Raw genomic sequence first — 54,499 nt, 5'->3', positions numbered from 1 at the left:
TGAACTAAGGCAAGAATTTGGCTTTAAATTAAAAGAAATATTACCCTACACAAGTTTGTCTAAAAGTACATTCGAGTACCATCCTTATCCAAAAAAGAAGCTGATCAGTGATAAAGCACTTGTTTCAATTATCAAAATGATAAAGAAGCATCATGCCAGTTATGGATACTGGCCTGTAACTGATACTCTGAGAGCCAGTAAATATGATTCTTCAAAGGGTCCACAAAATAAGAAAGCTAAGAATCGGTTCCATCAAAAGTTTAAGACTGATAGACCATATCAAAAGGTCGTAACTGATATTAGTGAATTTAGATATGGGAACATGACTATCCGTGATCGTGTATATTTATCGCCATTTAAGGACTTATTCAGCGGTGAAATTATTAGTTATACGATCACCGATCGTCCATTAATAAGATATGTTCTAGAAGGATTAGAGGGAGTGTTTACTGCAAGACCAAAGCTATTAAATTATCGAATGACAATCCATAGTGATCAAGGAATTCAATATCAATCTAATCCATATCGACATGCTTTACGAAAACATAAAGTATTTCAAAGCATGTCACGAAGAGCTACATGTCATGATAATGCAGCTATGGAAAGTTTCTTTCACATTATGAAAGTTGAAATGAATTATTTTACACATCACTTTGATACTAAGAAACAATTGGTTAAGGCTATGAAAGAATGGATAAGTTATTACAATGAAGATAGAATTCGGCACAAATTAAAAGGCTTAACTCCGATTCAATATCGGAATTAAGCCTTAAATAAAATGATATAAAACTAACGTCCAGTTTTAGGGGTTAGCTTCAAGTATTTACTAGTGTTTTTTTGTGATTAGCATTAGATTAAAAGCATAGTGTCATTCATGGTTATCTGTAAGCGACAAACAGGCTATCTTGTAAAATGACCAACTACATTTTTAGCAAAGTGTCTGTCATGAGTAGCAATAGTCTTTAATGGCCAGTTAAATACTCCTATATTATGAACTGGTGAAATTAATTCTAATTTCACATTTTTTATACAGTCCCTCCCCCTATTTTTACTTGATAAAATTTTTTATTTAAATCAAGGAGAATCAAATATTCTGGTAAACAAAAAAGTGATATTTCCTTGTTAAGAGAAAATATCACTTTAACACATTAATTTAATCAGTCTTAGTCCAAGAAGTCGCGTAATTGGTTAGAACGACTTGGATGACGTAATTTCCGCAAAGCCTTTGCTTCAATCTGCCTAATTCGTTCCCTGGTTACACCAAAGACTTTACCAACTTCTTCTAAAGTTCTGGTCCGACCATCATCAAGACCAAAACGTAATCGTAAAACATTTTCTTCACGATCAGTCAAAGTGTCCAAGACCTCTTCAAGTTGTTCTTTCAGCATTTCATACGAAGCATGCTGCTCAGGACTAGTGGCATCTTTATCCTTGATGAAATCACCTAAATGAGAATCGTCTTCTTCACCAATAGGAGTTTCAAGAGAAACTGGTTCTTGGGCAATCTTTAGGATGTCACGCACTTTACTTGTCGGCATATCCATTTCTGCACCAATTTCTTCAGGAGTCGGTTCACGTCCTAAGTCTTGAAGTAGTTGTCTTTGAATTCTAATCAGTTTATTGATGGTTTCAACCATATGAACAGGAATTCTGATAGTTCTAGCTTGATCAGCAATCGCACGGGTAATTGCCTGCCTAATCCACCAAGTAGCATAGGTTGAGAATTTGAACCCAAGGCTATAATCAAACTTATCGACGGCCTTCATCAACCCCATGTTACCTTCTTGAATTAAGTCAAGAAACGACATTCCACGACCAACATAGCGCTTAGCGATTGAAACAACTAAACGAAGGTTAGCTTCAGCTAATTCTTGTTTTGCCTCTTCATCGCCTTTTTCAATTCTTTTGGCCAAAGCAATTTCTTGATCAGCATTTAAAAGCGGAACACGACCGATCTCCTTTAAATACATCCGAACCGGATCATTCATTCTAACACTAGATGGTGCAGACATATCCTTCAGTTCAGCTTTCTCAACATCCTTTTGCTTTTTCAGAGCTAGTTTAGATGGTTCACCTTTATCGTCTACAATGCTAATGCCGTTGTCTTCGAATTCTTGAACTAATTGATCCACTGCTTTGCCCCGCAGTTTATAGGGCTTAACTAGACGATCAACAAATTCATTTTCTGTAATTGATTTTACCTTTTTTACAGCTTTAACAACATCTCTAACGACTTTATCTAAAGATGGTTGTTCATTTTTGCTAGTGCTTTTCTTTTCTACCACTGTAAGCCCCCCTTTGACCCTGGATTCTTTTTAATTGTAAAATCTTTTGTGTGATTGCAATAATTTCATCAGAGTCCATTTTGCGCTTGGCATCCTGAAGATTATTCATCAAATCATGCAGTTCATCATTTACTTGCCGCATTTGCAGTGCATGAATTTGCTCACTAAGTTCACGATCAGAAAAATCCTGTGGCATGTCTGTCATTTCAGCATTTACTATTATACCTTGAAGTTGACCAGGAATAAAATTTAAAAAACTATTCACTGTCGGTTTTTCTTGGGTTTCACTAAAATTTAACCATAATTCCGCTAATTTTTGGTAATTTTGATCTGGAAATAAAAACTTATTTTCCAGTAAGTAATCACGAGCATGTTCTGAATGAATAAATAAATATAAAAGTCTTGTTTGTACCGGATCATTAGCTGGTGAAGTATCAGCTACTATTTCAGGTGGCGCATCCCGTTCAGTGCTCACCATACTCTGATTACCTTTATGTTGCTGAGCGGCATTAAACTGCCGGCGATATTTAATTAAATTTACTTTTAAAGAATCAAGCGAGACTCGTTGCTGCCGTGCAATTTTTTCTAAATAGAGGTCTTGTTCTACTGGATTAGATAATTGTGCAATCTCTCGAACCGCTTCATCTAAATATAATAATTTTTCGCGATCGTTACTCAAATTATATTTTTTTGCCAGCCGCTTTAAGTAAAAATCGGTTGGCGTTAAAGCGCCTTTGATTTCGTCACGATATTTTTCTACACCGTATTTTTTGACATACTCATCTGGATCTAACTTTTCGGGAAGAACGACGACTCCGAGATTAAAACCACCTGCTTTTTCAAATAGCTTAGTAGCACGTTCTTCAGCATGAACTCCAGGATCATCACCATCGTAATTGATGATAATGTTTTTGGTAATGCGCTTAAGCATGTAAACCTGCTGCTCGGTTAGGCTTGTCCCCATAGAAGCAATTCCTGATTTAACACCAGCTTGATAGGCAGCAATTACATCCATGTATCCTTCGTATAATACTAAATGTCCTTCAGCTCTTGCTGCTTTTTTGGCTTCAGCAAAATGAAAAAGTACGTTTGATTTTTCAAAAACCTTTGTTTCCGGACTATTCATGTACTTGGCTTCGGTTTTATCATTAGATAGCCTTCTACCAGAAAAACCAACTGCATAGTCGCCCTCATTTGTTAAGGTAAACATTAAGCGGTCACGAAAACGGTCGAATAGTTCCCCACTTTGTGCCTGAACAAATAAGCCGCTCGCAATTAAATCCTGATCTTGATAATCATGTCCTCGAAGGTAAGTTAAGAGCAGATTATTTTGCTTTGGTGCATACCCAATCCGAAAATGATCAATAATTTCTTCAGTTAGTCCACGTTGATGGGCATAATCTAATCCCCGTTTACCTGCATTGGTTGACAACAAAACGCGATGATAAAAATCCGCTGCTTCCTCATTTATTTTAATTAAAATGTTGGAATATTTTGGTGTTTTGTTGGTAAACTCACCAACATCAATATGAGCAATCTCAGCTACCTTTTGAACACTTTCAGGAAAAGTCAGGTTTTCCTTTTCCATTAAAAAGGTAAAAACATTGCCACCTTTGCCACAACCAAAGCACTTAAAAAATTGCTTTCCCTCATTAACGGTAAAAGAAGGCGTTTTTTCTTCATGAAAAGGACATAGACCGACATAATCTTTTCCTTTCTTTTCAAGAGAAACATACTGGCTAATCACGTTAACAATATTAACATTATCGCGAACTTTGGCAATGGTTTCCTCAGGTATTAAGCCAGCCATTTTTTCACCCGCTTTTTTAATCTATTTATTTAATTACTAATTTACTCAAATCACCCAAGTTATCGGCTAATTCAGCAACTGCACTTAATTGGTTTAACCGGTTATTTTTAATTTCTTCGTTTTTATCTAAAATCATATTAGTCTCAAAGTAGCGGTCAATAACTGGTTGTAATTTAACAAAACCGTCATACAAATCAGTTAAGTTAGAAATATCTTTTAGTGCATTAACGCCAGCATATAATTCTTGCTCGCTCTCATTAGCAAATAAATCGGGATTAACTGCATTCTTACCTTTGTACTTGGCTTTTTTCAGAATATTCTTAATTCTGATTAGACTTTCAACCACTGGTTTAAATTTATCATCATCATGGTGCAGTTGCAAAACATTAGCAGCTGCTAAGATCTGAATTGGATCTTGTTGGCTGGAAGCAAGAACTGCATCAATAATGTCGTACTTAAAGTTATTTCTCTGCAAATATTGCTTAATTCGATCACGGATAAAGGCTGCAATTTCTTCGTCTTGCTCAGCTGTTTTTGGTAATTTAGCTGGAGTCTTACCATCAAGAGCACTAACAATTTCTGGTAAAACTTCTTTAAACGGCAGAGACCATTTTTGCTTCAACAAAATTCGTACGATACCATAAGCATAACGACGAAGAGCATATGGATCATTTGAAGAACTTGGAATCATGCCAACGGCAAAAAAGGTGATGATGGTATCAAGCTTATCTGCAACTGACAATAAGGAGCCAACTGTAGTTTCAGGTAATTCACCTTCGGAAGTTGTCGGCATGTAATGTTCCTTGATTGCAACGGCAACATCATCTTTTTCACCAGCAAGTTTAGCGTAATGCATCCCCATAATTCCCTGAAGCTCAGCAAATTCACCAACCATTTGGGTTACTAAGTCAAATTTATACAGTTCACTTGCCCGATCAAAATCCTTAATCGTTTGTTCGTCTAACTTCCACCGTTTAGCAAGCAAATCACCAATGATCCGAACCCGGACAGTTTTTTCTGCCATTGAGCCAATCTTATCATGGAAAGAAACGTTCTTTAATTTATTTACAAAATGACTCAACGGGTATTTGCGGTCTTCATCATAAAAGAATTGGGCATCATCTAAACGAGCAACCAACACTTTTTCATTACCAGAAACAACATTTTCTAAGTAGTCTTTATTACCATTTCTGACAGAAATAAAGTGGTTGATTAAATGACTGTCTTGATCATACACTTCAAAATAGCGCTGATTATCTTTCATTGAAGTAATTAAGACTTCTTGTGGCATTTCTAAATATTTTTTGTCAAATGAACCGGCAAAAACAGTTGGATATTCAACTAGATTTGTAACCTCTTCTAACAGATTTTGGTCCATTTTGATTTGCCAATTATTTTCTTTAACCAGCTGATTCATTTGATCAACAATCATTTCTTTACGTTTTTTTGCATCAACGATTACAAATTGATCTTTCAAAGCATCCTCATAATCAGCAGTGTTTGCAAGCACCACCGAGTCACCCAAGAAGCGGTGCCCCTCTGTTTTACGACCAGCTGTAATATCTAAAATTTTGACAGGAATAACATCGCTACCAAATAAGGAAACTAACCAGTGAATTGGACGAACAAATTCAAAGTCGTGTGAATCCCACCGCATTTTAGTCGGGAAGGTCATTGCTTTGATAATGTCGCTCATGCCTAAAAGGATATCAGCTGCTTTTTTACCTTCTTTTTGAACGTGAACGTATGCATACTCGGTTCCCTTAAGTTCTTCGAAGTAGATATCGTCAGTTGACATTCCTTGGCCACGCGCAAAACCTTCAGCCGCTTTCGTCCAATTTTTATCTTTATCCAAGGCAATCTTTTTGGCTGGCCCTTTTTTTATCTCATCGATATCATCTTGCTTTTCAGCTAATTCTTCAACTAAGATTGTGAGTCGACGAGGAGTAGAAAAAGTTTTAACATTTTTGAATTTTAAACCATTTTCTTTTAAGAATTTTTCGGTTCTTTCGGCAAGTTGCTTAACGCTACGCGAAACAACGTGCGCAGGCATTTCCTCAGTACCGATTTCAAATAAATAATCTTTAGTCATCTTCAAGCCCCGCATTCTTATCTTCTGCATTCTTTAACAAAGGAAAGCCTCTCTTTTCACGCTCTTCTACAAAGCAGGTAGCTATTTCATGTGCCATACTTCTAATTCTTGCTAAATAACCAGCACGTTCAGTAACAGAAACTGCTCCGCGTGCATCAAGTAAGTTAAAAGTGTGTGAACATTTCAAGATGTAGTCGTAAGCTGGTTGAACTAGGTTTAACCCAATTAGTTCTTTAGCAGTTCTTTCGTAGACATCAAAGAATTTCAATAAATCTTCTTGATTAGATTCTTCAAAGGCATATTTTGAATTTTCATACTCGGCTTCTTTAAAGATATCACGATAGTAAACTCCGTTACCCCATTCCAAGTCAAAAACAGAGTTAACGTCTTGAATATAGGAAGCTAATCGTTCAACACCATAAGTGATTTCACTCATCGTTGGTTTTACGTCAAGTTCACCGACCGTTTGGAAATAAGTAAATTGGCTTACTTCCATTCCGTCTAGCCAAACTTCCCAACCGACACCGGCACAACCCATTGATGGATTCTCCCAGTTATCCTCGACAAACCTGATATCGTGTTCAAGCGGATTAATGCCTAAAACTTTTAAGCTATCAAGATAATATTGCTGAATATCGGTTGGAGCAGGTTTAATGACCACTTGAAATTGGTGGTGTTGGAAAAGCCGATTGGGATTATCTCCATAACGGCCATCAGCTGGGCGTCTTGAAGGCTCAACGTAACAAGCAGCCCAAGGTTCTGGTCCCACAGCTCGTAAGAATGTATACGGGCTCATCGTTCCTGCCCCTTTTTCAACATCGTATGATGGCATAACCATACAGCCCTTTGAAGACCAAAATTCTTCAAGTTTAAAAATCATATTTTGAATTGTCAGTTTTTTCTTTGCCATTTCAGTTCCTCCCTGCATTAGGCCATAAAAAAAGCCTATGCAAAACTTGCATAGGGACGATTAAATCGCGGTTCCACCCTAATTCAGGAAAATTAATAATTATTCCCTGCTCTTAATTAGATTGACTAGAGGTGCCTTTTCCCAGATGTCCTTGCACCGTCCGACACTCGCTTTACTGGTACTTTCTCTGATCCTCATCTTTATCAAAACACACTAATATTTTACCATAATAACAATTTAACCTAAAGCTTTACATGGATAAATTCAACTCATCAAGGAATTTTTTTGTTTTTAAATTAAGGTCAATCGTTTCTTGGTAAATGCGGTCGATTGCTTTACGTGTAGCTTTCTTGGTAGCAGAATTAATTTTTACTGTTCCCAAACGCTCAAAAGGTAAAAGAGCAATTGTACGCAAAATGGCAGTTTCTTTCGGTAATAAATGAAGACGGGCAGAATCTACGTAAAAGTGCTGACTGCATAAGATGCCACCCTGTTTAATTGAATAATCGAATTCACCTTGCTCCTTGCCGCAAATTACACAGTGCCGCAGTTCTGGTGCAACTCCATAAGCGGCTAATAGCTGCATTTGCACCATTTGAGTGATCATTTCAGGGTCTGTTCCAGCATCAATTTTTTGAAGAGCATAAAAAAGCAAATCGTAATATTTACCAATGTTTTGGTATTCAATAAAAGCGTGGTCGGCTAAATCTAAAATAAATGAAGCATAAGCATTTTTGGTTAAATCATTAAAAATGCCATCAAATTGCTTAACATTCTTATACGTCCGTAAGTTACTTAATCCTTGACCAGAAGAATAGATGACGTAAGTACCATATGAAAAATTAAGCAGACTTGCCCCTAATTTTGATTTTGGCCTTAACGCTCCTCGAGCAATCATCGTAATAATGCCATTTTTTTGCGTCACGATTTTAGCTAGTAAATCAGCTTCATGAAATTTTTGTCGTTTAAAAATAATTCCTTGAACTTCTTTCAGTTCGCGCGCCATTTTAAGTTAAATCCTTGGTGTTATACCCAATTTGTTTCAAAAATCTTGGATCAGAGCGCCAGTTACGTTGAACTTTTACCCAAAGATGTAAGTTTACCTTTTCGCCAAGTAAGTCTTCAATTTGCTTACGTGAATTAATACCAATCTTCTTAAGCATACTGCCATTTTTACCAATAATAATTCCTTTTTGGCCGCTTTTTTCGACGTAAATAGTTGCTTCAATTTGGAGTTTATTATTTTCATGCTTATTCATCTGTTCAACCCAAACAGCTGCAGCATGAGGTACTTCTTCAGCAGTAAGCTGCAAGATTTGCTCTCGGATCAACTCTGCCACCATAAAGTATTCTGGGCGATCAGTAATTTGATCAGGATCATAATACGCAGGACCTTCTGGCAAATAGTCATAAAGAACTTTATTTAAATCCGTAATACCAATACCTTGCGTAGCAGAAATCGGCAGGTATTCCTTGAAAATTCCTAATTGACGATAGTCATCAATGATCGGCAATAATTCATTAGGGTTAACCTGATCGACCTTGTTAATCACTAAAAATACGGGTACCGTAACCTTTTTCAATAATTCAATAATGTACTGGTCACCCTTACCCATTTTTTCAGGTTCAACCATAAATAAAATTAAATCGACCTCATTTAAACTAGAGACACTGGCTTTATCCATGTAATCATCTAACTCAACATGAGGCTTAAAAATTCCAGGCGTATCGACAAAAACAACTTGCATATCGTTGGTGGTATATATGCCGGATATTTTATTTCGCGTAGTTTGCGGCTTATTAGAAGTAATTGCTACTTTTTGTCCAACTAAAAAATTCATTAGAGTCGATTTACCAACATTGGGACGACCAAGTAACGCAACAAAACCAGATTTATTTTTCTTTTCTTCAGACATTATTTTCCTCTGCCTTTATCTAATTGATCAGGATAAAGCGGTAAACCATAGTCTTCCAAAACTTTACCTTGAATCCCAAACATTTCTTTAGCCTCTTTTGGATCAATATGATCGTAGCCGTTTAAATGTAAAAAGCCATGGACTAGTGTGTAGCCAAATTCACGTTCCCAACCAGTACCATATTCTTCACTATGACGCTTTATGACACTTGGACACATAAATAAATCGCCAATATCCTCTTGAAAAGTTGGATCAGCAGCAAAAGCAGCAAAATCAAGCATGTCATCGCCATCTTCAATTGCAAAAGAAATGACATCCGTTGGCCGATCTTTTTCACGATACTCGGCATTAATTTTTTGACTATGTTCTTCGTCAACGAAATTAATGCTCATTTCCAAATTATTTTTCTTGCCAATTTCATTTTTAGCAAGTAAAAGAAGTTTAGCAATCCAATCTTGCCAATTTTGGTCGTTATTTTCTAAAAAACCGACTTCATCATTGTAAGTGATTTCGATTGGTGTCATTAATTTCGTTCATCTTCCTTTTCATAAGCATTGATAATTTTGGCCACTACTGGGTGACGAACAACGTCATTAGCGGAAAACTGAATAAATTTAATCTGTTCAATTCCCTTCAAAATGTGTTGCGCGTCAATTAATCCGCTACGTTGACGTCCAGGTAAATCTACCTGGGTCATATCACCATTAACTATCATTTTGGAATTAAAGCCTAACCGAGTTAGAAACATTTTCATCTGCGCATCGGTGGTGTTTTGTGCTTCGTCTAGAATTACAAAAGCATCATCCAGAGTCCGTCCTCGCATATAGGCTAAGGGGGCAACTTCAATTACTCCGCGCTCCATCAAATGATCAGTTGTGTTTGTTCCCAATATGGAATATAGAGAATCATAGATTGGTCGCAAATACGGATCAACTTTTTCTTTTAAATCGCCAGGCAAAAATCCCAGTGACTCGCCAGCTTCGACAGCAGGCCTAGTAAGAACTATCCTAGAAACCTCACCTTTTTTAAAAGCTGCTATTGCACAAACAACAGCCAAAAATGTTTTACCAGTACCAGCAGGTCCGATACCAAATACAACATCATTTTTGGCGATTGCTTCAACGTACTTCTTTTGTCCCATATTTTTGACTCTAATCGGTTTGCCTTTAGCATCACGAATTAAAATCTTTTTATACAGGTCAGGAAAATACTCTGTTGTTCCTTTGTCAGCCATTTTCATCGCACTGACGACATCGGGAGCTCCGATATTAATATTGGCACTGACAACATTATCAAGTGCCTTTAAAACAGACAATACTTTCTTAGTATTAGCGTCTTGATTAGCACCTTCAATAATAATTTCATTGCCAGTATCCGTAACATTAATATCATAGCCTTCGGCTAAAAGAGTTAGGTTGCTATCATTAACCCCAACAAGCTTTTGAATGTTTTCTGGATTTTTTGGAATAAAAGTGGTTTGAACCAAATATCCATGCTCCTTTTCTTAATTAACCAAGCTGGCTGCGTACCGCGTCAGAAGCTGCTTTACCGTCGGCTCTACCCTTGATTTTTGGCATCACTGCTTTCATTACTTTACCAAAATCTGCTTTTCCAGTAGCACCAACTTCTTTAATTGTTGAAGTAACTATTTCGCTTAATTCATCATCGGAAAGCTGCTTTGGCAAGTAACTCTCAACAACAGCCAGTTCTTTTTTAGTTTCATCAGCTAAGTCATCACGATTAGCTTTGGCAAATTCGGCAATTGATTCTTCACGCTGCTTTTTTTCGCGGTTAAGAACGGTTAGTTCCTCATCGGAATTCAATTCATGTCCTACTTTAATCTTTTCATTCATTAAAGCAGACTTAATCATTCGCACAGTGTTAAGCTTCACTTTATCACGTGCCTTCATTGCTTCTTTCATATCAGACATAATTTGTTCAGATAAACTCAAAGTAACTCCCTCTTTCTAATTAAAACCTAGATAAATTATACCAAATTCCTGGACTAGATTGGCAAAAAAATAACTAATGTTAAAAAAGACACCTACCACAATTGATAGGTGTCTTTTCAAATCCATTAATAATGTCTACGCTTCCGAGCTGCTTCTGATTTCAGCTTTCTGCGGACACTAGGTTTTTCATAGAATTCGCGCTTACGATATTCTTGCAAAGTACCACTTCTTGAAACGGAACGTTTAAAACGACGAAGAGCATCATCAATAGACTCGTTTTCGTGAACGACTGTCTTGGCCATATGTGATCCCTCCTTCCATTTCTTGACGTAACCGTCATGCATTTATATAAATTATATCAAACCATATTAATCGGTCAATACATACGTACAATATTTTTCAAAAAAATTTGTGCGTCAGACTATTTTTTATTTCAAATCTGTTAATGAGGGTGCTTAAATTGTATAATTAGAGAAAAAAAGGAGCTAATAATGGTTGAAGAAACACCAAAAAAAGAAGTTAACATAGTAATTATTTCGGATTCGGCTGGTGATACTGCTTTTAACAATGCTGTTGCTGCAGCTGCACAGTTTCCTGATGCACAAATTAATTATCGGCGTTACCCATTTATCATTAATAAAGAAAAATTAGAGGAAACTTTCCAAGAGGTAGAAAATTACCCTAATTTAATTATTATCTACAGTTTGGCTAAGGATGAAATGCAAATTCCAGTAATACGGTTCGTGCGTGAGCATCATATTGAGAGCGTTGACGTTCTCTCCCCTGCAATGGAAGCAATTCAAAAAACTACCGGTATGCGGCCGCAAATGAAAATTGGTGCCCAGCATAAAATGAACCAAAAATATTTTGACCGTATTTCGGCGATGGAATTTGCAGTAATGTACGATGATGGCAAAGATCCAAAAGGCTTTCTTGAAGCTGATGTGGTCTTACTAGGAGTCTCACGAACCTCTAAAACCCCATTATCATTGTTTTTAGCTAACAAGAACTTAAAAGTCGCAAACTTGCCCCTAGTTCCCGACACGCATATTCCAAAGGAAATATATAAAGTTGATCCTAAGAAAATAATTGGTTTAACTAATGACCTGTCGGTTTTAAATGAAATTCGGCGCCAACGAATGATTTCGTACGGATTAAACCCAGATACTACTTATTCGAATACCGATGCTATTAAAGCTGAGCTTGATTCTGCTAAAAAGCTATATGACAAGTTGGGATGCTATGTCATTAACGTGGCTCACCGCTCAATAGAAGAAACGGCAGCACTAATTTTAAAACATTTAGGGATTGAAGATTAGTAATTATATTATCTAGCAGATAACCTTGGAAGAGTTCGATTAATTGCAGTTATCTCAGGTCTGAATTAGACTTACTTTAAAGCACTTAGTTATATGTGTTAAATTTTACGAGAAGGTGGACAAAAGATGACAGAAATAAATTCTGATAAGTCAAATTTAGATACTGCAATTTTTGCAGGTGGATGTTTTTGGTGTATGGTTAAGCCATTTGATTCTTTACCTGGAATTAAAAAAGTGGTTTCTGGTTACACAGGTGGCACAGTAGAAAACCCAACCTATGAACAAGTAGTCAGTGGAACGACTGGACACACAGAAGCTGTTGAAATTACTTTTGATCCCCAAGTAATGCCCTATGAAAAGCTATTAGACTACTATTGGCAAGTAACGGATCCAACCGATGCCTCTGGTCAATTTCAGGATCGCGGGGCTAATTATCGTCCAGTAATTTTTTATAATTCTTCAAGTCAAAAAGCTGCTGCTGAAAAATCCAAACAAGAATTACAAAATAGCGGTAGATTTGGTGCTCCAATTGTTACAGCAATCGAGCCAGCAAAACCTTTCTACCCTGCTGAAGATTATCATCAAGATTTTTATAAAAAGAACCCGTTAAGATATCAATTAGAAGAATCTGGTGGTCGCGAAGAATTTATCAAAAAACATTGGAAAAACAATTAATTTTATTGCCAAAACACTTGTTATTTTGTTTAGTTTAATGTTAATATTATTGTGGTTGAGATAACTCTATGTTGACAAGTTATCTTAACCATGTACTAAGTTTTATTATTATCTTTTTATATTTAAAAATCTTAGTATAATATTGATACTTTTGTTTTGATATTGTATTTTAAAACAATTTATTTGAATCCAAAGGCAATCAGTTTAACGACTGATTGCTTTTTTGGTATAATGCAGAGCTAGAAAATTTACTCACACCTATTTTGCAAAAAGGAAAAATATAAATGGATCAACTCGATAAATTTAATCGGCGTTATAGTTTGTTATCAAAGATTTCCGCCTCATTTTTTTATTCTTTAACGGTTGCCGTTGCCCTTAACTTTTTTTGGGGACCTGGGCATATGTATTCGTCTGGAATTACCGGTTTTGCTCAATTGATTAATACGTTAAGTGAGCGGTTTTTACCGGTTACGCTTTCTACTTCTGAAATGTACTTTGCCTTAAATCTTCCTATTCTATTATTGGCATGGTTTAAAATCGGGCATAAATTTACCTTCTTCACTGTGGTTACCGTTATTTTGGGCTCAATTATGATGCACGTCATTCAACCCGTTAACATGCACGTTGACCCGTTAGTTTGTGCAATATTTGGTGGCATGATTAACGGCTTAGGAACCGGCTTTGCTTTAAAAAACGGTATTTCAACTGGTGGCTTGGATATTATTGGTATTGTTATTAGAAGAAAAACTGGTGCAAGCTATGGTAAAGTCAGCATTTTAATTAACCTAGTTATTATTGCCGCTGCTGGTTTTGCTTTTGGCTGGAATCGAGCACTCTATTCGGCTTTAACCATTTTTATTAATGGGCGCGTGATTGATGCAATCTATACGCAGCACCAAAAATTGCAAGTTACTATCGTGACGGATCAACCACAAGCAATCATTGATGGTATTCAAGAAAAAATGCATCGTGGGATTACCATTTTTCATGATGTCGAAGGTGCATACAGTCACAGCGAAAAAAAGGTTTTAATAACTGTTATCGATCGTTACGATATGTATGATATTTTACAAATCGTCAAAAAGAGTGATCCATACGCTTTCATGAGTGTTACCGAAGTTGAACGCGTATATGGCAGTTTTAAAGAGCAGGAAATTGTCTAACCAAAAAGCACACCTCAAACGAGGTGTGCTTTTATTTTACATAATTTTTATTATTTAAAGATTTTTTTAAATTCGCCATAACCCTTTTCATCAAGTTGGTCATAAGGAATAAAATCTAAAGCCGACGAATTAATGCAATATCTTAATCCGCCTTGATCGGCTGGTCCATCATTAAAAACATGTCCTAGATGAGAATCGGCATCAGGACTTTTAACTTCGGTCCTTTCCATGCCCATTGACTGATCACGATGATATACCAGTTTTTCAATTGGCTTTGTAAAACTAGGCCAGCCACAACCCGCGTCGTATTTATCCTCACTTGAAAATAGTGGCTCACCTGACACAATATCAACGTATATCCCCTTTTGGTAAAAATCATCATATTTACCTTTAAAAGGATAGTCGGTAGCAGCATGCTGCGTTACTTCATATTGATCTTTGGTTAAATCTTTTAACCTTGCGTTTTTCTTTGTTTTGTCCATATTTTCACCTTCTTTACTTAACTATACCAAAGTTTCTTTTAATAACCTCATCAAGAGCTCAATAAATTAACATTAATTTAAATATCCGCCAAGCAAATACTGGGTTATAATTGTACCTGTACAAAAATTCTAGAAAGGTTTTTTTTATGCCAACTTTAGCAAAAAGTTTATCTAAAACGATTAATCAGAAAATTAGTAAATTACCAAAATCCGAAATTCGTGCATTTAGCCAAGATATCTCGCAAATTCCAGGAATCATCAAGCTTACTGTCGGTGAACCTGATTTAAAAACCCCGGAACATATTAAGAAAGCGGCAATGGATGATATTGCCCGGGATGATTCTCATTACGCACCAGAAGCAGGAAAAGAAGAATATTTAAATGCGGTTAGCAAATATTTAAATGATAGTTTAGGTGTTTCCTACGATCCAAAAGGGGAAATCTGTGCGACTGTTGGTGTTTCAGAAGCACTAAATGTTTCAATAATGTCGATTATTAATCCGGGTGATAAAATTATTGTCCCTACTCCCGTATGGGGCGTTTATTTTGGCATTATTGAAATGGCTGGTGGAATTGCAGTTCAAGTCGATACTTCCGCTAATAATTTTATTCTTTCTCCAGAAATGTTGCGTGACACGTTGGAAAATGAGGGCAAAGGTGCCAAGGCCATCATTATGACGGATCCGTCCAATCCTACTGGTCGTGTTTATTCTAAAGAAGAACTAACAGCTTTAGCTGAAGTCATTTGTGACTATAACTTATTCGCTTTAAGTGATGAAATTTACGCAGAGTTAATATATGGCCATAAAAAGCATTATTCCTTAGCACAAATTATTCCTGAACGGACTATTTTGTTATCAGGTCTATCAAAGAACTTTGCCATGACAGGTTGGCGAATTGGCTACATTGCCGCTCCTAGCGAAATTATGAAAACAATTATTAAAGTAAATTCGTTTATGATTACTTCCGTAACCGATAATGTTCAAATCGGAGCAGCTGAAGCATTAGAAAATGGTGAGCAAGATTATGTAGAAGCTCGGGCAATTTATGAAAGAAGATTGCATATTGTTCAAACTGGACTTGAGAAAAATGGGTTCAAAATGGCTACTCCCGAAGGTGCTTTTTATGTTTTTGCGCAAATACCAGACAAATTTGGCCAAGATGATGTTGCTTTTGCTAAAGATTTAGCTGTTAAAGCTAAAGTTGGTGTTGTTCCAGGAAGCTACTTTGGTAAAGGTGGACAAGGCTTTGTTCGTCTTTCTTATGCCTCTTCAGATGAAAATCTAAAATTAGCTGTTTCTAGGATCAGTGAATACGTCAAAGATACTTTAAATAATTAAAGTGCGTATCGTTTGGGGTTTAAAGGCTTTCTAGTTTAAACTAGAAAGGTATTATTGTTATTTTATATCAGAAAAGGGTTAAAAAGAATGAAAATTACAATGAAAAATGAACCTTTAACAACTAATGGTCAACCACCTGTTGTCGGCGCTAATTTACCAGACTTTGAAGTTAAAAAAGCTGATGGTACAATTGTTAAAATGAGTGAGCTAATCAACCAACCTACTTTGATTAGTGTTGTGCCTAATATCAACACTAGCGTTTGCAGCATTTCTACTAAGCGCTTTAATGGTGAAGTTGACAAGTATCAAAACATTAATTTCTACACTGTTTCAACAAACACGCCAGCTGAACAAAAAGATTGGTGTGCTGCCGAAGATGTTGAGAACATGGAACTTTTGTCAGATGAAAGTCATGATTTCGGTGAGAAGATGGGACTTTTTGTTGAATCTGCTGGAATTGATGCAAGAAGTATTTGGATCGTTGATGCTGACAACAAAGTTCTTTACCAAGAACTAATTCATGAAATGACTAATGAACCTAATTATGATGCAGCATTAGATTTCTTAAATAATTTAAGTAAATAATAACCAAAAAAGGGCAGCTAGTTTTACTAGCTGCCCTTTTTATTAAAATAGCGGTTTTTGCAGTATTTGCCAATCAGTATAAGTTTGATCCTGTAAACTAAATTCATTTGGTCTAAGTAAGTATTCTTTTGCCTTTAAAACAAGTGGCGAAGAATTTTGAATATTAATTTTAGCCAAAGGAACTTTGACTGCGCCAAGTGAATCTTGCCCAGCAAATTGCTCTACGCTTTTCTGCAGTTTTCCTGTAAAGGACGTAATCCGATAAAACACGCAAATATGTTGGTTATAATGCCACTCCTGATAATCCCACGGATACCTAAAGGAAGTGACTCCGATTTGGTCAAAATGAAGAGCCTCAAGCCCAGTTTCTTCCTTAACTTCACGAACAACGGCTTTAGCTAATTCTTCCCCATCTTCTAAGCTGCCTCCTGGTAAGTCATAGCGATTAATGTAAGGTCCGGCATTTTTTCTGATAACAACTAATTCATTTGAATTACCAATTATTCCATAACAGCCAAAGGCACGATGATATTTCTGCGACATAATTTTTCCTCAATTAAAATTACAATGTTTTCTAAAAAATAAAAAGATGAAGCTTTTTTGCTCCATCTTTTTTATTTAATCTTCTTCCCAAGTTGAATGGGCAGCATAATCCTTAACGGCCTGCTCTTGCAAGTTGGCGTCAGTTTTAGCTACACTTTCTTGGTATTGTTCCTCAACTTCAATTCCTAAATCAGCTAATTGCTGATCGGCTACTGGAGCTGGAGCATGCATCATTGGCTCGGAAGCATTGGCATTCTTTGGAAAGGCCAGTACATCTCGAATATTGTCTTTTTCTGCTAAAAGCATTGCAAACCGATCTAAGCCAATCGCCAAACCTGCATGTGGAGGGAATCCCATATCTAAAGCTTCGAGTAAGTAGCCGAATTGTTCATAGGCACGTTTCTTGGTAAATCCTAAAGCTTTGAACATTTTTTCTTGAATTGAACGTTTATGAATACGGATTGAGCCACCACCAAGTTCATCACCATTCATAACGATATCATAACTGCGAGCATGCGCTTTATGTGGATCGGTATCAAGTAGCTTAATTCCCTCATCATCGGGCATCGTAAATGGGTGGTGAGCAGCAATCCATCTACCAATACCTTCATCGTATTCAAATAGTGGCCAATCAACTACCCAAACAAAATCAAATTCATGTTTAGGAATAATTCCAGTTTCCTTAGCAAATTCACGCCGTAAATGGTCAAGTGAGTCACAACAAACTTTCCATTTATCAGCCACAAAGACTAATAACTCGCCACCTTCGAGTTGGAACTCATTAATAAGTTGTTCTTGGTTCGTAGTAGTTAAAAAGCGTGCAACTGGACCGGAAAATTCATTATTTTCATATTTAACCCAGGCAAGACCCTTTGCATGGAAGCGCTTGATATATTCTTGCTTCTTTTCAATTTGCTTGCGTGAATATGCCTTAGCACCATCCTTAACAGCAATTCCCTTTACAAAACCACCATCAGCAATTGCACCTGAGAAAACTTTAAAGTCGCTATCCTTGAAAATAGGACTTAAATCATGAATAAGCATTTCAAAACGGGTATCAGGCTTATCTGTTCCGTAATTATTCATTGAATCCGTCCAAGAAATTCGTGCAATCGGCGTCTTCAAGTCAATGCCCATTACATCCTTCATAATCTTTTTAAGAAGTCCTTCAGTATAGTCTTGTACTTGCTGTTCATCGGTGAAAGATGTTTCCATATCAATTTGCGTAAATTCGGGTTGACGATCTCCACGCAAATCCTCGTCTCTGAAACATCTTGCTAATTGATAATACTTATCAAAGCCTGCTCCCATCAATAATTGTTTGAACAATTGTGGTGATTGCGGTAAAGCATAAAAACTACCAGGGTAAATACGTGAAGGTACTAGATAGTCACGGGCTCCCTCAGGTGAGGATTTACCTAAAACTGGTGTCTCAATATTAATAAAGCCGTTTTCGTCAAAATACTCATGAGTAGCTTGCAAAATTTTAGACCGCAAAATTATTGCTTTTTGCAAATTAGGCCGACGCAAATCCAGATAACGGTATTTCAGCCGAGTCTGCTCCCCAACCTCAATATTGTCTTTAATTTCAAATGGAGGGTTTTGTGACTTATTTAAAATATTAATTTCGCTAGCGTCAACTTCAACTTCACCAGTCTTCATTTCGGGGTTAACACTTGAACGCTTAACAACCTTGCCTTTTACTTGAATAACGTATTCATTACCCAGTGAATCAGCAATTGCCATCAATTCTTTTCCTGAATCATGGTTAATCACAACTTGGACAATGCCTTCACGATCGCGCAGATCAATAAAAACTAGGTTTCCCAAGTTACGAACACGTTGAACCCAACCATATAGGTTAACCTCTTGATCAATATATTTGGCAGTAATGTTGCCACAGTAATTCGTTCTTTTTTCCATTTTGTTTAATCCTTTAATTTCTTTATGACTTCTTTGATATTGTCGACATCGGTCAAGTTTAATTCTAATGTTTTACCATCACTTAATCTTTTAACATTCAAAATTCCGTTAGCAAGTTCCTTGGCACCTAACGTGATTACAAACTGGGCATGCACACGGTCGGCCTTTTTAAACTGTGCCTTAAGTTTCTTTTGGTCAACATCATATTGGGCCTTAAATCCTTGATTACGTAAAGAGCGCGCTATTTCAACCGCTTTAATTTCCGTTCCGTCACCAATATTGGTAATGAAAAAGTCGATTCCTTGGTCGGCAAAAAGAGTTGGATTCTGCTTTTGTAAAACTAGCATCAAACGCTCTTCACCAATACCAAATCCTACAGCTGGAGTTGCCGGACCATCAAATTCTTCAACTAGATTATCGTAGCGTCCCCCACCTAAGATTGTAGTAGCAGATTCCCATAAACTAGGATCTTCAACCATGAATTCAAAGATAATTCCTGAATAATAGTCCAACCCGCGAACCAAATCATTATCGATTGTATATGAAATGCCGAGCTGATCAAGCATTTGGGTAATTTGGTCAAAATTCTTTCTTGCATCATCATTAAGATAATCAATTATTTTAGGGGCATTTGGTAAAAATTGTTTATCTTGTTCATCTTTAGAGTCTAAAATCCGCAATGGATTCTTTTCCAAACGACGCTTAGAGTCATCCGATAATTGCTCTTTTAATGGTCTAAAGTAGTTAACTAATGCATCATGATAATCTTTTCGAACCTGAGCATTACCCAAGGTATTAATGTGTAATTCGTAATTTTTAACCCCAAGTTCTGCCAGTAAATCATGAGCCAAAACAATTGTTTCAACATCAGCCAATGGATTTTTGGAACCAAAACTTTCAATTCCAATTTGGTGAAATTCACGTTGGCGGCCCGCTTGTGGCCGTTCATAACGGAATGTTGATTCAAGATAATAAACATTGAGTGGCTTGACCATTTCGGGTGCATATAATTTATCTTCAACATATGCACGAACCACACCCGCAGTTCCTTCAGGTCTTAGAGCAATATGTCTGCCACCCTTATCATTAAAATCATACATTTCTTTTTCAACTACATCAGACGTTTCACCGCTAGAACGTGAAAATACTTCATAGTTTTCAAAACTAGGGGTTCTAATTTCACGGTAATTTGCTCTTTTGAAGAAATCACGTAAAATTTGTTCTACTTTTTCCCAAGACCCTGATTGATCAGGGAGAATATCAACTGTTCCCTTAGGTTTTTGAACTCTCATTTAATCATCCTTTTTAATAAAAAGACGCCCTTGAATAAAATCAAGGGCGCTCTGAATTAGCACGGTACCACCTTTTGCCTGCTACGAATAACGCTCGCGATGCGGTTATTATCTGGTAAAGGGGTCACAGTTTAGCTTTTTATCCGTTCTTTCAGCAAGATGAACGTTCTCTGTTAATAAAAAGTGCTAATCTTCAGTCTTTGTCATTGATAATTTCTTTTTTTAGCTTATAGTTTTAACCTTAAAAAGTCAACCTGCACTGTTATTTCAGCTTAAATTTTTTATAAGTCAAGTACAATCGTAAAAGGTCCATCATTTTCTAAAGTAACTTGCATGTCGGCACCAAATTTGCCAGTAGCAACATCCAAGCCATTATTTTCAAGTTCATGATTAAAAGCCTGCCATAACTCATCCGACTTTGGTGGTCTCATTGCCTGAATAAAGCTAGGACGATTACCTTTCTTAGTATCGGCAAGTAGAGTGAATTGACTAACACTCAAGATTTTGCCGCCAACATCTTTAATTGCCAAATTAGTCTTTCCGTCTTGATCTTCGAAAATCCGCATTTTAGCTATCTTAGAAGCAGCTTTTTTCACCGTTTGGCTATCGTCGCCTTCTTTTAAGCCAACTAATAATAGAAGACCCTTTTTGATTTCACCAACATTTTCGTTTGCAATTTTAACGTTAGCATAATTTACTCTTTGAATTACTACTCGCATTAATTATCAGCCCTTCTAGTTTCATAAACATCAGGAATATCACGTAACTTGGTTAAGATACTATCAAGTTGACCAGAATTATTGACAGCAACTGTTGCATAAATATGAGCAATATTTTCGTCATTAACTTTACCTGAAAGATTGTTAATGTTGGGCGTTAGTGAGTTTAATTTAGTTAGAACATCGCTTAATAGACGACTGCGATTATAGCCAAAAACCTCAATATTAGCGTTAAAGGCTTGTGCGCTATTTTCTTCAACATTTTCCCATTCTACTTCAATTAAACGTCCCTGACTGGCATCATTATGAACAATATTACGACAATCGCTACGGTGAATTGTAACCCCACGGCCCTTTGTAACGTAACCGACAATCTTATCACCAGGAACTGGATTACAGCATTTGGCTAAATGCAGCATTAAGTCGCTGATGCCTTGAATCATCACACCGTTCTTATGCCTGATTTTCATAGCTGAGGAATTACTATTATTTGTTTCAGAAACTGCCTTTTGGCCTGAATTTAAAATTTCTTCTTCAAGCTGCTTTTGGCGCTTCTTTTCATCTTCATGACGAATGTCGGCAGTCAGGCGATTAACCACGCTGATAGCCGAAAGATCACCAAAACCAACTGATGCAAACATTTCATCTGCTGTATGATAATTTAATTGTTGCAATAGTTGCTCTATATGGTCTTTGTCCATGAATTCCTTAGGTGAGAAATTTTGCTCGCGTAAATTATCTGCGATCATCTGCTCACCTTGCTCAATGCTATGCTCTCGGTCTAAGTTCCTAAAATAGCGCCTGATTTTATTCCGAGCGCGTGAAGTTTTGACCATGTCCACCCAGTCCCGCGATGGACTAGCATTGGATTGCGTCATAATATCAATGACATCACCATTTTTTAACTTGTAGTCTAGTGGCACTAATTTGCCATTCACTTTAGCGCCAACTGCGTGACTTCCTACTTGAGTATGAATCTCGTAGGCAAAGTCCAACGTAACTGAGCCCTTGGGCAGTTCGTAGACCTCACCTTTTGGCGTAAACACGTAAACACGGTCAGAGAAGATCTCACTTTTGACGCTCTTCATAAACTCGCCAGCGTCCTGTGTTTCATCCTTTAATTCAAGAATTTCTCGTACCATGTCAAGTTTTTCGTTAGAGGAAGTTTGCTCAACTCCTGAGAAATTGCCGCGCTTATATGCCCAGTGGGCAGCTACACCGTATTCCGCCACTTCATGCATTTGTTCTGTTCTAATTTGAATTTCAAGTGGACGGCCACCGGGACCAATAATTGTAGTGTGAAGTGATTGATACCCGTTTACTTTAGGAACGGCAATATAATCTTTAAATCTTCCGGGCATCGGCTTCCACTTAGTATGGACGGCACCTAAAACTGCATAACAATCCTTGACAGTCTTAACAATTACCCTAACCGCTAAGAGATCGTAGATTTCATTAAAATCCTTATGCTTATTAACCATTTTTTTATAAATGGAATAGATATGCTTAGGTCGACCATGAATATCATAAGTAATTCCTAAACCATCTAAACTTTCTTTTAATGTATTAATTGCATCTTGAATATATTTTTCCCGCTCGCTTCTTTTTAGGCTCATTAAGTTCACGATCCGGTAATAAGCTTTCGGATTAAGATAATGAAAACTGAGATCCTCCAGTTCCCACTTAATAGTACCAATACCTAATCGATCAGCTAACGGAGCATAAATATCCATTGTTTCTGAAGCAATACGTCGTTGTTTATCTGGCCGTAAATGCTCTAGCGTGTGCATGTTATGCAATCTATCAGCTAACTTGACCATAATGACACGGATATCCTTAGCCATTGCTATGAGCATTTTACGGTGATTTTCAGCTAAGAACTCTTGGTGCGATTTGTATTCATATTTATTTAGCTTAGTAACGCCATCAACAATAAAAGCAACATCTTTACCAAAGATATTTTTAATATCGTCATTAGTTACTTCCGTATCTTCGACTGTATCATGTAAAAAGCCGGCAGCTATTGTATCTGGGTCAAGTCCAAGAGTGGCCAAGGTCCCTGCCACTTGCGTGGGATGCACAATGTAAGGCTGACCAGACGCGCGTTTTTGCTCTTTATGCGCATTTTCAGCAAATTCATATGCCTTTTCAACAAAAGCAATTTGCTCATCATTCATGTATTTTTTACAGGTGTCAATTACTTGATCATGCGTCATTTCCGCATATTTTGACATAGAACCCGACCCTTCTTATTTATAAAATTGTCTATCCATTAAGCCAAAGATTTCAAAGATTAAATAAATTAAACCAAATAATAAATTGTAGTTAGCATATTTGATTAAAACGATTAAACAAAAACAAACTGGCAGCAATAACAGCCAATACCATTTTAAGGCATTTTTTTTAACCAATATTCCTAAGTGGTAACTGACCAGACAGTTAAAAACGATAAAAAGTAATCCAACACGCCAAACGGTTGGAATCCGGCACAAGCTAAAAATAAATGGTAATAATAAAACCAATATTGTCCACCAGATAATAGGCATTGCTTGATACTGATTTAACTTTTTAATAAATGGTATGTGTTTTAATTTATCAATCAATTCACTTTTTCCTTACTTAACTTAATTTTCTATTATAACTCTTTTTATTGTTCTTTTCGCGCAATTACTAAACTTACCCAACGATCCTGTTTCATCGTTAATTCAACCTTAAAGTCATAATTATCTAGGGCTTTTTCTACCTTTGTTAACTGTAAATAATCGATTCCGGAAAAAATAACTTTTCCGCCTTTTTGCAAATGATCATTTAACTGAGGTATCAAGTCGAGTAAAATTTCCGCTAAAATATTAGCAACAATAATATCAAATTTACTGTCAATATTCTCTAATAAATTTGCTTTTTTAATCTGAATATTATCTAAATGATTTAAGGCAACATTTTCTTGAGCTGCCGTGACAGCTTCGTCAGAAACATCGGTGCCAATTACCTTGTTAGCTCCTAAAATTGAAGCAGCAATAGCCAAAATTCCTGATCCAGTTCCAACATCAATTACGCTTTTAGGAGCAGTCAGTGTTCGCTCTAAGCCCATCATAGCAAGTTGTGTAGTCTTATGGCCGCCAGTACCAAAAGCTAATCCTGGATCCAAATTAATTAGCTTTTGATCAGAAAACTGGGGTTGGTAATTTTCCCATTCTGGAACAATTGCCAGGTGCCTGGAAAAGTTAATAACGTGATAAAATTTTTGCCATACTGTATTCCAGTCTTTATCTTCGATATAAGATCCACTAATTTTGGCTTGACCAATATCAAGTCCGTATCCCTTCAATTCCTGTAACTTTTGGCGAAAATCTGCGAGTAATTTATCGCGGTCTGAATCTTCCCTAAAATACGCATAAAATTCTAAATCTTGAGGAAGATCTTTGATTTCTTCCAGATTAACAATGGTAGAATCCTTTTCCCAGCCGGCATGTTCAAAATCAGACCGCTTGCGTGTTTCTGTTCCCAAGCAATGAAGAACGTCCTGGCTGTATACACTGAGTGCATCTTCTATTTCGTGACTAGTCTCAATTTTAATAATTAATAATTTCATGAATAAACTCCCTTTTTTATTTCTCTTTATCAATGCTATGATTAAAAAGGTGATAATTATGGCGAAAAAGAAAAATAAAATTGAAAAAACGTTAGTTGAAAAAATTTTAGATAGAAATAAAATTCCATATCATCAAGCTGAATTTGCTACACACAAAGACTCAGGTGGCGTTGCGCAAATGGATACTTCTATTCTAAACGAGAATGAACATTTGGTCTACAAAACACTTGTCTGTTCTGGTAATAAAACTGGAGTGTTAGTTGGAGTCATTCCTGTTACCGAACATTTAAGCATGAAAAAGCTAGCAAAAGCTTCTGGTAATAAAAAATGTGAACTTCTACCATTGAAGGACCTGGAAAAAACAACTGGTTATGTTCACGGAGCAAACACGCCAATTGGCATCTACTTCAATCATCATTTTCCAATTTACCTAGACCAAGACATGAAAAAAGAAACTGAAATAGCGGTTTCTAGTGGAAAAGTCGGAAGAAGCGTCTACTTAAAACCAAATGACTTGCAATTAGTGACCCATGGTACTTTTTGTGATTTGCTTGAATAAGTTTACAATTTATGGTGTTTTTTTAATAATAATAAATATATTTTATTAACTTTTTAAAATTATTGTTTTAAATAAATTTTTGTTTATATTTTTATAGAATAAAGAGCCGTTTTTGTAATATAATTTAAAATAATATTAAAGAAAAGGGATACCCACATGACACTATTAACAGATGAACAATTAGCTAATATTGCACAAGATTATTTTTTAAGTCAACTAAATATTGCTGATATATCTAATAAATACAACATTTCACGCTACTTAATCACGAAAGCGATTGAAGAAGCTAAGGATAAAGGAATTGTCAAAATCAGCATTTCTCAAAGCCCAAAAAGGTCACAAAAGTTAGAAAATGAATTTCAACGTCTTTTCAATCTTAAAGAAGTTTATATACTTGAAGATTTAGAAACAAAAAATCAAGACAACGAAGTCATCGTCAATTATGCTGCTAAGCAGATTCAGAATTACACTAAATCTGCCCATTTAATCGGTTTAACTTGGGGTACGCTTCTCAAGGATATTATTGATAATTTTACTGAAGAAACAAGGGATGATTTAACTTTTATTCAGCTTGTTGGTCAAGCTGTCAATACCAGTAGACGAAAAAATCAGCTAACACAAGAGGCTGCAGATAAATTTAATGCTAGGAGCTTAACTTTTCCTGCCCCACTTTATTCAATTAATCCGCAAGTCGTAAAAGAGCTTAAAACTGAACCTTACTATGAATATTTTGCTAAGAAATTTTCTGAAATAGATTTGCTTTTTGCCAGCATTGGAACGGTTCAATCATTAGAATCTGACCAATTCTTCATGGATTATTATGCTGAGAATCTATTGAAAAATGTCGATAGTCTTCAAATTGCGGGCGTCATCTTCGGTCGACCATATGATATTAACGGTAACTTTTATAAACCAATTGACTCACACATTTGTGGTATCAGTATGGCGGACATTATGAAAATACCTACTCGTTTTGTTGTCGTTAAAAATCGCTTTAAAGAAGATGCATTGTTAGGAGCATTACGAAGCGGCGTAATTACTCATTTGGTCACAAATAGCGGTATTGCCGAACGCGTTCTACGTAAAAACAAGAGTTTTATTTAACTTGCTGATAGTAAATCCGACTAATATATTCTTGCAATTCTTGTACCGAATGACGTCGTGAGCGAGCACAGTCTTTAGCTGGACGATCGCATAAAAAGCATTTACGAGCGGGCATATCCAAATCAGTGCGTGATAGTGCTGCCTGTTGGTTTTTAACTAAAACATCAGCGTCGAAAAGTCGCGTTAATTGTGATTGGTTTTCAAAGTCAACTACAGTTTTTTTGACGGCTCGACTATTGCCATTTACTAAATAAAAATTTTCGCATCCGGTTGGCTTATCCCACTTTTCCATTAATTTAAAGGATAAGTCTACTTTCTTGAGTGACTCTTCCAAAGTTTTTATACCTGTTAAGAAGAGCTGCTTTAGGTACTGGTTATTTTTAATTGGCCCAGGTATGTTAAGCTTAACGTCCAGTAAAACACTGTGAGGAAACTCTCGAAAAAGTTTTTTCTGTAAATTAACGCGTTGATCTTTGTCCGCAAGAACTTGTTCTATTGATTGTTTTGTTCCAGATGCAAATATAGTTTTAGTCATTTAAAAACTCCTTTTTAAATATAAGAGTTAGAAATCTACTTCGATTTGTTCAGAGGTAGGTTTTTTGCTCTAAAAATAGAGATCTAATCTTTAGTAATTATAGCTTAAATCAGTTGGGGTTAATTTAGCTAAATATAAAAAGCTTCAAAAGTCATAACTTTTGAAGCTTTTATGATTTATCAAAAATTGCTAGACTATTAGTCTTTTACTTCTTTGATTGTGTCAATAATTGTACCATCACGATATTGAATCAATGCTACTGTTCTATCAGTATATTCTAATGGCTTTGGAGTTCCTACTTGTTTTTCAGCCATCTTTTGCAAATCTTTAATATCAACAATCTTAAGCTCTGGTACTTTGCTAAATGCAGCAATTAAATCTTGCCGTTTTGGATTGATTGCAATTCCCCGTTCAGTAACTAAAACATCAATTGAGTCACTTGGAGTAACAACAGTTTCAACCGAAGGTACAATCGTTGCGTTACGTCCACGTACAAGTGGCGCAGTAATAATCGTCATTTTGGCAGAGGCAGCATCTTGGTGACCACCAATTGCACCACGAATTACCCCATCCGAACCAGTCATTACATTAACGTTGAAGTCAGTATCAATTTGTAAAGCTGACAGAATAGCAACATCTAAATTATTTACTACTGCTCCCTTATTATGTGGATCAGCGTACCAAGAAGCATCAATTTCTTGTTGGTTTTTATTTTTAGCCATTGATGCAGCAGCACCTTTATCAAAGTCCTGCACATCCATTACCTTGTTAACTAGTCCCTCTTCGAGTAAATCAGTGGTTGGCTTGGTAATTCCACCTAATGCAAATGAAGCTGTAATATTATCATCAAGCATCGATTGCCGTAAATACCTAGTTACAGCAAGAGCGGCACCACCAGAACCAGTTTGGAATGAAAAACCTTGCTTATAATATGGGGAATTAACAATCACTTGGTTAACCATCTGCGCAATTTTTAATTCCTTAGGATCCTTGGTAAAACGGGTAGCGCCAGAACCAATTTTATCTGCATCACCAATTTGATCAACTTTTACTATATAGTCAACTTGAGTTTGTTTAATTGATGCAGGCGTATTAGGATAGTCAACAATATTATCAGTAAGTAAAACAACTTTATCTGCGTATTGTGCGTCAACTAAAGCATAGCCTAATGAACCAAAGACTGCATCACCCTCTTGCCCGTTAGCATTTCCAGCTGGGTCAGATACAGGAACACCTAAAAAGGCAACATCAATCTTAATTTCGCCTTCTTCAATTGAACGTGCACGATTACCATGTGAGCGAAAAATAACTGGATTTTTCAGGCCACCATGAGACACAAAGTCACCAAGACTGCCACGCATACCTGATGAAGTAATATTCGTAATGACACCCTTTTTAATTGCCTCAATTACTTTATCATTCATAACGCCGGTTAAAGAAGATGGTGCTAGAGTTAAGTCCTTATAACCGAGTTTAATAATTAAATCCATTACCTTGTTGAAGGCAAAATCACCGTTTCTAAAATGATGGTGAAAAGAAATAGTCATCCCATCCTTGAGTGTTTTCTTAATAACTTCTTCTAAAGATTCAACTACTTTGTTTTCGCCAGTGGTTACACTAACTTTAGGAGCCACTCTTTGAACATCAGGATTACCGATATTAACACCCTCAAATGGTTTTAAACTCATTTTTGTCATTAAATCATCCGGTAAATTGCGTTTTACTTTATTCTCCAATGTAATTGCCCTCCTCATCAATTAGGTTTGACGCTTTGGCTGTTTCGATTACGCGATTAGCCTTTTCAACAACAGGTTTATCAACCATCTTGCCATTCATTGAAATTACACCAGAGCCCTTAGCTTTAGCTTCGCGAATTGCATTTTGAACTGCTTGAGCATTTTCAATTTCATCTTTGGTTGGGTTGAAGACTTTGTTAACCATTGGAATTTGTCTTGGATTAACCAGTGATTTTCCATCATAACCTAGTTCATAAATATAGTTTGTTTCGCGGTAAAAGCCTTCCGTATCATTCATATTCGAAAAGACAGTATCAAATGCGTAAACGTCAGCTGCACGAGCTGCTTGCAAAACCATATTCCGAGCAAATTCGAGTTCACGACCATCAGGATAACGATGAGTATGCATATCAGCAGTATAGTCTTCACCAGAAACGGCCAAGCCCATCATTAACGGCGTAGAAGTGGCAATTTCAGGAGCATTTAGGACTCCCTTAGCACTTTCAATAGCTGCCATTACACCGATTGAACCTTTCTCGACGCCATATTCTTGTTCAGCTTTTTCCACATCACTGACCAATTTTTTAATCATTGCAGCAGATTCAGTTTTTGGCAACCTAATAACATCAACGCCAGCTTTAACCATTGCTTTTACGTCTTCATCATAAAATGGTGTATCCTGGCCATTTATTCTAACGACTATTTCTGCTCCGCCGAAATCAACAGTTTTGATGGCATTATATACAAGCATCCGTGCAGCGTCTTTTTCGGTTAGAGAAACAGCATCTTCTAGATCCAGCATAATTGAATCGGCACCATAAATTCCAGCATCTTTAACCATGGCAGGATTATTACCTGGTACAAACATCATGGTTCGACGCAAACGGTTTTTAACATAAGTCATTTATTGCAATACCTCCAATTCTGGTTTATCCGAGGTCTCAGTTGCTCTTTGGGCAGCGGCAAGTGTCCGCGCTGCGATTACACAATCAAGAGCTCCTTTATCTGTGGCCTTTACTTTTGCATTTTCAATGCCATATTTTTGTAAGGTCGTAGTAATTACCTTTTTGATTTGATCACCATAAGCCTTGATAACTTCTGAGTCTAAATCAATTTGAATTCCTTCGTTGCCCTCTGAAATCATGATTTGGATGTCTGAGGACTCTAATGTTCCTGCAACACCAACTGTCTTAATTTCCATTGATATTCATTCCTTTCTTTATTCGCATTTGTAAATCTTGCTTGTTGTTAATAATAAATTGCATTGTGCTAACTGGAACCAAAGGTTTTATTTCTGCTAAGTGGTCTTGCTTAATTAGTTGCCGCACTTTTGTTGCTGTTATTACCTGACTATCTGCTTGGAAACGTTCAACAATTTTAACTTCGATATCAGGACTTAAAGTCTTTATCAGGCTTTGATTATAGAAATTAGTTGTTCTCGAAAATGGTTCTGTTCCTAAATATCTTCTGTTAATTGTTAGAGCGGGAGCAACATAGTTTTTAAAAACTAAGGCATCAATTTCAGTCTGAACAGTAATTAAATCATCGGCCGATTTTAGGAAATAAGCTGGGAATGTCGACTGGGAAACCATATAGTCTCCACCACTGACGACAAGGACATTTTTTAAATCCTTTGTCCCCTCTTTTACCAACTGCATTCTTTCATTGGTTTTAAAGAGCGAAGCATCTGTAGCCACAACAAAAACATAAACCAAATCATTTTCTTTACTTGCTAATTCAACGAGTTGACGATGACCAAGCGTAAAAGGGTTTGCATTCATGACAATTGCTGCCACTTGCAGTTTTTCTTGGTCTTTAACCCGAGGAATTTGTGCTAAAAAATCATTAATATCTGGCGTCCCATTTTCTAAAAAAGCGGCTGACTCATTATGAGCGAGTTCTTGAAATCCTAAATGAGCAAAACTTGTAGAATACTTTTCTTTGGTGAAAACAAAGCTATGAAAAATCTGTTGACTAAAAAGATATTGCTGCAAAGCAGTAATTATCTGGTTAAAACGAGCACCTGGAGTTGTTTCATCATCATTTGAAACCGCGATGTACTTTAAGACATTGTTCGCTGTACTTCCAGTACCAACTAATTCCCCGTCTTCATTAATCAAACCTAAAGTATGATCAATCACGTTGACTTCACGGGAATTAAAATTTGATAGACCATGATGAAGCAAAAAATTTTGCCATTTTTTGTAAGTCTCAGGTGTTTTTAAATAAAGATCTACGATCTTATCCATTAAGTAACTTCCTCTTCAATATCAACTTCTGCATTCAATTATGCAAGAAATTTATTATTTCTTTGTACATCAAATTTGGCTGTTCAGCCTGAATTAAGTGCCCACAGTTAGGAATCACTTTTGCCTTAATTAATGGATTTAATTTTGCTGTTGCTTCAGCAAAGTGATAGTCAAAAAAGGGTGACTTTTCACCAGCCAAAACTAGCATTGGCTTCTTTAATTCAATCAGCACATCACGCCAATCTTGTTCAGCATGATTAATGCGACACAATAGGTTTTCTTCAGGATGATATGGAAAACTTTGAGCTTCCTTTTTTCCGAGTGCAAACATTGCATCGTCAACGTGGGTGGCCATCCCGGTACCAAAATCGGCCTTTAGATAGCTTGGATAATTATTCCAAGTAAGGTCTTGGTATCCGTATTGCCAAGTTTTATCTTTTATCATTTTGGGAGGTTGATCCAAATCCACGATCGCCTTTAGGCGCTTTTCACCATAGAGTGAAATATAAGCCCACAAATTCGCAGCACCCATCGAATTGCCAATGCCAATAATATCAACTAAATCTAGCTTTTCAATCAACTGATTTAAATCAGCGGCATGTCGACTAATTCTTTGGCCTTTAAATGTTCGCGCAGATCTGCCCTGGTTTCTTGGATCGATAATAATAAAACGATAATCTGAGCTAAAAAGCTCTATTGCCTTTTGCCATAATGCGGCAGAGCCACCGATTCCTGGGATAGCAAGAATTGGTGGTTGCGTAGTTTTTGTATCATAATAATGGATCCTTACTCCATCATTAGTTATAAAGTCTGCTTGACTAATCATTTACCACATGCCAATAATTTTCATCCAGAAAGTACCGATTACCCCGAAAATCAAAAGATATACGATACCGAGGATAAAGTTCATCTTCCACCATTCGCTTTGTTTGATATAACCGGTGGTAGCTAAAATGGAAGCTGGTCCGTTGGCATAGTGTGTGGTTGAAGCGTTAATTGCACCAGTGAATGCTAAAAGCATTGCTGACAGGGCAAGTGGTGCTCCGGTAGCGACTGCTACTGATAAAAATGGTAGATACAATGCCGTCATATGAGCTGTTCCACTGGCAAAGAAGTAGTGGGTGTAGAACATTAGAATTACTAATACTGCTAAAACAATTTCCCAGCTAATTCCGTGAAGTCCAGATTGGATAGTCTTTGAGAACCAATCAATAAAACCAAATGAGATTAGCTTGCTAGCCATAAATACCAAAATTGATAGCCAGATTAAAATGTTCCAAGCTCCAGTCTGCTTCAAAGCATCCTGCATGGTCAAAACTCCAGTTAACAAAAGTAGGCCAACAGCTAAGAATGCAACGAAAGTTGAATCTAATTGTGGAATTTTATAAATACCTGATAAAACCCATAAAACAATCGCCAACAAGAAGACTGCAGACATTATTTTTTCAGGCTTAGTGACAGGACCCATATCTGCTAAACGGTCATCTGCCCATTTTTTAGCATTAGGAGTTTCCTTAATCTCAGGTGGGAAAATTTTATAAATGATTAATGGAATGACAATTGTTGCAATTATTGCTGGCACAATTGCTGCAGTAAACCAGCTTATCCAGCTCATTTGATAGCCCTTTTGAATTGCCATTTGGGAAGCAACCATATTAGGAGCAGCACCTGTAATAAACAGAGCTGTCGAAATGACGTTAGCGTGAAAGGCAATAAAACTTAGATAGGCACCGATTTTTTTCCGAGATGGATCATTTGGTAAAGAATCATAGTCTTTTGAGATTGATTCTGTGACTGGCCATACGACCCCACCTGTACGTGCACTATTAGAAGGAATTAAAGCTCCGAGAATCAATTCAAGACCAGTAATGGCATAGCCAATTCCAATCGAGCGTTTACCAAAACGACGAATCATCCAATAAGCGATTCTATTTCCTAAACCGGTTTTACTAATACCATAGGCCATGATAAAAGCCATTGCAATCAACCAAGAAGCGGAGTTACTGAAAGCACTCAGAATCCCGGCATTAACTGCACCGGTTTTTGGATTTACTTCATTTTGAATTGGTGCTAAACCAACCAAAACAGTTACAATCAAACCAATTAATGTGGTACCACCAATTGGTAAGGGTTTAGTAATACAGCCAACAATGGTAGCTACAAATATTGCAAACATTTCCCATGCTTGTGCTGATAAGCCATACGGTCGAATTGGAGTAAAACACCATAAAGCAATACCAATTATTACTGGTAAAACAAATCCTTTATAGTTTACTTTCTCTAAAGTTTTCATAATTATCCTCTTTTATTTATGGGCGGTAAATATCGTCGATAATTTTATAATCCTTGTTTTTCAATTCTTCATCAAGCCAGTCAATATTTCCAGTTCCATTATGAAAACTCTCAGCTTTACGATCATCTTCTTGGTGAAAGGCCTGGACTTTAGGAAGTAATTCAGTCGTCTTTTCACGAGCTACTTTAACCACGCCATCAGCATCGCCAACAATTAAATCACCAGGATTTACGCTGACCTCACCACAAGAAACTGGAACATTAATTTCTCCTGGACCTTCCTTATATGGACCATTTGGCGAAGTGCTTACAGCATAAATGGGAAGATCCCAATTGCGTAAGCTATCAATGTCACGCATCGGACCATCTACAACAACACCAGCTACGTGTCTTTGATCACGAAGCCATGTCATCATAACTTCACCGATAACGGCCCTAGTATTGTCGCCCTCATTATCAATTACAATGACATCACCTTCATGACAGTATTTTAAAGCAGCATAAATAGTTAAGTTATCACCAGGACGATTATGAACTGTAAATGCCGGGCCACACATCTCTTTTGTAGGACTAGACATCAACTTAATGCGAGTAGCCATTGCCCCTCTGCGATTCATACAGTCCGCTATATTAGATGTCGGCAAATCTTTATAGCCTTCAACAATTTCTTTATCAGGAAGTTCTCTTTTCAGGAAAATCCGTTTACCAACTTGCATGTTTATCTCTTTTCTTCACTAATCTAAGCTAATTCCAGCAAGAACTTCTTGCATCTTATCTGCAGAATTCAGCATTTTCTTAATTTCAGAATCAGATAATTTAGCTTCAATAACATGACTAATACCAGTTCCGTCAATTGCTGTAGGAGTTCCTAGGTAAAGGTCATGCTTAATACCGTATTCACCATTAATTGGTGCTGAAAGTGGCAAAACAATTGCACGATTATCCAGAACGGCACTAACGATTTGAGTCAGCATCATTGCGATGCCATAGAATGTGGCACCTTTGTTTTCAATAATCTTGCCACCCTTTTGGCGAATATCTGCTTCAATATCATTTAAGACATCAGCAGTAATTGCGTCATAATCTTTTAAGGCTTTTTTAGCAACAACTGATTCATCAAAGTTTTCAAATGAAGTATCCCCATGTTCGCCAAGAACCATTGAATTTACTTCAGCTACAGGTACATTCAGTTTTCTTGCAAGTTCAACTTGTAAACGAGCTGAGTCAAGAGAAGTACCTGTACCAATGACCTTATTCTTAGGAAAACCAGATAATTTTTGAGTTAAAGTGGTCAAAGTATCAACTGGGTTTGCTGAAACTACAAACACTCCATCAAAGCCAGAATCTACAACTGGTTGAATAATACTCTTCAAGATTTTGACATTTTTGTTTACTAAATCTAATCTAGTTTCTCCGGGTTTACGTGGAACGCCTGCAGTGATTACTACCACATCAGCATCCTTGGCATCTGAATACTCGCCGGCATGAATATTACACTCACCAGCAAATGGGATGATGTCTTCAAGATCCATTGAATCGCCTATTGGCCTTTTTTTAACAACATCAGTGATGACTAGTTCATCAACATTTGTATGTTGCAGTAGATCATTGGCAAAAGTTGATCCAACAGCTCCATCACCAACAAGTAAAACTTTTCTAGACATAATTTAATCCTTCCAATCTCTAAAAAAATGAAATCCTTTTCATCTGTCATTATATATGTGAATCGAAGATTTTGCAATATTTTAAAGAAATAAATTATTTTTTACTTTTTTAAATTTTAAAAGTGATTTTTATTTTTCAATTTTAAAAAATACAAGTAAATTTGCAAAATTAAAAAAGCACTTAGTTTACTAAGTGCTTTTAAAACTTTAAAATTCAATTACTATTTTGCTGAACGAACAAATTCAGCCATTTGCATACCTGCTTGGCGACCAAAGATAACTGTTTCAGCAATTGAGTTACCACCAATTCGGTTATTACCATGCAATCCACCAGAAACTTCGCCAGCTGCGTAAAGGCCAGAGATGACATTTCCATTAGTATCTAAGACTTCTGTCTTAGGTGTAATGTGAATACCACCCATAGTGTAGTGAATAGCCGGATTAATGTGGATAGCAAAGAAAGGTCCGCGATCAATTGCACGGTCCATCCCAGTTGTCCGGTTAAATTCTTGGTCATTGCCTGATGCAACAGCTTCATTCCAAGTCTTAACCGTATTTTCTAAGTTCTGACCATTAATTCCGTTTGCTTCCGCAATTTCGCTTAACGTGTCACCGTGGCTTACTAAACCGATGTGATCATAAAATTCAACGGCAGTGAAATTGTCACGAATGCCCTGATCAAAAATGAGGTAAGCCCCATTTTCGTGCAAGTCATTAATTGAATTAGAAACAATTTTACGGGTATTCATTTCATTAACAAAGCGTTTACCAGCCTTATTAACTAAGATTGCTCCCTCACCACGAAGTCCTTCACCAATCAAGTAAACATGGTCTGTGTCTGTTTGAGCGGTCGGATGTACCTGGATAAAGTCCATTTGTTCGAGTTGAGCATCAATTTGATCAGCTAACTTAAGTCCGTCACCAGTTGCACCTGGTTGATTAGTTGTTTTAAAGTCGACTAAGTCTGGTCGATATTTCTTGATCAATTCTTTTGATGAGCCAAAACCACCACTAGCAAGTAATACTGCCTTGGCACTAACGGTCTTGTTCCCTGCTTCAGTTTCAAGTTCGACACCAGTAACATTCTTATTGTCATCTTGAACTAACTTAATTACCTTAGAATTGTTAAAAACAGGAATATTTTCTTTTTGGATTTGCTTTAACGCACCGGTAACAAGGTAATTTCCGACAGGTGCCATTGAAGCAGGACGGTGGGCACGCTTTTTACTCATTCCACCAGTAATAGTTAAATTGGTTAATTCAATTCCATGATTACTCAACCAGTCAATTGCAATAGCTGAATGATCCACGAAGTAACGCAGCAATTCAGGGTCATTTAATCGACCTCCGCCTTGCATTGTTTCTTGGTAAAAATCTTCTTTGTTATCAATAATTCCTTCGTTAATTTGAACCAAGCTTTCTGATGCATTCATACCGGATGAAGCCCGATTAGTGTTTCCACCTAGTTCAGCATTTTTTTCAAAAATAGCTACTTTTAAGCCCAATTCATTTGCCTGAATTGCTGCTGTTAACCCGGCACCACCAGCACCGACGATTATTGCATCGTAACTATCTTTTATTTCGGAACATTTGCTTGGTGTAAAGACAAATTTAGCCATTAATCTAATCTTCTCCTATACCTATAATATTATTTTTCAGGTTCAGTACGATCAATATTAGTCATTTCCATGTAGTCCATCCATTCATCGTATTGCTCTTCTGTAACTTCACCACTCTTCAAAGCCGCTTCTTTCAAAGTTGAACCTTCTTTGTCAGCAGCTTGAGCAATTTTAGCGGCAGCATGGTAACCAATATGAGGTGACAAGGCAGTAACTGTCATCAATGAATTTTCTAGTAGTTCATCCATCTTTTCTGAGTTAACAGTTAAGCCATCAATCATCTTATCAGCAAAGCCCTTAATTGTTCCAGTTAAAATATCACAAGAATCAAGGAATGCAGCAATCATAACTGTCTTGAAAACATTCATTTCGAAATTACCTTGTGACGCGGCAAAAGTGATAGTAGTATCATTGCCGAAAACTTTTGCGGCTGCCATTGTTACAGCTTCAGCCTGAGTTGGGTTTACTTTACCTGGCATGATTGATGAACCTGGTTCATTAGCAGGAATGTTCAATTCATGGTAAGCAGCTCTAGGACCAGAAGCTAAGAAACGAATATCTTGGGCAATCTTAAACATATCAGCGGCTAATGTCTTTAGTGCGCCATGAACAACATCGATTCCTGAGTGATGTGCCAGCCCCCAGAACTTATTCGTTTTAACCTTAAATTCATGTCCATATACTTTTGACAATTTAGCCGCAATTTTTTCGGTCATTCCAGGAGCAGCATTTAGGCCAGTTCCAACAGCAGTTCCACCTATTGCTAATTCATACAATGTTGGCTTAAGCTCTTGAATGTATTCTAAATCATGCTTTAAAGCTGAGATATAGCCGGAAACTTCTTGACCAAAAGTAATTGGCGTAGCATCTTGCAAGTGAGTACGACCAACTTTTACCGTCTTCCAATACTTGTCTTGTTTAACTTTGAGTTTTTCAATTAAATGCTTAATGGCAGGCTCCAGTTTATCAAGTGCTTCAACGGCAACAATATTCATTGCTGTTGGATATGTATCATTTGAAGATTGACCACGATTAACATCATCGTTAGGCAAAATATTCAAGCCTGGGTGCAATTTATTAGCTAAATTAGCAACAACTTCATTAACATTCATATTGCTTTGCGTTCCTGAACCAGTTTGCAAAACATGAAGTGGAAAGTCTTTTTGTAATTCTTCGTCTTTTAATTGAAGTAAGTGATCAACCGCATCTTCAATGGCTGCTCCTTTTTCTTCAGGTTCATCTCCAACCTCGACATTTGATTCAGCAGCTGCCTTTTTCAAGTTAAGAAAGGCCCGAATAATTGCTAATGGCATTAATTCACCGCTTGGAAAATTATTCCGGCTCCTTTCAGTTTGCGGACCCCACAGCGCATCCTTAGGAATTTTAACTGGACCGATCGTGTCACTTTCAACGCGGTATTCTTCTTCGCTCATTTTAGTTCTCCTTTTGGTTTTTACTATATTTTATCTGAAAAATTGCCGATTTACGACTTCAATACTCATCATACCTGTTCTTAAATTTTATTTCAATATTTTTCAAAAGAAAGGGCTATCTTTTTAAATTTTTAAAAAGAAGTTTTATTTTTTGAAATCAACCCCACGACCAATATTTTGTAAACAAAAAGCACCCCACACAGGAGATGCTTTGAATTCATTTATTAAATATGAAGAGTTTCAGCATTAATTGCTACAATAACTGTCGACAAGGACATTAAAATTGCTCCGACAGCCGGTGCTAAAATAATGCCCCATGGAGCCAAAATACCTGCTGCTAGTGGTAGTGCAATAATATTATAACCTGCTCCCCACCATAGATTTTGAACAGTTTTCTTTTGCGTATTCTGTGCCAGTTTCAAAAAGCTAATAATATCTGTTGGTTCACTGTTTACTAAAACGACATCGGCTGAATCAACAGCTACATCAGTCCCTGCTCCAATTGCAACCCCAATATCAGCTTTAGCCAAACTTGGAGCATCATTGATTCCATCACCAACCATCATGACTTTGTTGCCTTCACTTTGTAATTTAGCAACAATTTTTTGTTTGTCTTCAGGCATCAATTCTGAATAAACTTCTGTTATTCCGAGTTTCTTAGCAATACTGTCAGCAACTTTTTTATTATCACCAGTTAACATTACTGGGGTAATATTGAATTGTTTTATTTGCTTAATCAACGAACTTGCAGATGATTTAACTTGGTCACCCACAGCAACATAACCAATTAGAGTTTTATCTTGAATCAGGTAACTAGTAGTATAATCGGCAACATCAATAGTCGGAAAATTAGTTATGATTTCGCGGGCCGCTTTTTCATTTACTAGTAAATATTCTTTACCACTTAAAACACCCGAAACACCTTTACCCGAAATATTTTTACTCTCAGATAACGGCAACAACTCAATCTGCTTTTCATGCGCGTATTGCAAAATACTTTTTGCGATTGGGTGAGTTGAATCTTGCTCAATCGAAGCAATTAATTTCAATGCTTCAATCGGAGACACTGATTCATTTAAAGAATCGCACTTACGTACTTGAAATTTACCCTCTGTCAGTGTGCCCGTTTTATCCATTAAAAGATAGTTAATCTTAGAGCTGACACTTATCACATTTCGATTTCTAATTAATAAACCATTTTTGGCACCAATAGAAGTGCTTTTAGCATTAACCAATGGAATTGCTAGCCCTAAAGCATGAGGACATGCAATTACTAAAACGGTAACCATTCTTTCTAGCCCATCGGTAATGCCATTGATGCTTGTCCACACGATTAGCGCAATGATACCAATAATTAACGCTGCGTAGAAAAGCCAACCAGAAACTTGGTCAGCCAAGGTTTGCAGCTTTGATTTATTCATCTGCGAAGATTGAACAAGTTTATTAACATTAGCCAAAAAACCGGAATTGGCAGAGTTTGTTACCTTAATAGTTAATGCATTTGAACCATTAACAGAACCCCCGATTACTTTATCGTCTTTTTTACGCGTAACATCATTCGATTCGCCCGTAACTAGTGATTCATTAATATCGCTTGTACCATTCAAAATAATCCCATCAAGGGGAATACTTTCACCTGGCTTAACAATAATCGTTGCGTCTTTTTGAACTTCATTGATAGCAACATCACTAGTTTGACCGTCTCGTTGAACATGAACTTTATCCGGCAGCAACTTGGCCAAATCATTAACTGAACTGCTTGCGTTCATTACCGAGGTCATTTCAATCCAATGCCCAAGTAACATAATTAAAATCAACGTTGCTAATTCCCAAAAGAAATCCATTATATGATTTTTACTATTTAGCAGATCGTTTTGGATAAATGCATATAGACTATAAACATATGCAGTCGTAATTCCCAATGAGATTAAAGTCATCATTTCTGGCTTTTTAGACTTTAATTCGTAGTACGCTCCCTTAAGAAACGGCTCGCCACCGTAAACAAAAAGAATAGTAGCAAAAATAACAACAACCCATTCGGAGCCAGGAAACGAAAATTGAAATGGCAAATGGACTCCCATTGCAGGTGCTAAAAATAGAATAGGAAGTGAAAGAATTACGGAAATCCAAAATTTTTGTTTTAAATTGCCCATGTGCATCATGTGATTGCCATGCATCATCATGTCACCACCACCCATGCTCATTTGCTGGCCATGATCCATATGCATTGATGAATCATGGTTCATTCCATGACTATTATCATTCATATTCATATTATTCAAATTAATCAAGTCCCATCTTTAAACATCAACCATATCATTCAGTTAACTTTAATCTACTTTGATAAGTGAATGATGTCAAAGAAGAGGCTCAACAATTTAGTAACAGCTAATTAAAAAATTTAAGCCTTTTTGAGCTTAGCATTTTGATATAAATGATGGATAAAGCCGATTACTAAGCCAATAATTGTTGGAATCACCCAGTCCATGCCAATTTTGGCAAAAGGTAGAAAACGAGTTTGAATAGCTTGTAATTGCAGAGCCCAAGGTTGCTGGCTTACTACAGGAGGAAAAGAGGCAATCATGTCAAAAATAGCTGGAATAAAAGTTAATCCGACTGCCCAGTAATAAACTATTGCATCATGATTAAATAACGGGCCAGTAATTGACAAGATTATCAGAACAATTGCAATTGGATAAAGGAACATTAACATTGGTGTTGACCATGATATGATTGTGTCAAGCCCAAAATTAGCGGTGATAAAAGAAGCCACTGTCATTATCAATAGCCAAGTATGATAACTAATTTTGTTGAAACTGCGGTGAAAATCTTGCGCAAAGGCTGCTAATAAGCCAACTGCTGTTGTTAAACAGGTCAATGTTACTAAGGTTGCCAGCAACGCATGGCCAAAGTCCCCTAAATAGTAAGTAACAATTTGGTTAAAAGTAGTACCTCCTTCTGGAGCGATTTTAAAATGATTAAGAGTCGTTGCTCCGAGCCAAATTAAGCAAATATAAATAATTCCAATAGCACTTGTTGCCAATACACCAGCCTTAGCAGTCACTTTTGCGTTACTCTTAGCTGAGGTTTTACCAAGCTGCTTAACTGCCGAAACAATCGTATAGCCAAAAGCTAAACCAGCTAATGCATCCATCGTGTTATAGCCTTGCAAAAAACCGTTAAAAAATGGCATGGTTTGATAAGCAGGAGTAACACTTTGCTGTTTAGCAGCCCCCATAGGTGAAATTGCTGCCAATAAAAAAATAAAGAATAACAACACTAAGAATAGTGGGTTTAATATTTTTCCGATACTTTCCAATATTGATGATTGCTTATATGAAATAATAAAAGCTAATATGAAAAAGACCGCGGAGAAAAGTAATAGACTGATTTGAGAGTATTTTTGCGGCAAAATTGGAGCTAGGCCAACCGAAAAAGAAATACTCGCTGTTCGCGGTGTTGCAAATAATGGTCCTAAAGTTAAATGAATTAGAACCATAAAAGCAAGTGCAAATTTAGGCCCAAGTGGTAGACCGATATCATAAACACCTTTTGCATGGCTGGCACTAATAGCTAAAACTGCTAATAAAGGTAATAAAACTGCTGTGACCAAAAAGCCAAAGGTTGCCATTCCCCAGTTTGCGCCCGCCATTTGACCTAAATGAATGGGGAAAATTAAATTTCCTGCTCCGAAAAAAAGTCCGAATAACAAAGAGGCAACAACAAGATATTGCTTCCAGGTTAAGGGCTCTCGATTTAAGTCTTGTTCTAAATTTTCCATAATAAATCTCCTTTAATTTTTACTCGCTGATGGTTCCGACATTCTTTGTATCAATATTCCATATGAAAGACCACTTTCTGCGTAATTTTAGAAAGTTAAGCTTAGGTTTTATAACTAAAAAAGCACCCTTGAAATTAATCAAGGGTGCTTTTAACACGGTACCACCTAAATTACTAATAACCTAGTCAAAAAAACCAAGTTAATAAGTCACTTCACGTACGGCAATAATGCGATACGCTAACACGATAATGGGTGTTCCCAATATTAGCTACTTTTAATTCACCATATAGCTCAAAGTTACTTTCACTCTGCCATCACGGTTCTTTTTCAGCAACAGAACTCTCTAAAACGCTACGTGCAAAGTTACTTTTCTTTTCATTGCTTTCTTAATATTAATAATATTTTAATCAAGACATTATTTTTTGTCAACGTCAAATCTAAAAAATAAGATTAATCAACTCATTCTGCCTATCATAATCATTTTGGCAACACAATCTTTGTTCCATGCAATTGATTAACTCTTAGTTCACCAGCAACCAAAGATGCATTACTAGTATTAATTCCACCGCCAGGTAAAATTTCAATTTGGTTATTCGCCCAAGCAATAATCTTTTTCAAATGATCAAAGTTGGCTTCCATCGGCCCTTCTAAATTTCCTCCGTGCGTCAAGATACGTTTAACACCCATACTAATCAATGATGTTACTGCATTTTTTTGGTCAGATTCTGTTATATGATCAAACGCCATATGCATTACAACGTCAAGTCCTAGTGCTGTAGCTAGCGAAACTAACTCTCCCATTTGGACCTTATTAAGCAAATGTTGCTTAGTCAAGCAGCCAAATGTCACTGCGTCTGCTCCTAACAAGCCCGCAATTTGGATATCATTTTTCATTATATCCAGTTCGGTACTATCGTAAATAAAATTGCCACCTCTGGGCCTAATCATAACAACGACTGGAACCTGAAAACCATGAGCATAATCAACCGTTTTTTTGATAACACCAAATGAAGGCGTTGTTCCCCCAGCCTGTAAATTATTATTTAATTCAATTCTACCGGCTCCTGCAGCAATATTCTTAGGGACAGACACAAAATTTTCAACACATGCTTCTTTAATCACGATTGTTTCTCTTTCTTAATCTAATGGAATATGAGTTTCAGCCTCAAATTTTTCGAGCCATTTTTGTGTAAATGGAAAAATATGGGTTTTGTTGTCTTCCGGCTCAGCTACAAAAATTGTTGGCGTTTGATTAGTGCCAGCTACACAAAAAGCAAATTGAACGTTAGTAGCTACGCCAAAATTACCGTTTTGATCCAAAGCAATAAGTGATATCGCTCCTACGCTACCATATTTTTCCTTTAGCTTATTAATAAAGGGGTAAAGTGCCTCATCACAAGCCTGTTGTGGACTTTTTCCCTCACCCATTTTATTAACAATTTCATAGGACAGGCATCCCTTCATAATATCTTCGCCAAGACCTGTCGCAGCTGCTCCACCAATAGAACTAACGACATAAAAGCCTGATCCCGATAAAGGTGAGTCACCTATTCGCCCATTTTCTTTCATAAATAATCCGGAAGTTGATGTTGCAGCAACCATCGAACCTTTTTGATCAAGCGTAACCGCACCAACCGTATCATGCCCATCATAAGGGACTAAGTTTTCCTGCTTTTCAGCTTGAATTCTATCTTCCCACTGAGTTTTTGCTTTTTTAGTTAGCATATTTGTCATGGTAAAACCATTTTGCATGGCAAACTTAGTAGCACCTTGACCAACTAAAAAGCTATTCGTTTTGCGTTCACTTAATTTTCGTGCAACAGATACTGCATTTTTGACATTTTCAATTGCGGCTACCGATCCTTGAGCAAAAGTGTCACCATCCATGTAACCTGCATCCATCTGCACCACGCCCTCTTCATTGGGTAGACCGCCGTAACCAACAGAGTGGTAATCGGGAAAAGATTCTACATCATTAATTAGTTGTTCAACTGCATCACCGGCAGATTGATTATCTTGTAATAATTTACTGGCCTTTTTAAGTCCCTTAAAGGACATTCTCCAAGTCGAAATTGCTGCCCAAGTCATGTTTTTACCTTCTTTTTATTAATTTAAATACATTAAATATTGTATCAAAAATACATGCATTTACACCTAAAAACAATGACCAGCACCGAAATTCATTTATTAACTTAGAAGTCCATAATTCTTTTGTAACCAAGAAGCAAACTTTTTAGCTGTTTTGGTAACTCCATAATCAAGCATTGCAAAACCATAATGGGGATATTGATGATAAGCAAGTGGAGTACTGACAATTTGTTTATCATTTGGCGAAGATACAAAATTTGCCCAGATACCTACGCCGATATCTGCATGAACCATAATACTAGAATTTAAAATATTATTTGCATAAACTAGATTTAACTTTTTATTATCTTTTTTTATCTCTTTTTGTAAAGTGCTCTGTGATGGTGGACACCACTGACTATCCAAAAAGATTAGCCTGTACTTTCCTAGTTCTGAAAGTTCAATACTTTTTTGAGTACACACAGCAACGCCATTATAAAAGTTTGCACAAAAGACTCCTTTAGCCAAATCAAAATACTTGATATTTTCCATTTTTGAAACAATATCTGGCATCGTTAAAATGATATCGCAATCACCATTTAATAAGTGATCTTTTAAAGCATTATGGTCAAAATTTTCTAAATAAATATTAGTGTTTTCCATTACGCCAGCATTATTAAACCGCTTAATAATTTTCGGTAAGATTGAAATCTCAAATGGTGTTCCACTATAGCCAATTGTTAAATCGACTTCACGTTTTTGCGCAATTCGCTGTGCTTTTTGTACTGACTTATTGTACAAATTTAGCATCGGCTTCATTGATTGGTAAAAATTTTGCCCACTTGCGGTTAACCTCACCTGTTTCCTGGTTCTATAAAACAACAAAAAGTTAAGTTCTTTTTCCATTGAGGAAATAGTTTGTGAAACTGCAGACTGGGAAAGATTCATTTGTAATGCCGTCCGTGAAAAATTTAAAGTTTCTGCCAAGTTAATAAAGACAGCTAGATGATCATAATTCATTTCTTATCCCCTAAATATAAGTAAAACTGATTAATAATAATAAAATTGATTATTTGTGCTTTTCTTAACAATGTTATATTACTTTTGCAATTACTAGCAAGTACTTGCGGCATTTAATTATTAAGGAGAATGAATTATGTATAATTTAAAATCTGGCAAATATTCGGTTATAGCACAAGAATATTAAGATGAAACCATGCCACTAGAAGTAGAAATCAAAAAAAGTAAAATAACTAAAATTATTCCCAAAAAAGAAATGATTCCGGGAGGATTAGAAGAAACTGTTTTTACCAAAATACCAAATGAAATTATCAAAAAACAAAGCTTAGATGTGGATGCTATTTCCGGCGCAACTCATTCTGTAAATGGTTTGATTGATGCGATTGGTAAAGTAATCCAACGAGCTGGCGGAACTTTACATGAACACCAAACAGAAATACAAAGCAAAAATCTTTCTACCAATGTAAGGCAAACCAATCTAAAAAATATCCGAAGTCGTTATTCTAGCTGGCAAACTAAACCTTCTAAAATTATCAAAGAATATTCGACTGACTTGCTAATAGTCGGAGCCGGTATATCTGGTCTAGCGGCAGGAGTTCAAGCCCGTCAATTAGGTTTAAAAACAATTATTATTGATAAAAATGGCTTTGTAGCAGGAAATGGCGGCGGTGTTGAAGGCATATTTGGGATCAATACTAAAATGCAGCAGGAAGCCGGAATTCATGCCAAAAAAGAGGATATTATCGCAAAAGAAGCAGAACTGGGACAATATCGCGCCGACGGCTCTTTTTGGGTTGACCTAGTTAACAACTCCGCGGCAAATATTGAATGGCTCCTTAGTTTGGGAGTTCAATTAACAACCGTCGATGATTACCACGGAACCTGTATGTTTCCGACCTTTCACTGGTTTAAAGGCGGTTTTGCCTCGGTTGGCTATGTTCCCTTTATGAAGAAAAAAGCAGATAAACTCGGTGCTAAATTTTTACTTGAAACGTCTGCAATTAGCATAATTTTTGATCAGGGAAAAGTTAAAGGAATTTACGCAAAGACGCCAAACGGTGATATTAAAATTAATGCTAAAGCGACAATCCTCTCAACCGGAGGAGTCGGACATAATCCCGACCTTCTAGAAGAACAGGGCTGGTCAACTAAGAACATTCATTACTGCTCGATGCCAAGCAATACCGGTGACGGATACCAAATGGCGATGTCAGTTGGGGCCAAAGACATGCTAAAAGAATCACCAGAATTCATGATGAATTATATTCAGGCATTTCCACATAAAGGCGTTCATCTATATCTTGATCCAATCAATGGTTTTATGGCGTTACCTTCAGGTGGACCAGTAGTTTTTGTGAATCAAGATGGCCGACGAATTGTCAATGAAAATGTCAAGAAGTATAACTTGCTTTATCAGCGAATGGCAATTAAAGCCACTAAAGTTACTTATGAGATTTTTAATCAAAGTATTTTTGACAAGTTAACTGAGGGTGTAGAAAATGCTGACCAAATTTTAGAAGAAGCCGTCAGAAATAATGAAGGGCAATCGCTTTTTAAAGCTAGCACATTCTCAGATTTGGCAAAATCAGTTGGTATAACAGAAAATACTCTGAAGCAAACAATGAAAGACTACAATAGCTTTTGCCAATCTGGACACGACCTGGAATTTAATAAGGATAAAGATATGCTCATACCGATGGAAGAAGGCCCATATTACATTGCTCGACTTGATCCGTCAAATCTTATTGGCGTCGGTGGAATTGGATCTAATCGCAAATTCGAAGTAATTGCAGAAAACTTCGAAAAAATTCCCGGGTTATACGTTGCTGGTATGGATTCAACCATGCAATATCGAGATGTCTATACCATTACTCTTGGTGGCTCAGCTTGTGCTCACAATGTAAACTCAGGCCGTCATGCTGCAATGAATGCTAAGAATTACATTGATAGTTTAAAGTAATAAGTTTATTAAATACATTTAGAAGTATCAAAAAAATCTTCAATCGCACTATGTCGATTGAAGATTTAATAATTTTTACCACATTCCAATTACTTTTGTCCAAACAAGTCCGCCGCCAAGCCAGATTACGTTCAAGACAACGCCAATGATGGCACTGAGTTTCCACCAATCTTTATTGGAAACATAACCAGTTGAAGATAATAGAGCCGCTGGACCGGCAGAATAGCTCGAAGTTGACAGGTATAGTGAACCATCTAATGCAAGCATTAAAGCGGCCATGACTGGCGGTACTCCAGCACCAATTGCTATTGATAAAAAGCCAGCATATAGAGCCGAAATTTGAGTTGATACACTTGGGAACAAATAATGTAGGTAAAAGTAAGCTAAATATAAAATTACTAATACTAAAACCCAATTCATTCCGTGTAGTGCACTTCCCAGAGTCTTTGAAAACCATGGGAAAAAACCAAGCGTCATTAGTTTTTGCGACATCAACATGATGATTGACAACCAAGTTAAGATATTCCAAGCAAAGCTTTGTCCAAGAATATCTTTAACATTGATAACACCACAAATAAGTAAAAGAGCCACGGCGATAAAACTAACCTGGGTAGCATCAATTCCAAATTCTGGTCCAACTAACCATAAAATAACTGACAGTAAGAAAACGATTCCCATAATCTTTTCGGCAGCCGTCATTTTGCCAAGTTTTTTCAATTTATCGTCTGCCCAATCATGAGCATTAGGAGTTTCCTTAATCTTCGGTGGGTAAATTTTATATAAAATAAAAGGAACGACTAATAATGAAATCAAACCAGGAACAATTGCTGCTAAAAACCATTGCATCCACGAAATTGAAATGTTTTGCGTCTTTGCTATTCCAAGAGCTACCATGTTACCAGCTAAGCCGGTTAAAAACATAGTTGAAGTGACAATATTAACTTCGTACTCATTGAAAACCAGGAAAGAACCCATGTCCCGTTCTGTTCCCTTTTTAGGATCAGAACCCATTTCTTTTGATAAGTTATCAATAATCGGGTACATAATGCCATTAACACGCGCGTTATTACTTGGAATACCAATTGCCAAAACAGTCTCAACTAAGGATAATGCGTAAGCTAAGCCTAAAGTTCTTTTACCAAAAGTTTTAACAAAGAAATAAGCAATTCTCTTACCTAATCCAGATTTGATAAAGCCAGCTGCCATAAACATGCACATTGCAACCATCCAGGCCGTCGAATTACCGAATCCCGCCGTAACTTCGTCCATTTTGAAGATACCGGTTAAGGTGGCAATTACGACCGCAATAATAGTTGTAGCCATCATTGGTAACGGCTTAGTCACACAAGCAACGATGGTTGCAATAAAAATCGCGAATAAGTGCCAAGCTGTGACATTGATTGCTGTTGGTCTAATCGGTGTGACTAGCCAAAGAATAAGGCCGATCCCCACTGGCAAGAGCCATTTTTTCCATTCAAATTTATCTAACATTTTTGTTTTCTCCTTAGAAAATTATTCGTTCGCCTTTTTAATAGCTGAACTAACAGCCTCTTTTAAAGCATGGGTTGTTGTGGAAGCACCTGAAATGGCATCAACAGCTGTTGTGTTTTGCTCCACCATTTCTTGTGGCAGACGAGCGATCGCAACAGCCCCAATACCTTCAGTCTCATGATTTTCCAAAACTTCAATGTTCTTAATTGTTTGGTCTTCATAAGTTACTCGGACCAGAATTCTGCCCCCAATGCCTGCTTCAGAAGAACCAAGATATTGATTCTTTTGCAAAACAATTTGGTTTTCGTTATTGCCATCGAGTAGGTCATTTATGTTAGGAAGAGTGCCTACACTTGCTGCTTTTGTCGTTAAACTTGGTAACTGTGCAACTTTTTCGCCAGCAATTTTACCAAAAATCAAACACTCTGCTAAATTGCCACCGCCTTGGTAACGATTGGTACACATGCCACCAAGTTCACCAGCACTATACAAACGTCTAATCACTTTACCGTCATTATTTAGAACTTGAGCAAATTCGTTATGTTGAGGTCCCCCTTGAGTATTTAAAACTGCTGGAGCTAATCTGACGGCATAAAAAGCACCATTGTCGTTGAATTGAGCCATTGTTTCTGGGGCACGATTAAATTCAAGATCTTGCCCTTTTTGCACGAATTGATTAAATCTAGCAATTGTATTTACCAGATTTTTACCAGGAACTTTAATTTTGGTAGCCAAAGCTTCAATCGTATCAGCCTTAACGACCTTGGCAAAAAAGTCTTGGTACTTCAATCTTCCTTCTTCTTTTTCTTGCAGAAACTTTTGGTACTGGTTGTGATCAAAGACAAGCCATGCGTTATCGTATGCATGCGGCAAAAGATAATCACCGTGTTGGTAAATATGACCATGCCTAAATTTGGCATCCTCACGCATGAACCGTGTCCCATCATCGGCAACCGCAATAATGGAACCTTCTTTAACATTTTTCCAGCCACTAATTTGTCTTCCGCGAACGTTGTCTTTTTCGGCAATTACGTAACTAGGTACTATGCCAAGAGACTCGTAATTACCCATATGCCACATCTTAGCACCAACTTCAGCAGCCATTGTAATGCCATCGCCTTGATTATATAAGGTACCCAATGGGGTCAACTTGCTAACATGCAGATAGTCTTGCTGCATCTGAGCATTATTTTCAAAACCACCAGTTGCCAGCACCACACCCTTTTTTGCGCGGATAAAATAGTGCTTGTGATTACGAGTAATTACTGCTCCAACAATTTCATCATTTTCAGGGTCCTGCAAAAGATGCTCGGCCTTTGACTTCAGCCAGACATTAATTTGCGAACTACGTGAGAGAACTTCTTGGCGAAGTATTTTCCATAAACCAGCATCAAAATCCTGATTATGCACCAAGGCGAAGTCAAAGGTTTCAGAACCATTATATTCGGGATACTCGCACAAATTCTTTTTATTAGCCAAATGATCACCTGGCTGATAGTCTTTTGACCAAATAAACGGATTAATCCCCAGATACTCTTTAAAGTAACTCGGCATTTGAACAAAGCCATCCAAATAAGCATTTAAAGTAGGCTTATCAACATTGAATGGTGCGGCTAATTGCTGATAATAATTAGTTATTTTTTCTTTATTATGTGCCATTGCCACATGCTGTGCTGAATAGCGGGTATTACCGCCTTCGTGGCCATAAGGGGCAGCTTCTGCAATTAGCACCCGGCAGCCTTTATCTGCAGCAAAACGAGCAGCTGTTGCTCCAGCCCCACCAAAGCCTAAAACTAAAACATCATATTATCCATCCCACTTAGTTTGTGCATCAATTTTCATTTTTCTTCTTCTTTACTGCTTCTTTACTGCTTCTTAGCATTTTTGATTGCTTCATTAACTGCTTCCTTGAAGGCAGCACTTGTAGTGCTGGATCCACTGACTGCATCAACATCTGTTGTCTGGGCAGAGAGTATTTTTTTGGTCAATACCGGTATTGCTTTGCCTCCTAAAGATGGTGTTTCTTTTTCCTGCAAAGTTTCGATTTTAGCAATTTTATTATCATCTAGCGTTACGCGAACAACGATCGGAGCATCGTTAATTCCGTTTTCACTAATACCAATGCCTTGATTTGCACCAGCTTCGTAATCAGCTGAAGTGGCGTGCGCATCCGACTTAAGGTCCGGATTTTCCGAAGCATTCGTAACAACATCTACTTCTGCTATTTTTCTTTTTGGCCAAGCTGCATTTTCACCAGCAATCTTACCGGAAATTAGCAAGTCTGCGATACTGTTTGCGCCAATGTATTTTGTTGCAAAGATGTCGCCAAGTTCCCCTGCTTCATATAAGTGCGGAATAACGTTATTCTCCATATCAAGTACCTCGCACTTTTCATTTCTGCGAGCGCCACCATGAGTATGTAAAATATTATGTCTAATCGCAATGGCATAATAAGGCCCATTGCCAAAAGCACGCATTGTTTCAATTTTACGGTTTAACACCATATCCCGTTTTGTTTCTGTTACTTGAAAATTAAAGTCAGCAACTGCTTCGGCTAATTTTGGAGCACTAATTTTTTCAGCTAACTCTTCGATCGAATCGGCTTTAACTGCATATGAAATTAACTGCTTAATTTGCTCTGCCTTGTCTGAAGAATCATTTGCTAGTTGATCATATTGTTTTTGATCCATAACTATGTGAGGATGATTTTGATTTGGCAACATAATCCAATTACCATGGTTATACTTATAACCGTGACGATCTTCTTCATCTTCTCGGTAATAACGCGTTCCGTCATCCCCAGCAACAAAAATACTGCCGTTAAATAGGCTTTGCCAATTGATCATGTAAGCAAACTTCTCTCTTGGCTTGCCCTCATTTAATGAAAAGCCATGAGAATCATAATTAGACATATGCCATAGCCGAGCACCAGCTTCGACAGCTAAATCAATACCCTTACCCTTATTGTATAAAGTACCAATTGGTGCTAATGACCCTTGGCCGAGAAAAGTCTGTACCATATCCTGATTATTTTCGAAACCGCCACAAGACAATACGACACCATTTTTAGCTGCAACATTTTGCACGATGCCATGGCGTTTAATCTGTACGCCAAGAATTGTTTTTGAAGCAGGATCCTGAATAAGATGTTCTGCCGGACTTGAAAACCAAACGTCAATTTGATCTAAACGCTCGTATACTTTCTTCCGAAGTAATTTCCAAAAGCCACCATTGTACATGCCAGCCGTCATTGTTTGTGAACGCATAGTAGCCGCATGATCATATTCGGGATATTCACCTTGTGGTCTTCTACCAGTATATTGGGCATCAATTCCAAAATATTTTTGTGAATATTCCTTCATTTGTAAAACATTATTTACAAAAGTATCTAAAGCTTTTGGATCGTATTTAAACGGATAGTAAGTTTGTTTATAATAATCACGCAAATCATCGAAATTATCGCTCCAGGCAAAGGCCCCACCGGCATAGCGGGTATTGCCACCTTCTTGACCTTCTGGTGCAGAATCAATCAATAAAACTTTTGCCTTTTGGTCAGCGGCAAATCTCGCCGCACCTGCACCAGCTCCACCGAAGCCAACCACGATTACATCATAGATTGCGTCCCACTTAAGAGTTGAATCGTAGATCATTATCTTACCTTCTCTTTCCTAAAAGATTACTTATACTTAATGAAATATATCCTTTTAAAAAAATTATGTCCAATTTATTTTTAAAAAATTTTTATAAATAAAAAATCTAAACTCATTGTCAAGTAAGGAATTATTGCAATTTCTTTTCAAGTTTAATATAATCAAAAAAGATTATATTATAAATAAAAGTTTTTAATTAATTAGGAGATAGAAATGAATGAAAAAGATCTTCTATATTTTTGTAAATTAGTGGAAACGGGTAATTATACAGCTACTGCTGCTTTATTCGAAGTAACACAACCAACTATCTCAATGGCTATCAAGCGTCTAGCTGACAAATTTGATGATCCACTTGTTTTACAAAAAAATCGAAAAAGTAAAATTACATTGACAGATGCAGGTGAACTTCTTTATAAAAAAGCTAAAATTTTATTGCAAGATATCGCAAGTATTGATTATGATGTTAAACATGCTAGTGATAAGAAAATAAGATTAGCTTTTTCGGGTGAAGCTGGCAATTCGTTTATTGCTGATATTATCATGAAGTTTTATCAAGCTGGATTAACCGATTTAATTGACACTAATATTGAAAGATCCGCTGATGCATTCTCAGATTTAACTAATGGAGATGTTGATGTAGCAATTTATTCTTGGATGGTTCCAATTAATGATCCTGAATATTTTGTCCATACCCTCAAAAGAACTGAATTAGTTATTATTACTAGTTTGGATGATCCTTGGAAGGATGTCCATGAAATTAGTGCTTCTGAATTACGGAATCGAAAGTTTGTGGCACGTTCCCGGGGCTATCTAACTAGAGAATGTTTAGAGGAAGTAGGAAAACTTGGTAATTTTCCCCCAAATGTGATTTATACTGCGCAAACTATGCAAACGATGATCGACCTAGTAAAGCGGAATGTCGGTATTACCTTGGCAATGGAAAGTAGCCTTAAGGAAGAAAGTGGCATTCACGTAATTCGCTTAAAGCCAGGTCAAAAACTATACGCTTATATGCAAATCGCAATGCGTAAAAGCTTTGTGCCGAACAAATACCAAAAGAAAGGTATTGAAATCTTGCGGCACTTTAAGCCTTAATCAGAAATATATTAATACATTTTGTAGACTAAAAAAACTCATGACCATACAGCTAAATCTAATTAAAGATTTGCTGCAGTCATGAGTTCTTTTTTTAAGCTAAAATATTAAATAATGCTGCTGCTAGTGAACCACCTACAAGTGGTGCAATGATTGGAATCCAACTGTAGGCCCAATCAGAATTGCCTTTATTGGCGATTGGTAATAATTGATGAGCTAGTCGTGGCCCAAAATCACGAGCAGGATTTATTGCTATTCCAGTTGGTCCACCAAGTGATAAACAAACTGAAGTAATTAAAAATCCAGCTAATAATGGGTTTAAGCCATCGGCTAAATCACCGTTAGTTAAGGCTAACAAACCATAAACCAGGATAAAGGTTGCAATTAACTCAGTGAAAAAATTCCAAACATAATTTCTAATAGCTGGAGATGTTGCAAAAGAAGTTAAAATTGCTTCTTCGTCCTTAGTTTCCGCCCAGTGCGGATAATAGGTTAGCCAAACTAAAACTGCCCCGACAATCGCTCCTAACACTTGAACTGCAAAATATGGTAATACTGCAGACCAAGGCAATTTATGAGCAATTGCCATCGACAACGTAACTGCTGGATTATAATGACCCGGACAGAGCCATCGTGCACTGAACACGCTGAATGCAACAGCAAAGCCCCAGCCAAAAGAAACAACTATCCAACCACTCTCTTTGGATTTAGATTTGCTTAGGTTCGTCCCAGCACACACGCCATCACCAAGCAAAACAAGTATCGTCGTGCCCAAAAACTCCCCAACTAACTGCATTGTAAAGTTATTATTCATATTTTTTCTACCTCGATTATTGTACTACGTGCGTAGTCTTACAAATAATTTCCAGTAGTATACTATTTCCCTTTTTATTATATAACTTCCTGTCTATTTTGTAAATATCAAAATTGCACTAATACGCGTATAAAGGTTTAACATCATTGCTTAACAACTAAAGGCTTTAATTGTTTTTCTATTTCATTAAGTGGGACATTAGCTTGAAGTAAACTAGCGGCAGTATAAGCTCCTTCAATAAGTGCAGTGTTATATAAATGAACTTTTTTGTCTAAAAACTCTACGGCCATGTCCAGGTTCATTTTGGCACTGCCTAAATCATAAAAAGCTAAGATTTCATCTGCCTGGTTTTCGTTAAAAGCCTTAATAATTTTATCCATACTGGTGCCAATATCATTGTCATTGTTACCACCAGCAAGAGTGAGCGGCACATCTTTAGCCACCTGCTTAATAAGTTTTTCAATGCCAACAGCTATTTCTGGCACATGAGAAACAATAGTTATTCCTAAAGTCATCATTATCCTACCGTTTCAAGTAACGCTGTGAATAAGTAGCCACTTGATTGTGAACCTGGGTCAACATGTCCTTTAGAACGTTCACCCAAATATGATGCTCGACCTTTTTTGGCAATCATTGGAGCGGTACTTTTAACTGCAGCAGTAATTCTAGACTCGGTTAACTTGCCTTCTTTAACTATTGGTACTAGTTGTGCCCAGACGTCAACCATAGTTTTATCCCCTGGTCGTGCACCACCGCGTTTTTCAATCCCACTTAACGCAGCTTCTAATAATTCGCCTAAATCTGTTGTAGTAGCACTTTTTTTAGCCATTTT

The 54,499-nt window shown here is 36.9% G+C and carries 50 protein-coding genes, 1 pseudogene and 1 other annotated feature (1 of these 52 cut by a window edge); of the genes and pseudogenes, 10 read left to right on the top strand and 41 right to left on the bottom strand.

The window, feature by feature from the left end:
• Positions 1-766: IS3 family transposase (locus J3U54_RS06895; RefSeq protein WP_267385557.1), on the top strand; the 766-nt coding region annotated here is incomplete at its 5' end.
• A gap of 397 nt (positions 767-1,163) precedes the next feature.
• Here the strand turns inward: J3U54_RS06895 and rpoD are convergent.
• From rpoD to rpsU, 10 genes are all read right to left on the bottom strand, one after another.
• Positions 1,164-2,285, bottom strand: a complete 1,122-nt coding sequence (gene rpoD / locus J3U54_RS06890) for an RNA polymerase sigma factor RpoD (protein ID WP_103751655.1) — start codon at positions 2,283-2,285, stop codon at positions 1,164-1,166.
• Positions 2,263-4,095 carry a DNA primase gene (gene dnaG, locus J3U54_RS06885; protein WP_267385556.1) on the bottom strand — a complete coding sequence of 611 codons (1,833 nt, stop codon included), beginning with the start codon at positions 4,093-4,095 and terminating at the stop codon, positions 2,263-2,265. Before dnaG ends, rpoD begins: the two co-directional genes overlap by 23 nt.
• A 25-nt stretch (positions 4,096-4,120) precedes the next feature.
• Positions 4,121-6,187, bottom strand: a complete 2,067-nt coding sequence (gene glyS / locus J3U54_RS06880; protein ID WP_267385555.1) for a glycine--tRNA ligase subunit beta — start codon at positions 6,185-6,187, stop codon at positions 4,121-4,123.
• Positions 6,180-7,097 (bottom strand): glycine--tRNA ligase subunit alpha, encoded by a 918-nt coding sequence (gene glyQ / locus J3U54_RS06875; RefSeq protein ID WP_220219692.1) that lies wholly within the window; start codon positions 7,095-7,097, stop codon positions 6,180-6,182. The genes glyS and glyQ overlap by 8 nt, the downstream gene beginning before the upstream one ends.
• A gap of 250 nt (positions 7,098-7,347) precedes the next feature.
• Positions 7,348-8,103 (bottom strand): DNA repair protein RecO, encoded by a 756-nt coding sequence (gene recO / locus J3U54_RS06870; protein WP_267385554.1) that lies wholly within the window; start codon positions 8,101-8,103, stop codon positions 7,348-7,350.
• Between the two features lies 1 nt (position 8,104).
• Positions 8,105-9,013 (bottom strand): GTPase Era, encoded by a 909-nt coding sequence (era, locus tag J3U54_RS06865; protein ID WP_267385552.1) that lies wholly within the window; start codon positions 9,011-9,013, stop codon positions 8,105-8,107.
• Positions 9,013-9,537: an rRNA maturation RNase YbeY gene (gene ybeY / locus J3U54_RS06860; RefSeq protein WP_103751660.1), complete on the bottom strand. Its 525-nt coding sequence runs from the start codon at positions 9,535-9,537 to the stop codon at positions 9,013-9,015. Before ybeY ends, era begins: the two co-directional genes overlap by 1 nt.
• Positions 9,537-10,499, bottom strand: coding sequence for a PhoH family protein (locus J3U54_RS06855; protein WP_103751661.1), 963 nt, complete (start codon positions 10,497-10,499; stop codon positions 9,537-9,539). The genes ybeY and J3U54_RS06855 overlap by 1 nt, the downstream gene beginning before the upstream one ends.
• A 22-nt stretch (positions 10,500-10,521) precedes the next feature.
• Complete coding sequence (locus J3U54_RS06850; RefSeq protein WP_103751662.1) at positions 10,522-10,965, bottom strand: GatB/YqeY domain-containing protein; 444 nt, start codon at positions 10,963-10,965, stop codon at positions 10,522-10,524.
• Positions 10,966-11,090: 125 nt separating this feature from the next.
• Positions 11,091-11,267 carry a 30S ribosomal protein S21 gene (gene rpsU / locus J3U54_RS06845; protein WP_009560161.1) on the bottom strand — a complete coding sequence of 59 codons (177 nt, stop codon included), beginning with the start codon at positions 11,265-11,267 and terminating at the stop codon, positions 11,091-11,093.
• Between the two features lie 189 nt (positions 11,268-11,456).
• Between rpsU and J3U54_RS06840 the strand changes: the two genes are divergently transcribed.
• From J3U54_RS06840 to J3U54_RS06830, 3 genes are all read left to right on the top strand, one after another.
• Positions 11,457-12,284 carry a pyruvate, water dikinase regulatory protein gene (locus tag J3U54_RS06840; protein ID WP_103751663.1) on the top strand — a complete coding sequence of 276 codons (828 nt, stop codon included), beginning with the start codon at positions 11,457-11,459 and terminating at the stop codon, positions 12,282-12,284.
• A 126-nt stretch (positions 12,285-12,410) separates the two neighbouring features.
• Complete coding sequence (msrA, locus tag J3U54_RS06835) at positions 12,411-12,959, top strand: peptide-methionine (S)-S-oxide reductase MsrA (RefSeq protein WP_103751664.1); 549 nt, start codon at positions 12,411-12,413, stop codon at positions 12,957-12,959.
• Between the two features lie 284 nt (positions 12,960-13,243).
• Positions 13,244-14,122 carry a YitT family protein gene (locus J3U54_RS06830; RefSeq protein ID WP_103751665.1) on the top strand — a complete coding sequence of 293 codons (879 nt, stop codon included), beginning with the start codon at positions 13,244-13,246 and terminating at the stop codon, positions 14,120-14,122.
• Between the two features lie 50 nt (positions 14,123-14,172).
• On the opposite strand, the gene msrB is transcribed toward J3U54_RS06830, so the two are convergent.
• Complete coding sequence (gene msrB / locus J3U54_RS06825) at positions 14,173-14,604, bottom strand: peptide-methionine (R)-S-oxide reductase MsrB (protein ID WP_267385551.1); 432 nt, start codon at positions 14,602-14,604, stop codon at positions 14,173-14,175.
• Between the two features lie 146 nt (positions 14,605-14,750).
• Here msrB and J3U54_RS06820 point away from each other — a divergent pair, with 146 nt between their 5' ends.
• Both J3U54_RS06820 and tpx read left to right on the top strand, forming a co-directional pair.
• Positions 14,751-15,944, top strand: coding sequence for an aminotransferase class I/II-fold pyridoxal phosphate-dependent enzyme (locus J3U54_RS06820; protein WP_220232001.1), 1,194 nt, complete (start codon positions 14,751-14,753; stop codon positions 15,942-15,944).
• An 87-nt stretch (positions 15,945-16,031) separates the two neighbouring features.
• Positions 16,032-16,529 (top strand): thiol peroxidase, encoded by a 498-nt coding sequence (gene tpx / locus J3U54_RS06815; protein ID WP_103751668.1) that lies wholly within the window; start codon positions 16,032-16,034, stop codon positions 16,527-16,529.
• Between the two features lie 42 nt (positions 16,530-16,571).
• Here tpx and J3U54_RS06810 read toward each other — a convergent pair whose 3' ends face one another.
• The 7 genes from J3U54_RS06810 to prmA all read right to left on the bottom strand — a co-directional run bounded on the left by J3U54_RS06810 (position 16,572) and on the right by prmA (position 24,598).
• Positions 16,572-17,072, bottom strand: coding sequence for an NUDIX hydrolase (locus tag J3U54_RS06810; RefSeq protein ID WP_267385550.1), 501 nt, complete (start codon positions 17,070-17,072; stop codon positions 16,572-16,574).
• A gap of 75 nt (positions 17,073-17,147) precedes the next feature.
• Positions 17,148-18,995, bottom strand: a complete 1,848-nt coding sequence (aspS, locus tag J3U54_RS06805) for an aspartate--tRNA ligase (RefSeq protein WP_267385549.1) — start codon at positions 18,993-18,995, stop codon at positions 17,148-17,150.
• Positions 18,996-19,000: 5 nt separating this feature from the next.
• Positions 19,001-20,287 carry a histidine--tRNA ligase gene (gene hisS / locus J3U54_RS06800; RefSeq protein ID WP_103751671.1) on the bottom strand — a complete coding sequence of 429 codons (1,287 nt, stop codon included), beginning with the start codon at positions 20,285-20,287 and terminating at the stop codon, positions 19,001-19,003.
• 281 nt (positions 20,288-20,568) lie between these two features.
• Complete coding sequence (gene dtd, locus J3U54_RS06795) at positions 20,569-21,006, bottom strand: D-aminoacyl-tRNA deacylase (protein WP_220219702.1); 438 nt, start codon at positions 21,004-21,006, stop codon at positions 20,569-20,571.
• Entirely contained in the window at positions 21,006-23,240 is a 2,235-nt protein-coding gene (locus tag J3U54_RS06790; protein WP_103751673.1) for a RelA/SpoT family protein, read from the bottom strand. The genes dtd and J3U54_RS06790 overlap by 1 nt, the downstream gene beginning before the upstream one ends.
• Positions 23,241-23,255: 15 nt before the next feature.
• On the bottom strand, positions 23,256-23,609 hold the full coding sequence (locus J3U54_RS06785) for a hypothetical protein (protein WP_103751674.1): 354 nt from the start codon (positions 23,607-23,609) through the stop codon (positions 23,256-23,258).
• A 44-nt stretch (positions 23,610-23,653) separates the two neighbouring features.
• Entirely contained in the window at positions 23,654-24,598 is a 945-nt protein-coding gene (gene prmA, locus J3U54_RS06780) for a 50S ribosomal protein L11 methyltransferase (RefSeq protein WP_267385548.1), read from the bottom strand.
• A 58-nt stretch (positions 24,599-24,656) separates the two neighbouring features.
• Between prmA and ybaK the strand changes: the two genes are divergently transcribed.
• The gene (ybaK, locus tag J3U54_RS06775; protein ID WP_220219706.1) at positions 24,657-25,157 is read left to right on the top strand and encodes a Cys-tRNA(Pro) deacylase; all 501 of its coding nucleotides are present in this window, start codon (positions 24,657-24,659) and stop codon (positions 25,155-25,157) included.
• Between the two features lie 156 nt (positions 25,158-25,313).
• Positions 25,314-26,261 carry a sugar-binding transcriptional regulator gene (locus tag J3U54_RS06770; RefSeq protein WP_267385547.1) on the top strand — a complete coding sequence of 316 codons (948 nt, stop codon included), beginning with the start codon at positions 25,314-25,316 and terminating at the stop codon, positions 26,259-26,261.
• Here the strand turns inward: J3U54_RS06770 and citX are convergent.
• From citX to J3U54_RS06690, 16 genes are all read right to left on the bottom strand, one after another.
• Complete coding sequence (gene citX / locus J3U54_RS06765) at positions 26,254-26,796, bottom strand: citrate lyase holo-[acyl-carrier protein] synthase (RefSeq protein WP_267385546.1); 543 nt, start codon at positions 26,794-26,796, stop codon at positions 26,254-26,256. The genes J3U54_RS06770 and citX overlap by 8 nt on opposite strands.
• A gap of 197 nt (positions 26,797-26,993) precedes the next feature.
• Positions 26,994-28,532 carry a citrate lyase subunit alpha gene (gene citF, locus J3U54_RS06760; protein WP_103751679.1) on the bottom strand — a complete coding sequence of 513 codons (1,539 nt, stop codon included), beginning with the start codon at positions 28,530-28,532 and terminating at the stop codon, positions 26,994-26,996.
• The gene (gene citE / locus J3U54_RS06755; RefSeq protein WP_103751680.1) at positions 28,522-29,436 is read right to left on the bottom strand and encodes a citrate (pro-3S)-lyase subunit beta; all 915 of its coding nucleotides are present in this window, start codon (positions 29,434-29,436) and stop codon (positions 28,522-28,524) included. The genes citF and citE overlap by 11 nt, the downstream gene beginning before the upstream one ends.
• Positions 29,437-29,733, bottom strand: coding sequence for a citrate lyase acyl carrier protein (gene citD, locus J3U54_RS06750; RefSeq protein ID WP_103751681.1), 297 nt, complete (start codon positions 29,731-29,733; stop codon positions 29,437-29,439).
• Positions 29,723-30,781: a [citrate (pro-3S)-lyase] ligase gene (gene citC, locus J3U54_RS06745; protein ID WP_103751682.1), complete on the bottom strand. Its 1,059-nt coding sequence runs from the start codon at positions 30,779-30,781 to the stop codon at positions 29,723-29,725. Before citC ends, citD begins: the two co-directional genes overlap by 11 nt.
• Before the next feature lie 34 nt (positions 30,782-30,815).
• The gene (locus J3U54_RS06740; RefSeq protein ID WP_267385542.1) at positions 30,816-31,607 is read right to left on the bottom strand and encodes an alpha/beta fold hydrolase; all 792 of its coding nucleotides are present in this window, start codon (positions 31,605-31,607) and stop codon (positions 30,816-30,818) included.
• Positions 31,608-33,074: a DASS family sodium-coupled anion symporter gene (locus tag J3U54_RS06735; RefSeq protein WP_103751684.1), complete on the bottom strand. Its 1,467-nt coding sequence runs from the start codon at positions 33,072-33,074 to the stop codon at positions 31,608-31,610.
• 16 nt (positions 33,075-33,090) lie between these two features.
• The gene (locus J3U54_RS06730) at positions 33,091-33,789 is read right to left on the bottom strand and encodes a methyltransferase (RefSeq protein WP_103751685.1); all 699 of its coding nucleotides are present in this window, start codon (positions 33,787-33,789) and stop codon (positions 33,091-33,093) included.
• 18 nt (positions 33,790-33,807) lie between these two features.
• Complete coding sequence (locus J3U54_RS06725) at positions 33,808-34,737, bottom strand: L-lactate dehydrogenase (protein ID WP_267385540.1); 930 nt, start codon at positions 34,735-34,737, stop codon at positions 33,808-33,810.
• A gap of 221 nt (positions 34,738-34,958) precedes the next feature.
• On the bottom strand, positions 34,959-36,356 hold the full coding sequence (locus J3U54_RS06720; RefSeq protein ID WP_220234564.1) for a flavocytochrome c: 1,398 nt from the start codon (positions 36,354-36,356) through the stop codon (positions 34,959-34,961).
• Positions 36,357-36,385: 29 nt separating this feature from the next.
• Entirely contained in the window at positions 36,386-37,789 is a 1,404-nt protein-coding gene (locus J3U54_RS06715; protein WP_267385538.1) for a class II fumarate hydratase, read from the bottom strand.
• 224 nt (positions 37,790-38,013) lie between these two features.
• The gene (locus J3U54_RS06710) at positions 38,014-40,062 is read right to left on the bottom strand and encodes a copper-translocating P-type ATPase (protein WP_267385564.1); all 2,049 of its coding nucleotides are present in this window, start codon (positions 40,060-40,062) and stop codon (positions 38,014-38,016) included.
• A gap of 128 nt (positions 40,063-40,190) precedes the next feature.
• Complete coding sequence (gene brnQ / locus J3U54_RS06705) at positions 40,191-41,570, bottom strand: branched-chain amino acid transport system II carrier protein (protein ID WP_103751690.1); 1,380 nt, start codon at positions 41,568-41,570, stop codon at positions 40,191-40,193.
• A gap of 137 nt (positions 41,571-41,707) precedes the next feature.
• Positions 41,708-41,958 (bottom strand) — a binding site (T-box leader).
• Between the two features lie 89 nt (positions 41,959-42,047).
• A complete protein-coding gene (locus J3U54_RS06700) occupies positions 42,048-42,692 on the bottom strand; it encodes a copper homeostasis protein CutC (RefSeq protein ID WP_103751691.1) in 645 nt (214 codons plus the stop codon).
• Positions 42,693-42,707: 15 nt separating this feature from the next.
• A complete protein-coding gene (locus tag J3U54_RS06695; RefSeq protein ID WP_267385537.1) occupies positions 42,708-43,658 on the bottom strand; it encodes a N(4)-(beta-N-acetylglucosaminyl)-L-asparaginase in 951 nt (316 codons plus the stop codon).
• A 99-nt stretch (positions 43,659-43,757) separates the two neighbouring features.
• Positions 43,758-44,657 carry a LysR family transcriptional regulator gene (locus J3U54_RS06690; protein WP_267385535.1) on the bottom strand — a complete coding sequence of 300 codons (900 nt, stop codon included), beginning with the start codon at positions 44,655-44,657 and terminating at the stop codon, positions 43,758-43,760.
• Positions 44,658-44,853: 196 nt separating this feature from the next.
• On the opposite strand from J3U54_RS06690, the gene J3U54_RS06685 reads away from it, so the two are divergent.
• Positions 44,854-46,617, top strand: coding sequence for an FAD-dependent oxidoreductase (locus J3U54_RS06685; RefSeq protein WP_267385534.1), 1,764 nt, complete (start codon positions 44,854-44,856; stop codon positions 46,615-46,617).
• 75 nt (positions 46,618-46,692) lie between these two features.
• On the opposite strand, the gene J3U54_RS06680 is transcribed toward J3U54_RS06685, so the two are convergent.
• From J3U54_RS06680 to J3U54_RS06670, 4 genes and pseudogenes are all read right to left on the bottom strand, one after another.
• Positions 46,693-48,108 (bottom strand): DASS family sodium-coupled anion symporter, encoded by a 1,416-nt coding sequence (locus J3U54_RS06680; protein WP_103751694.1) that lies wholly within the window; start codon positions 48,106-48,108, stop codon positions 46,693-46,695.
• A gap of 21 nt (positions 48,109-48,129) precedes the next feature.
• Positions 48,130-48,573, bottom strand: a complete 444-nt coding sequence (locus tag J3U54_RS09090; RefSeq protein WP_323848311.1) for an FMN-binding protein — start codon at positions 48,571-48,573, stop codon at positions 48,130-48,132.
• A pseudogene (locus J3U54_RS06675) lies at positions 48,553-49,899 on the bottom strand (FAD-binding protein); the annotation flags it as partial. The gene J3U54_RS09090 and the pseudogene J3U54_RS06675, both read right to left, overlap by 21 nt.
• A 74-nt stretch (positions 49,900-49,973) precedes the next feature.
• A complete protein-coding gene (locus J3U54_RS06670) occupies positions 49,974-51,758 on the bottom strand; it encodes an FAD-binding protein (RefSeq protein WP_267385533.1) in 1,785 nt (594 codons plus the stop codon).
• Positions 51,759-51,971: 213 nt separating this feature from the next.
• Between J3U54_RS06670 and J3U54_RS06665 the strand changes: the two genes are divergently transcribed.
• Positions 51,972-52,853, top strand: coding sequence for a LysR family transcriptional regulator (locus J3U54_RS06665; protein ID WP_103751697.1), 882 nt, complete (start codon positions 51,972-51,974; stop codon positions 52,851-52,853).
• Between the two features lie 94 nt (positions 52,854-52,947).
• On the opposite strand, the gene J3U54_RS06660 is transcribed toward J3U54_RS06665, so the two are convergent.
• The 3 genes from J3U54_RS06660 to dhaL form a co-directional block, all read right to left on the bottom strand.
• A complete protein-coding gene (locus J3U54_RS06660; RefSeq protein ID WP_103751698.1) occupies positions 52,948-53,667 on the bottom strand; it encodes an MIP/aquaporin family protein in 720 nt (239 codons plus the stop codon).
• Positions 53,668-53,810: 143 nt separating this feature from the next.
• On the bottom strand, positions 53,811-54,182 hold the full coding sequence (gene dhaM, locus J3U54_RS06655) for a dihydroxyacetone kinase phosphoryl donor subunit DhaM (protein ID WP_220234574.1): 372 nt from the start codon (positions 54,180-54,182) through the stop codon (positions 53,811-53,813).
• 2 nt (positions 54,183-54,184) lie between these two features.
• On the bottom strand, positions 54,185-54,499 hold the 3' portion of the coding sequence (gene dhaL, locus J3U54_RS06650) for a dihydroxyacetone kinase subunit DhaL (protein WP_267385532.1). 267 nt of this gene lie beyond the right edge of the window; 315 of the gene's 582 nt are visible here — the last part of the coding sequence; the start codon falls outside the window, past its right edge; it ends in the stop codon at positions 54,185-54,187.

Source organism: Lactobacillus sp. B4007 (genome assembly GCF_026535895.1).
Classification (GTDB): domain Bacteria; phylum Bacillota; class Bacilli; order Lactobacillales; family Lactobacillaceae; genus Lactobacillus; species Lactobacillus panisapium.
This window is presented reverse-complemented; position numbering and strand designations above follow the sequence as displayed.

Coding starts and splice junctions, on each gene's coding strand:
- J3U54_RS06740 (WP_267385542.1), bottom strand. CDS start 31,607: ATGATTAGTCAAGCAGACTTTATAACTAATGATGGAGTAAGGATCCAT.
- J3U54_RS06820 (WP_220232001.1), top strand. CDS start 14,751: ATGCCAACTTTAGCAAAAAGTTTATCTAAAACGATTAATCAGAAAATT.
- J3U54_RS06735 (WP_103751684.1), bottom strand. CDS start 33,074: ATGAAAACTTTAGAGAAAGTAAACTATAAAGGATTTGTTTTACCAGTA.
- J3U54_RS06720 (WP_220234564.1), bottom strand. CDS start 36,356: ATGGCTAAATTTGTCTTTACACCAAGCAAATGTTCCGAAATAAAAGAT.
- recO (WP_267385554.1), bottom strand. CDS start 8,103: ATGGCGCGCGAACTGAAAGAAGTTCAAGGAATTATTTTTAAACGACAA.
- dhaM (WP_220234574.1), bottom strand. CDS start 54,182: ATGACTTTAGGAATAACTATTGTTTCTCATGTGCCAGAAATAGCTGTT.
- era (WP_267385552.1), bottom strand. CDS start 9,013: ATGTCTGAAGAAAAGAAAAATAAATCTGGTTTTGTTGCGTTACTTGGT.
- glyQ (WP_220219692.1), bottom strand. CDS start 7,097: ATGGCAAAGAAAAAACTGACAATTCAAAATATGATTTTTAAACTTGAA.
- J3U54_RS06730 (WP_103751685.1), bottom strand. CDS start 33,789: ATGCAAGTTGGTAAACGGATTTTCCTGAAAAGAGAACTTCCTGATAAA.
- J3U54_RS06680 (WP_103751694.1), bottom strand. CDS start 48,108: ATGTTAGATAAATTTGAATGGAAAAAATGGCTCTTGCCAGTGGGGATC.
- J3U54_RS09090 (WP_323848311.1), bottom strand. CDS start 48,573: ATGTGTACCAATCGTTACCAAGGCGGTGGCAATTTAGCAGAGTGTTTG.
- msrB (WP_267385551.1), bottom strand. CDS start 14,604: ATGGACAAAACAAAGAAAAACGCAAGGTTAAAAGATTTAACCAAAGAT.
- citC (WP_103751682.1), bottom strand. CDS start 30,781: ATGGATAAGATCGTAGATCTTTATTTAAAAACACCTGAGACTTACAAA.
- ybaK (WP_220219706.1), top strand. CDS start 24,657: ATGGCGAAAAAGAAAAATAAAATTGAAAAAACGTTAGTTGAAAAAATT.
- J3U54_RS06770 (WP_267385547.1), top strand. CDS start 25,314: ATGACACTATTAACAGATGAACAATTAGCTAATATTGCACAAGATTAT.
- brnQ (WP_103751690.1), bottom strand. CDS start 41,570: ATGGAAAATTTAGAACAAGACTTAAATCGAGAGCCCTTAACCTGGAAG.
- J3U54_RS06695 (WP_267385537.1), bottom strand. CDS start 43,658: ATGACTTGGGCAGCAATTTCGACTTGGAGAATGTCCTTTAAGGGACTT.
- J3U54_RS06810 (WP_267385550.1), bottom strand. CDS start 17,072: ATGTCGCAGAAATATCATCGTGCCTTTGGCTGTTATGGAATAATTGGT.
- msrA (WP_103751664.1), top strand. CDS start 12,411: ATGACAGAAATAAATTCTGATAAGTCAAATTTAGATACTGCAATTTTT.
- prmA (WP_267385548.1), bottom strand. CDS start 24,598: ATGAAATTATTAATTATTAAAATTGAGACTAGTCACGAAATAGAAGAT.
- J3U54_RS06840 (WP_103751663.1), top strand. CDS start 11,457: ATGGTTGAAGAAACACCAAAAAAAGAAGTTAACATAGTAATTATTTCG.
- J3U54_RS06710 (WP_267385564.1), bottom strand. CDS start 40,062: ATGAATATGAATGATAATAGTCATGGAATGAACCATGATTCATCAATG.
- citD (WP_103751681.1), bottom strand. CDS start 29,733: ATGGAAATTAAGACAGTTGGTGTTGCAGGAACATTAGAGTCCTCAGAC.
- J3U54_RS06690 (WP_267385535.1), bottom strand. CDS start 44,657: ATGAATTATGATCATCTAGCTGTCTTTATTAACTTGGCAGAAACTTTA.
- J3U54_RS06660 (WP_103751698.1), bottom strand. CDS start 53,667: ATGAATAATAACTTTACAATGCAGTTAGTTGGGGAGTTTTTGGGCACG.
- J3U54_RS06790 (WP_103751673.1), bottom strand. CDS start 23,240: ATGTCAAAATATGCGGAAATGACGCATGATCAAGTAATTGACACCTGT.
- tpx (WP_103751668.1), top strand. CDS start 16,032: ATGAAAATTACAATGAAAAATGAACCTTTAACAACTAATGGTCAACCA.
- J3U54_RS06670 (WP_267385533.1), bottom strand. CDS start 51,758: ATGATCTACGATTCAACTCTTAAGTGGGACGCAATCTATGATGTAATC.
- J3U54_RS06665 (WP_103751697.1), top strand. CDS start 51,972: ATGAATGAAAAAGATCTTCTATATTTTTGTAAATTAGTGGAAACGGGT.
- J3U54_RS06725 (WP_267385540.1), bottom strand. CDS start 34,737: ATGTCTAGAAAAGTTTTACTTGTTGGTGATGGAGCTGTTGGATCAACT.
- aspS (WP_267385549.1), bottom strand. CDS start 18,995: ATGGAAAAAAGAACGAATTACTGTGGCAACATTACTGCCAAATATATT.
- citE (WP_103751680.1), bottom strand. CDS start 29,436: ATGACTTATGTTAAAAACCGTTTGCGTCGAACCATGATGTTTGTACCA.
- rpsU (WP_009560161.1), bottom strand. CDS start 11,267: ATGGCCAAGACAGTCGTTCACGAAAACGAGTCTATTGATGATGCTCTT.
- dnaG (WP_267385556.1), bottom strand. CDS start 4,095: ATGGCTGGCTTAATACCTGAGGAAACCATTGCCAAAGTTCGCGATAAT.
- dtd (WP_220219702.1), bottom strand. CDS start 21,006: ATGCGAGTAGTAATTCAAAGAGTAAATTATGCTAACGTTAAAATTGCA.
- glyS (WP_267385555.1), bottom strand. CDS start 6,187: ATGACTAAAGATTATTTATTTGAAATCGGTACTGAGGAAATGCCTGCG.
- citX (WP_267385546.1), bottom strand. CDS start 26,796: ATGACTAAAACTATATTTGCATCTGGAACAAAACAATCAATAGAACAA.
- J3U54_RS06830 (WP_103751665.1), top strand. CDS start 13,244: ATGGATCAACTCGATAAATTTAATCGGCGTTATAGTTTGTTATCAAAG.
- J3U54_RS06685 (WP_267385534.1), top strand. CDS start 44,854: ATGCCACTAGAAGTAGAAATCAAAAAAAGTAAAATAACTAAAATTATT.
- J3U54_RS06715 (WP_267385538.1), bottom strand. CDS start 37,789: ATGAGCGAAGAAGAATACCGCGTTGAAAGTGACACGATCGGTCCAGTT.
- ybeY (WP_103751660.1), bottom strand. CDS start 9,537: ATGACACCAATCGAAATCACTTACAATGATGAAGTCGGTTTTTTAGAA.
- hisS (WP_103751671.1), bottom strand. CDS start 20,287: ATGAGAGTTCAAAAACCTAAGGGAACAGTTGATATTCTCCCTGATCAA.